Annotated in this window: 49 protein-coding genes (2 of these 49 only partly in view); 29 read left to right on the forward strand and 20 right to left on the reverse strand. The window is 52.7% G+C overall.

Translation table 11 applies throughout. The features are described 5' to 3' along the window. Together C4F51_RS08585 and C4F51_RS08590 are read left to right on the forward strand one after the other, a co-directional pair. A protein-coding gene (locus C4F51_RS08585) for a BCCT family transporter (protein WP_193908978.1) crosses the window boundary here: on the forward strand, nt 1–325 show its final stretch. 1,763 nt of this gene lie to the left of the window's left edge; only the last 325 of its 2,088 coding nucleotides appear in the window; its start codon lies off the left edge, out of view; its stop codon occupies nt 323–325. Between the two features lie 235 nt (nt 326–560). Next, the gene (locus C4F51_RS08590) at nt 561–1,190 is read left to right on the forward strand and encodes a hypothetical protein (protein ID WP_193908980.1); all 630 of its coding nucleotides are present in this window, start codon (nt 561–563) and stop codon (nt 1,188–1,190) included. Between the two features lie 22 nt (nt 1,191–1,212). Here the strand turns inward: C4F51_RS08590 and grxB are convergent, their stop codons facing one another. After that, nucleotides 1,213–1,860, reverse strand: a complete 648-nt coding sequence (gene grxB / locus C4F51_RS08595; RefSeq protein ID WP_193908982.1) for a glutaredoxin 2 — start codon at nt 1,858–1,860, stop codon at nt 1,213–1,215. 230 nt (nt 1,861–2,090) lie between these two features. On the opposite strand from grxB, the gene C4F51_RS08600 reads away from it, so the two are divergent. Beyond that, a complete protein-coding gene (locus C4F51_RS08600; RefSeq protein ID WP_193908984.1) occupies nt 2,091–3,329 on the forward strand; it encodes an MFS transporter in 1,239 nt (412 codons plus the stop codon). A gap of 361 nt (nt 3,330–3,690) precedes the next feature. Here the strand turns inward: C4F51_RS08600 and C4F51_RS08605 are convergent, their stop codons facing one another. Genes C4F51_RS08605 through C4F51_RS08630 form a run of 6 tightly spaced genes read right to left on the reverse strand, consistent with a single transcriptional unit; the run spans nt 3,691 to nt 10,821 of the window. Then, entirely contained in the window at nt 3,691–5,403 is a 1,713-nt protein-coding gene (locus tag C4F51_RS08605) for a BatD family protein (protein WP_193908986.1), read from the reverse strand. Between the two features lie 41 nt (nt 5,404–5,444). Beyond that, nucleotides 5,445–7,349, reverse strand: coding sequence for a vWA domain-containing protein (locus C4F51_RS08610; RefSeq protein ID WP_235992305.1), 1,905 nt, complete (start codon nt 7,347–7,349; stop codon nt 5,445–5,447). Next, the gene (locus C4F51_RS08615) at nt 7,346–8,359 is read right to left on the reverse strand and encodes a vWA domain-containing protein (protein WP_193908988.1); all 1,014 of its coding nucleotides are present in this window, start codon (nt 8,357–8,359) and stop codon (nt 7,346–7,348) included. Before C4F51_RS08615 ends, C4F51_RS08610 begins: the two co-directional genes overlap by 4 nt. Further along, nucleotides 8,352–8,882, reverse strand: a complete 531-nt coding sequence (locus C4F51_RS08620) for a DUF4381 domain-containing protein (protein ID WP_193908990.1) — start codon at nt 8,880–8,882, stop codon at nt 8,352–8,354. Before C4F51_RS08620 ends, C4F51_RS08615 begins: the two co-directional genes overlap by 8 nt. Nucleotides 8,883–8,887: 5 nt before the next feature. After that, nucleotides 8,888–9,856, reverse strand: coding sequence for a DUF58 domain-containing protein (locus C4F51_RS08625; protein WP_193908992.1), 969 nt, complete (start codon nt 9,854–9,856; stop codon nt 8,888–8,890). A 5-nt stretch (nt 9,857–9,861) separates the two neighbouring features. After that, nucleotides 9,862–10,821, reverse strand: a complete 960-nt coding sequence (locus C4F51_RS08630; RefSeq protein ID WP_193908994.1) for an AAA family ATPase — start codon at nt 10,819–10,821, stop codon at nt 9,862–9,864. 331 nt (nt 10,822–11,152) lie between these two features. Here C4F51_RS08630 and C4F51_RS08635 point away from each other — a divergent pair, with 331 nt between their 5' ends. Both C4F51_RS08635 and C4F51_RS08640 read left to right on the forward strand, forming a co-directional pair. Then, nucleotides 11,153–11,383 carry a DUF2835 domain-containing protein gene (locus C4F51_RS08635; RefSeq protein WP_193908996.1) on the forward strand — a complete coding sequence of 77 codons (231 nt, stop codon included), beginning with the start codon at nt 11,153–11,155 and terminating at the stop codon, nt 11,381–11,383. Nucleotides 11,384–11,454: 71 nt separating this feature from the next. Next, nucleotides 11,455–12,477 carry a quinone-dependent dihydroorotate dehydrogenase gene (locus C4F51_RS08640; RefSeq protein ID WP_193908998.1) on the forward strand — a complete coding sequence of 341 codons (1,023 nt, stop codon included), beginning with the start codon at nt 11,455–11,457 and terminating at the stop codon, nt 12,475–12,477. Between the two features lie 124 nt (nt 12,478–12,601). Here C4F51_RS08640 and rmf read toward each other — a convergent pair whose 3' ends face one another. Beyond that, nucleotides 12,602–12,826: a ribosome modulation factor gene (rmf, locus tag C4F51_RS08645; protein ID WP_193909000.1), complete on the reverse strand. Its 225-nt coding sequence runs from the start codon at nt 12,824–12,826 to the stop codon at nt 12,602–12,604. Between the two features lie 372 nt (nt 12,827–13,198). Between rmf and rlmKL the strand changes: the two genes are divergently transcribed. Next, nucleotides 13,199–15,469 (forward strand): bifunctional 23S rRNA (guanine(2069)-N(7))-methyltransferase RlmK/23S rRNA (guanine(2445)-N(2))-methyltransferase RlmL, encoded by a 2,271-nt coding sequence (gene rlmKL / locus C4F51_RS08650; RefSeq protein ID WP_193909002.1) that lies wholly within the window; start codon nt 13,199–13,201, stop codon nt 15,467–15,469. Between the two features lie 469 nt (nt 15,470–15,938). Next, complete coding sequence (locus tag C4F51_RS08655) at nt 15,939–16,667, forward strand: SIMPL domain-containing protein (RefSeq protein WP_193909004.1); 729 nt, start codon at nt 15,939–15,941, stop codon at nt 16,665–16,667. A 37-nt stretch (nt 16,668–16,704) separates the two neighbouring features. Here the strand turns inward: C4F51_RS08655 and C4F51_RS08660 are convergent, their stop codons facing one another. From C4F51_RS08660 to earP, 3 genes are all read right to left on the reverse strand, one after another. Then, nucleotides 16,705–17,487: an oxygen-binding di-iron domain-containing protein gene (locus C4F51_RS08660; protein ID WP_193909007.1), complete on the reverse strand. Its 783-nt coding sequence runs from the start codon at nt 17,485–17,487 to the stop codon at nt 16,705–16,707. A 168-nt stretch (nt 17,488–17,655) separates the two neighbouring features. Continuing rightward, entirely contained in the window at nt 17,656–18,222 is a 567-nt protein-coding gene (efp, locus tag C4F51_RS08665; RefSeq protein WP_193909009.1) for an elongation factor P, read from the reverse strand. A 37-nt stretch (nt 18,223–18,259) separates the two neighbouring features. Further along, entirely contained in the window at nt 18,260–19,396 is a 1,137-nt protein-coding gene (gene earP, locus C4F51_RS08670; protein ID WP_193909011.1) for an elongation factor P maturation arginine rhamnosyltransferase EarP, read from the reverse strand. A gap of 148 nt (nt 19,397–19,544) precedes the next feature. Here earP and C4F51_RS08675 point away from each other — a divergent pair, with 148 nt between their 5' ends. Together C4F51_RS08675 and C4F51_RS08680 are read left to right on the forward strand one after the other, a co-directional pair. Then, nucleotides 19,545–20,084 (forward strand): DUF2058 domain-containing protein, encoded by a 540-nt coding sequence (locus C4F51_RS08675; RefSeq protein WP_193909013.1) that lies wholly within the window; start codon nt 19,545–19,547, stop codon nt 20,082–20,084. A gap of 5 nt (nt 20,085–20,089) precedes the next feature. Continuing rightward, on the forward strand, nt 20,090–20,338 hold the full coding sequence (locus C4F51_RS08680) for a hypothetical protein (protein ID WP_235992306.1): 249 nt from the start codon (nt 20,090–20,092) through the stop codon (nt 20,336–20,338). A gap of 47 nt (nt 20,339–20,385) precedes the next feature. On the opposite strand, the gene C4F51_RS08685 is transcribed toward C4F51_RS08680, so the two are convergent. Next, the gene (locus C4F51_RS08685) at nt 20,386–22,212 is read right to left on the reverse strand and encodes an ABC transporter ATP-binding protein (RefSeq protein ID WP_193909015.1); all 1,827 of its coding nucleotides are present in this window, start codon (nt 22,210–22,212) and stop codon (nt 20,386–20,388) included. A gap of 213 nt (nt 22,213–22,425) precedes the next feature. On the opposite strand from C4F51_RS08685, the gene C4F51_RS08690 reads away from it, so the two are divergent. After that, nucleotides 22,426–22,818, forward strand: coding sequence for a hypothetical protein (locus tag C4F51_RS08690; protein WP_193909017.1), 393 nt, complete (start codon nt 22,426–22,428; stop codon nt 22,816–22,818). A gap of 79 nt (nt 22,819–22,897) precedes the next feature. Here C4F51_RS08690 and C4F51_RS08695 read toward each other — a convergent pair whose 3' ends face one another. Continuing rightward, the gene (locus C4F51_RS08695; protein WP_193909019.1) at nt 22,898–23,749 is read right to left on the reverse strand and encodes a pirin family protein; all 852 of its coding nucleotides are present in this window, start codon (nt 23,747–23,749) and stop codon (nt 22,898–22,900) included. Between the two features lie 158 nt (nt 23,750–23,907). Next, a complete protein-coding gene (locus C4F51_RS08700) occupies nt 23,908–24,498 on the reverse strand; it encodes an FMN-dependent NADH-azoreductase (protein ID WP_193909021.1) in 591 nt (196 codons plus the stop codon). Between the two features lie 123 nt (nt 24,499–24,621). On the opposite strand from C4F51_RS08700, the gene C4F51_RS08705 reads away from it, so the two are divergent. The 4 genes from C4F51_RS08705 to C4F51_RS08720 all read left to right on the forward strand — a co-directional run bounded on the left by C4F51_RS08705 (nt 24,622) and on the right by C4F51_RS08720 (nt 30,497). Continuing rightward, the gene (locus C4F51_RS08705; RefSeq protein ID WP_193909023.1) at nt 24,622–25,569 is read left to right on the forward strand and encodes a LysR family transcriptional regulator; all 948 of its coding nucleotides are present in this window, start codon (nt 24,622–24,624) and stop codon (nt 25,567–25,569) included. Then, nucleotides 25,533–25,907, forward strand: coding sequence for a DUF2788 domain-containing protein (locus C4F51_RS18430; protein WP_328701330.1), 375 nt, complete (start codon nt 25,533–25,535; stop codon nt 25,905–25,907). The genes C4F51_RS08705 and C4F51_RS18430 overlap by 37 nt, the downstream gene beginning before the upstream one ends. A 29-nt stretch (nt 25,908–25,936) precedes the next feature. Continuing rightward, a complete protein-coding gene (locus C4F51_RS08715) occupies nt 25,937–28,156 on the forward strand; it encodes an ATP-binding response regulator (RefSeq protein WP_193909025.1) in 2,220 nt (739 codons plus the stop codon). Nucleotides 28,157–28,346: 190 nt separating this feature from the next. Beyond that, nucleotides 28,347–30,497 carry a ThuA domain-containing protein gene (locus C4F51_RS08720; protein WP_193909027.1) on the forward strand — a complete coding sequence of 717 codons (2,151 nt, stop codon included), beginning with the start codon at nt 28,347–28,349 and terminating at the stop codon, nt 30,495–30,497. A gap of 77 nt (nt 30,498–30,574) precedes the next feature. Here C4F51_RS08720 and C4F51_RS08725 read toward each other — a convergent pair whose 3' ends face one another. Continuing rightward, complete coding sequence (locus C4F51_RS08725) at nt 30,575–31,810, reverse strand: MFS transporter (RefSeq protein WP_202987657.1); 1,236 nt, start codon at nt 31,808–31,810, stop codon at nt 30,575–30,577. A 144-nt stretch (nt 31,811–31,954) separates the two neighbouring features. Here C4F51_RS08725 and C4F51_RS08730 point away from each other — a divergent pair, with 144 nt between their 5' ends. Then, nucleotides 31,955–32,404: a winged helix-turn-helix transcriptional regulator gene (locus C4F51_RS08730; protein WP_193909031.1), complete on the forward strand. Its 450-nt coding sequence runs from the start codon at nt 31,955–31,957 to the stop codon at nt 32,402–32,404. 129 nt (nt 32,405–32,533) lie between these two features. Here the strand turns inward: C4F51_RS08730 and xthA are convergent, their stop codons facing one another. The 3 genes from xthA to C4F51_RS08745 form a co-directional block, all read right to left on the reverse strand. Beyond that, nucleotides 32,534–33,346: an exodeoxyribonuclease III gene (gene xthA, locus C4F51_RS08735; protein WP_193909033.1), complete on the reverse strand. Its 813-nt coding sequence runs from the start codon at nt 33,344–33,346 to the stop codon at nt 32,534–32,536. A 72-nt stretch (nt 33,347–33,418) separates the two neighbouring features. Then, nucleotides 33,419–35,530 (reverse strand): carboxy terminal-processing peptidase, encoded by a 2,112-nt coding sequence (locus C4F51_RS08740; protein ID WP_193909035.1) that lies wholly within the window; start codon nt 35,528–35,530, stop codon nt 33,419–33,421. Between the two features lie 391 nt (nt 35,531–35,921). Then, complete coding sequence (locus C4F51_RS08745; protein ID WP_193909037.1) at nt 35,922–36,566, reverse strand: TetR family transcriptional regulator; 645 nt, start codon at nt 36,564–36,566, stop codon at nt 35,922–35,924. A gap of 260 nt (nt 36,567–36,826) precedes the next feature. Between C4F51_RS08745 and C4F51_RS08750 the strand changes: the two genes are divergently transcribed. From C4F51_RS08750 to C4F51_RS08785, 8 genes are all read left to right on the forward strand, one after another. Beyond that, nucleotides 36,827–37,993, forward strand: a complete 1,167-nt coding sequence (locus C4F51_RS08750; RefSeq protein WP_193909039.1) for an efflux RND transporter periplasmic adaptor subunit — start codon at nt 36,827–36,829, stop codon at nt 37,991–37,993. 13 nt (nt 37,994–38,006) lie between these two features. Beyond that, nucleotides 38,007–41,159 carry an efflux RND transporter permease subunit gene (locus C4F51_RS08755; RefSeq protein ID WP_193909041.1) on the forward strand — a complete coding sequence of 1,051 codons (3,153 nt, stop codon included), beginning with the start codon at nt 38,007–38,009 and terminating at the stop codon, nt 41,157–41,159. Further along, nucleotides 41,156–42,565, forward strand: a complete 1,410-nt coding sequence (locus tag C4F51_RS08760; RefSeq protein ID WP_193909043.1) for an efflux transporter outer membrane subunit — start codon at nt 41,156–41,158, stop codon at nt 42,563–42,565. Before C4F51_RS08755 ends, C4F51_RS08760 begins: the two co-directional genes overlap by 4 nt. 147 nt (nt 42,566–42,712) lie before the next feature. After that, nucleotides 42,713–43,285: a TetR/AcrR family transcriptional regulator gene (locus C4F51_RS08765; protein ID WP_193909045.1), complete on the forward strand. Its 573-nt coding sequence runs from the start codon at nt 42,713–42,715 to the stop codon at nt 43,283–43,285. 247 nt (nt 43,286–43,532) lie between these two features. Then, entirely contained in the window at nt 43,533–43,865 is a 333-nt protein-coding gene (locus C4F51_RS08770; RefSeq protein WP_193909047.1) for a DUF1820 family protein, read from the forward strand. A 191-nt stretch (nt 43,866–44,056) separates the two neighbouring features. Then, nucleotides 44,057–45,535, forward strand: a complete 1,479-nt coding sequence (locus C4F51_RS08775) for an FGGY family carbohydrate kinase (RefSeq protein ID WP_193909050.1) — start codon at nt 44,057–44,059, stop codon at nt 45,533–45,535. A gap of 46 nt (nt 45,536–45,581) precedes the next feature. Further along, nucleotides 45,582–46,742, forward strand: a complete 1,161-nt coding sequence (locus tag C4F51_RS08780) for a glycerol-3-phosphate dehydrogenase/oxidase (protein WP_193909052.1) — start codon at nt 45,582–45,584, stop codon at nt 46,740–46,742. 152 nt (nt 46,743–46,894) lie between these two features. Beyond that, entirely contained in the window at nt 46,895–47,914 is a 1,020-nt protein-coding gene (locus C4F51_RS08785; protein ID WP_193909054.1) for an aspartate carbamoyltransferase, read from the forward strand. A gap of 74 nt (nt 47,915–47,988) precedes the next feature. On the opposite strand, the gene C4F51_RS08790 is transcribed toward C4F51_RS08785, so the two are convergent. Continuing rightward, nucleotides 47,989–49,266, reverse strand: a complete 1,278-nt coding sequence (locus C4F51_RS08790; protein ID WP_193909056.1) for a diguanylate cyclase — start codon at nt 49,264–49,266, stop codon at nt 47,989–47,991. Between the two features lie 274 nt (nt 49,267–49,540). On the opposite strand from C4F51_RS08790, the gene C4F51_RS08795 reads away from it, so the two are divergent. The 4 genes from C4F51_RS08795 to C4F51_RS18330 all read left to right on the forward strand — a co-directional run bounded on the left by C4F51_RS08795 (nt 49,541) and on the right by C4F51_RS18330 (nt 54,724). Next, nucleotides 49,541–50,707 (forward strand): 1-acyl-sn-glycerol-3-phosphate acyltransferase, encoded by a 1,167-nt coding sequence (locus tag C4F51_RS08795; RefSeq protein ID WP_193909059.1) that lies wholly within the window; start codon nt 49,541–49,543, stop codon nt 50,705–50,707. 63 nt (nt 50,708–50,770) lie between these two features. Next, nucleotides 50,771–52,894 (forward strand): ATP-dependent DNA helicase DinG, encoded by a 2,124-nt coding sequence (dinG, locus tag C4F51_RS08800; RefSeq protein WP_193909061.1) that lies wholly within the window; start codon nt 50,771–50,773, stop codon nt 52,892–52,894. Nucleotides 52,895–53,009: 115 nt separating this feature from the next. Then, the gene (locus C4F51_RS08805; RefSeq protein ID WP_193909063.1) at nt 53,010–53,348 is read left to right on the forward strand and encodes a YqcC family protein; all 339 of its coding nucleotides are present in this window, start codon (nt 53,010–53,012) and stop codon (nt 53,346–53,348) included. 68 nt (nt 53,349–53,416) lie between these two features. Further along, nucleotides 53,417–54,724, forward strand: a complete 1,308-nt coding sequence (locus tag C4F51_RS18330; RefSeq protein ID WP_193909065.1) for a methyl-accepting chemotaxis protein — start codon at nt 53,417–53,419, stop codon at nt 54,722–54,724. A 142-nt stretch (nt 54,725–54,866) separates the two neighbouring features. Here the strand turns inward: C4F51_RS18330 and argS are convergent, their stop codons facing one another. After that, entirely contained in the window at nt 54,867–56,606 is a 1,740-nt protein-coding gene (gene argS, locus C4F51_RS08815) for an arginine--tRNA ligase (protein WP_193909067.1), read from the reverse strand. Between the two features lie 144 nt (nt 56,607–56,750). Between argS and C4F51_RS08820 the strand changes: the two genes are divergently transcribed. Both C4F51_RS08820 and C4F51_RS08825 read left to right on the forward strand, forming a co-directional pair. Next, complete coding sequence (locus C4F51_RS08820) at nt 56,751–57,551, forward strand: enoyl-CoA hydratase (protein WP_193909069.1); 801 nt, start codon at nt 56,751–56,753, stop codon at nt 57,549–57,551. Nucleotides 57,552–57,573: 22 nt separating this feature from the next. Beyond that, nucleotides 57,574–57,671: the start of an SDR family oxidoreductase gene (locus C4F51_RS08825; RefSeq protein ID WP_193909071.1), read on the forward strand. 739 nt of this gene lie beyond the right edge of the window; the window shows 98 of its 837 coding nt (coding positions 1–98); its start codon is at nt 57,574–57,576; the stop codon falls past the right edge of the window.

Here is a 57,671-nt window from a genome sequence, read left to right on the forward strand (position 1 = left end):
GAGTCTGGATTTTATGTATGAAGTCCGGTTGGTGGGTTATCCGCGTCCCGATTTCATTCCCGGAACCGATGCCAGCGAAGGTAGCGAGTACTTCCGTGCAGAAGTGTTTTTACGCAGGGGCGGGCAGTCTTACGATATCTACGGGTTTGATCGGCAGGAATTGATTAATGATGTGCTGGATCAACTGGAAAAATATTTCCATTTCCGCCATTTATCGCCGGAGAGTTTGCCGTGGAATGTTGCCGCTCACGATGAAATGTTGCATCCGGTTGTGGATGCCGATGAAAAGCCTGACCCGGCCGCCGAGGGTGACGATAAAAAATAAGTGCTGAAACTCCCCTTCGCAATAGCGGGTTTGTCGCTGAGTGCGCAAACCCGCTATTGCTATTGAGCAATGACTGACCGCTCAATCCATCCCGGTTATTATTTCTCTTTGTGAACTGCTTACAAGCTCGCACAGATGACGCTTGTTGCTGTTAAGAGTATTCTTTGCGCTTGCCGTTGGTGGGATTGCTGGCGCGCGAGGGCTATTTAACAGAGTGTCAGGAAGCAGTTTATTTATGCGCGCTACGGGTATTTTTATCGTGATAAGCGGATTAATTTCCGGCTATCTGCTGTCATGGGTGTTGCCCAACGAATGGAGTTGGGAGAATAATTGGCTGGAAAATATACAGCTATTGATTCTGTTATCAGGATTTTTATTTTCAATTTACCGCTATGGCGGCGAGCTGAATAATCGCGTCGCCCGTTTGTGGCTGGTTGCCATTCCTTTATGGTTTATTTTATTCAGCAGGGAATTGAGTTGGGGCGCGGTATTCTTTGAGCCGCTGTTTTTTGACTCAATAACCGGGCCGACTTTCTCTTCTTCCGAGCAGGTTCCCTGGAAGCCGCTGGTGTCACCGGTGTTGGCCGTTTTGTTATTGTTTTCACTCATCCTGTTTATAAAGGGAAACCTGTATCAGCTGCTTGCCGAACAATGGCGTCAGGGTGACTTTCCGCTGATCGAAATGTTGCTGTGTCTCACCGGTGTTTTTTTAGCCAATGAAGCAGAAGGCCACGGTCTGTTTGGTTTCGCCAATCTGGGGCGAGGGGAGCTGCAACTGATGGAGGAGTGGTCAGAGGTGTGGGCTTATGCCGCACTGTTACTGGCTCAATGGCATTTCTTCAAAAAACTTGAAGCCGCAGCTTGATGCGGCTTCGCCTGGCCAATCATCAAATGGCAATGTCGTGGTAAAGCGGAACCAGCGATAACTGCGACATCTGCTCCATATAGGATTTAACGCCCTGGGGTATTTTTACGCCGCGGGTAATACTGAGTGAGCGCAGGGCGGCAAACAGATGAAAATCGTCTTCCGATAATTCACCGTTGCAGGCCGATGGGCTTTTGATCAGTTTGTCCAGTTCCAGCAGATATTGTTCGGTAATGCGAATTAACGCCTCGCTGCTCTCCATTAATAGCTGGAAGTTGCCGAACATGGCTTCCTTGTTCTCGGTGAAATAGCGGCGCGCTTCGCGGGTAGAAAACTCGGCCAGGTCGGCCTGGGCAAAGCGCGGTACTGCCAGACCGTAAATCGCCTCCCCGGTTTTTTCCAGCCATTGGGTAATCGCCGGGTTGCGCTCGCCGGTTAATAGCTTTGGCGTTTTCGATTGGTCGATGAAATGAATAATGTCGAGGCTCTCGGGCAGATAGTTGCCGGGCTCGATTTCCAGAATCGGTGTCATTTTTTTGCCGATCATACTCACCGGCGTTGCTTCATCATCGTTAAGTACAAATTCTACCGTGACAGGGACTTTTTTCAGGCCAAAGATCATGCGAGCCTTTACGCAAAAAGGGCAGTGATCGTATACGTACAGCTTCATGGTCTCTCCTGAATCAAAAATCCTATGTTAACCCGCGGGCAGGGAGCTGTCATGGTGCCTTTCGACGCTTTTCGGCGGCGTCATCCTGCCCGGTGCTGAGCAACGATTATTTTTCATTTGTGTTACGAAAAGAAATCTTTGCTGCGGTTCAAACGTTTTTTTGTTACCATTCTTCCTCTTTTTTCGCGACCGAGCGGGTCGTGATGTTGCACTCCCCCGGAAAACACTGAATGAACTCCCCTGATTTGACTCACCTGGATTCTGTTGAAGCCGGGTCGCTTCCTGTTTCCAACACCTTACCTTTACTGGCTCTGGGCGTTGGCAGTTTTGCCATTGGCACCGGCGAGTTTGTCATTATGGGCCTGCTGCCCGACGTGGCGACCGATCTGAATATCACGATTCCCCAGGCGGGCCATACCATCAGTGCTTATGCACTGGGCGTGGTTATCGGTGCACCCTTGCTGGCGGTGCTGGGCGCTCGCTGGCCGCGTCGCGCCATGTTAATGGCATTGATGGCGTTATTCGGGCTGGCAAACTTCGCCAGCGCCATTGCCCCTGATTACATCACCATGTTGTTTATGCGTTTATTGAGCGGCTTTCCGCACGGTACTTTTTTTGGTATCGCAGCATTGGTAGCGGCTTCGCTGGTGCCTCGTAACAAACGCGCCCAGGCGGTGGCTCTGGCCATGCTGGGGCTGTCGCTGGCAACCCTGTTTGGTGTGCCGCTGGCTACCGGCCTTGGCCAATGGCTTGGCTGGCGCTCTGCGTTTGTATTGGTAGGGCTGGTCGCCATGCTTTCAGTATTACTGATCTGGCGCTGGGTGCCGAACTCCCGCCCGGATCAATCGATCAGCCCGCTGGCGGAGCTGGGCGCTTTGAAAAACAAACAGGTGTGGTTGACGCTGGGCATTGGTGCTATCGGTTTTGGCGGTATGTTTGCGGTGTTCAGTTACATCAAGCCGACCATGATGTCGGTTTCCGGTTTAACAGAAAGCGGTGTACCGCTGGTGCTGGCATTGTTCGGTGCGGGGATGGTGGCGGGTAATTTACTCGGCGCCCGGCTGGCTGATAAATCGCTGATGAACACGATTGGCGGCAGTTTGTTGTGGTCTGCGCTGGTGTTGCTGATGTTCGTTTTCACCGCCTCCAATCTTTATCTGGCCAGTTTCAACGTGTTTCTTATTGGTACGGTGGTCGCTATTGGCCCGGCTTTGCAAATCCGGTTGATGGACGTTGCCGGTGATGCACAAACCCTGGCCGCCGCGTTAAACCATTCCGCCTTTAACTTCGCCAATGCGGCAGGTGCACTGCTGGGCGGCATGGCGATTGATGCCGGTTATGGTTGGACTTCTACTGCATGGGTGGGTGTTGCTTTGTCACTGGCCGGTTTGCTGATTTTCTTCTGGGCCAAAGCCGATGCCGAGCGCGACGAAGAATCCGGTTCCCCGGAGTGCTGTCAGGGTGCTTGAGAATTTTATCCCATAAAAAACTGCCAATTGGTGGGCTTCGTGTTTTCTGCGGGGTTTGAGTTATAACGTGAGTGCCACTCTGTCCGTTTGTCGTCAGGAGGCTTGTTCCAAAAACGCATGAATACGTCCATGTAGCTCCGACGAGTCATCCCTGACTCGACGGTTTTGAAACAAGCCTCCTGACGCCAAACTCGCAGGGTGCCGAAGTGAAATTAGTAATCAATAAAAAACCCGCCAATCGGCGGGTTTTTATTGTTCGATAAATTTTATGCTGCTGATAAAGTGACTGGTCAGAAACTCTCTATTCAGAAAGTCTCTGTTCAGAAACTGATTATCGATAAAGTGACTATTTATAAAGTGACTATCGATAAAGGGATTTCAGCGATTCCGGTGTGCGTTTTTGCTGGCGCTTTTCTTTCTTGCAGGCATAAATCTGCTGTATCAATAACCCGCTGTCCCACTCACTGTTCCCGCCTGGGCTGTAAAGTACCTGATCCAGTTTCAGCAACTGTGCTTTCAGTTCCTGATTATCTGTTTGCGCGGCAATGGCCGATAAACTGTGCAAATCATCGCGCTCCCAATGTAACTGCGCCCAGTGTAATACCGCTTTTTTCAAGGCTTGCAAGTCACCCTCGGCACTGGCGCGTTTCAGGTCTGCCCAGGCAGCATTGCCGGATGCTTGCGCCGATAGTAGCGGTGCCACAGCATGACGGTTTCTGCCACGCCACCACAAACCGGCAAAAAGCAGCGTGGTGAAGCTGGCCAGCATTGCCCAGGCCAATAGCCACACCGGTGATTGCTGCCATCCACCGCGAGCCGCTTCAGGCTCTGCCGTTGGCGGATGAGGAATAAATTCCAGCGTATCTTCTACCAGGCTGCCACTTGAAGAACTTTGTAAGGCGATATCGTGTTCAACCACGACTTTCTTTTCCGGCAGGGTAGCCTTGCGCACCGAATTGCTGGTGGTGTCCCACCATTCAACTTCGACCGCAGGCAGTGTAAATGCGCCGCCCCGATTAGGAACAATCGCCAGGGTTTCAACCCGCTTGCCGACAACACCTTTGGTGGTATTTTGATCTTCGTTTTGCGCCTGGTCCGGGTAAAACGTCAAACTATCAACCGATGGCTGAATAATCGGCGCAATTTGTCCGGCGGTTAAACCTTCAGCATTGATGGTAATGCTGCGCGTAACAGGTTCACCGATTTTCAGTTGTTCGGTGCTGGCACTCCAGTGCTCGGACAGGGTGACATTGGCGGCGGGTAACCAGGGTTTACCGGCAAAAGATGACGGGATTGTTTTAATCGTCAGGTTTTGTTCTTCGGTGCGCAAACGCAATAAATTACTGCTGCGGTTACTGCGCATTTGTCCCCACATATCCCGTTGGGCGCTACCGGCGGTGACGTTGTAATGCAGCGAAGGAATCACCAGCGCGCCACTGGTTTGCGGAAAGATAGCGTAGCGGGTTTCCACCACCGCATGGGCGCGACCATTGAGGTTGGTCTGGTATTGTTTTTCATCCAGCGACGTTACCACCGCATCGGTCAGCGCCAGCGGTTGCAATTCGATATTGCTTAGCGGCACCGCCGTAAACAAACGGATGGTAACGATGATTTGTTCCTGCACATAAGCGGTATCTTTATCCGTTTCTATTTCCACAAATACCGATTGTCCGGTGCTTTGTGCGGACTGGTTTTGCGCCTCAACCCTGATGGTGATGGGCTGGCTGCTGATATCGTCGAGGGTCAGGGCAGGGATGGTGAATTGCCCGCTGCGCTTCGGTGCCAGGGCAATGTGCCAGTCTGTGTAGGAAGCCATGCGGCCGTTGATAATTTGCATCTGATTGCTTTGCTGGGTATTCACAATTTCAAAATCTTCCAGCAACGGTTCCAGGTCCGGGCCGGAACGGCTCTGGCCTGAATAGCGCAGCGACAGGGTAAAAGTTTCCTGAATGCTCAACGTATCGCGGTCTACGCTGGCCGTTAATGTGTCGGCCTGGCTATTGGCAGACACCAGCAGCAGGGCGGTTAGCAGTGACAACAATGTCAGTGGTTTTTGCCAGAACATCTTAAACATACACAATGACTCGTGTTATCCATGTGTGAAAGTAAATGGGTTTACCAGCGCTCTTCATCTGCTGAGCCGGGCACCTGCCAGTTGTTGCGCAAACGTTGCTGTTGCTGCTGGTGATACTGGTAGCGAAATTTATTACGCAATAAGCCGCTCGGATCATCCGGTACCCGGCGCAACCATTGTTCCAGCGCCTGCTTTTGCTCATCGGTTAAATCGCTTTCTTCACCGGCAGCAGCTTCCATTTCGCGGTTCTCTGCATCGGCTTCTGCTTCACCTTCTTCAGGCTGGGCGGGTTGTTCCTCTTCTTCGCTATTGGCGCTGCTGCTTTGTTGCTGGTCAGCTTCGGCATTATCGCTTTGCTCATCCTGCGTATCATGGTTGGCATCAGACGATTGTTGGTCGTTGTTGCTGTCCTGATTTTGTTCGCTGTCTTGTTGATCCTGCTGTTGATCATCCTGGGACTGATCATCGGAATTGCCGTCAGAGGAGGAGTTTTCGTTTTCTCCATCCTGTTGCTGATCATCGTTTTGATCCTGGTTTTGCTGGTCCTGATCCTGGTTTTGTTGCTGATCAAGCAACTGTTGCACCAGCTCTCGGTTGGCGGCGGCCTCGGGAAATTCCGGCTGGCGTTTCAGCGCTTCATCGTAAGCCTTGATACTTTCATCCAGCTTGCCGGCTTTTGCCAGGGCATTGCCGCGATTAAAGTGAGCGCTGGCAGTATCGCTACCGGCAAAACCTTCAGCGGCGGCTTCATATTGTCCGGCGCGATATTGCGCACTGGCTCGCCAGTCCGGGTTGGCAAAGGTTTCGGCAGCGGTTTCTGCATCGCCCTGTTGCAGTTCCTGCTGGGCCTGCTGGTCTTTGGTTTGCCATAAATCACTCCAGCCAAACGCCTGGCTCTCCGGCACATAGAGCAGTGAGGCTGGCACGCATAAAATGGCCAGCACCACCCCGCGGCGGAAGCAGTAGAGCACCAGCGGCAGCAATAAAAACACCAACCAGTAACCCCGCTCGTACCAGCCATCAAATTCCGCATCCAGCGCCGAGTGTTCGTCGCTGGCATTGGGGTTATTGTTGAGTACACGGTTGATATCGCGGTTATCGCTGGTCAGCACACTGAATTGACCATTGTTTTGCGACGCCAGGCGAGACAGTTCAGAAGTATCCAGGCGCGTAGTGACAATATTGTTCTGGTTGTCGCGCACAAAACTGCCGCGACCACTGGGAATAGGGGCTGGCGATTCACCGCCCACACCCAGCACTGACAGGCTGTAGCTGGTAGCTTGCAGTTGCTGGCGAATGGTGTCGAAGGCCGAGCTGGCCACGCCATCGGTAATCAGCAGCAGATGTCCCTGAGCATTGCCACTATCTCTCAACAGCTGAATAGCGGTTTCAATAGCCGATTCCGTGTTGCTGCCGGGCAGCGGCATCACATCCGGTTGCAGTGCGCCGAGCAAGCTGTTGATCGTGGCCGTGTCATCAGTCAGCGGTGTAACCACGTGCGCATCACCGGCGTAGACGACCAATGCGGTAAGCCCATCGCGGCGCTCACGCAAAATATCCGCGATTTTCAAGCGGGCGCGAATCAGTCGCGATGGTTTGATATCTTCGGTCATCATGGAGGGCGACAAGTCCATCACCAGCACCAGTGCGTCATCATTTTTTTGCACCGGCAGCGGGCGTTGTTCCCATACCGGCCCGGCCAGTGCCAGCACCGCCAGCGTCCAGGCCGCCAGCAGCACAGCGAGATGCCAGCGGCGAATGCTGCCGGATTCGCCATCAACCAGAAAGGGCAATAATTCCGGCGCAATTAACTGGTTCCACTGCCGCGCCTGATGTTTCTGTTTCCAGAGCCAGATCACCAGCAATAACACCGGCACCAGCGCCAATAACCATAAGGGGCGTAGAAACTGAAAATTGCCGGCCAGGGCGGCCATCAGGTCATTCATCGTGCGGCCTCCCCGTTGTTGGCGGTATCACGACCTTGCCAGGCGTGGGCCAACGCAAATAACAGGCTGAGAATTAACGCCACTGACAGCGGCCAGAAGAAGAGTGCACGCACCGGGCGGAAAGTCCGGCTGTCCTGTTCTACCGGCTCAAGACGATCCAGCTCTTTATGAATGGCATCCAGCTCTTCGAGGTTGCGGGCGCGGAAATATTGCCCGCCGGTTGCGCTGGCAACTGCTCGCATGGTGTCTTCATCCAGATCTTCAGACGGGTTGATGCGGCGATTGCCAAAAATACCCGGCACCACCATTTCGTCGGCACCGAAGCCGATGGTGTAGATTTTAATGTTTTCGTGTTTGGCCAGGTCGGCAGCGCGTTGCGGGGTCAGTTCGCCAGAGGTGCTGGCACCATCCGTTAACAACACCAGCACACGGCTATTATCCGGGCGGCTGCGCAGACGTTTTACGGCGAGACCGATCGCATCGCCAATGGCGGTTTGTTCACCGGCAAAACCGATTTGCGCCTCTTGCAGTAAAACCCCCACGGTGTGGCGGTCATAGGTGAGCGGTGCCTGCAAATACGCCTGGCTACCAAACAGGATCAAACCCAACCGATCGCTTCGGCGGCCTTCGACGAAATTGCCGACCACCAGTTTGATGGCGGTGAGGCGATTAATAGCGCGCCCCTGTAGCTGCATATCTTCAATTTGCATACTGCCGGAAATGTCTACTGCCAACAGCAAATCACGACCGCTGCCCTGAATGCTGACCGGCTCCCCCAGCCACTGCGGATTGGCGGCGGCGAGTAATGCGCTCAGCCAAATAGTCCATAAGGCGAGATAGCGCAGCGGGCGAATACGGGTTTTGCGGCCTTCTTCCTCCTGCAGTGCCATGGCTTGCTGAAAGAAAGGCACGCGCAGCGCAACTTCTTCCTGCTTTTTCGGGCGAACCCAATACATCAGCAGGGGCAGCGGAGCCAGCCATAGCAACCAGCTAAATTGAAACTCAAGCATGTTCGCCCCCTGACTTTTTCAGGGTTTTACCCGGTAGCGATTGCCATTGATTGCGGTGCTTGCGAATCCAGGTTTCGGCGAGATTGCGCAGTTCGTTGAAGTCGATAGCAGGGGTTTTTTGGTAAGGGCCGGTTAACAGGGCTTTGCCGCTGCCGTTAAAAAATCCGCCGCCGGTTTCCGGGCAGTAATGATCCAGCCAGGCAAGCCAGGCTTCACCTTTGATATCAACCGGAAATTGTGTGGGGTGGGCGGTGAGAGCGGTGCGGCGTAACAGCACACTATAGGCTTGCAGCAGTTTTGCCGGCTCGGCGGCCAGTGCATCCAGCGCGAAGAGTTCGGCCAGTGCTTGCTGGCGATAGTGGTTGCGCAGGGTTTTGCGGCGGCGATAAAAAATAGCGGTGGCTAGCAATGCCAGCAGTAATATCAACAGCGCCCACCAGCCGGGCGCCAATGGCCACCAGCCTATCGCGTCCGGTAGCAAAATATCGTGCAGTTGAGCCAATGGATCGGCAGGAGCTTGCATGCAAATCAGTTCCGGTGATGTTTCTTTTTGGGCGCCAGCGCGGAATAACTTTCCCGCAGCAGCCCCTGAATATCGTCTGCGGTGGAGTAAGACAGCATGGGCACTTGCAACCGCTTGCAGCGCTTCACCAGCTCGGCAAGACGCTGTTCATAATTGGCTTGCCACGCTTGCTGGAATGCCCGGTCGTTGGCGGGCAATACACAGCGCTGCTGGCCATTACTGATGGTCAGTGCAACGTTGCTGCTCAGCTGGCGTTCCAGCGGATCAAATACGTGCATCAGGGTGACTTCAGTGTGGCGCGACAACTCGAAAAGTTGCTGTTCGCAGGCATCGTCAAAATCGTGAAAATCGCTACAAATAAACAGCGCGCTGCCAGGTTTGGCAATGCGCCGCAAATCGGTAAGTATCTCCGCCAGCGACAGGGTTGACGCGCTTGCCACCGGTGTTGTCAGCTGTCGATTGAAGCTGATCAAATGCTGTAAAAGCTCCAGCACCGCATGTTTGCTGCGGCGCGGGCGAATGTCGTGTTGCGCTGTGTCGCCAAACACCAGCCCGCCAACCCGATCCGAATTGTGCAGTGCGGCCCAGGCCAGCGTGGTGGCAATACTGGCGGCCGTTACCGATTTGAAACACAGGCGGCTGCCGAAAAACATGGTGGCGCGTTGGTCGGCAATGATTAACAGCGGGCGTTCACGTTCTTCGTGAAAAACTTTGGTGTGCGGCACCTGGGTGCGAGCGGTCACCCGCCAGTCGATGGTGCGGATATCATCACCCGGCTGGTAGAGCCGCACTTCTTCAAAATCAATGCCGCGTCCGCGCATACGGGTGCGCTCGCCGCCGGTAAGCAGGCTGCGCGCCGGGCGCCTTGCCGAGAGCTTCAAATCCTGCGCTGCAAAACGCAGGCGCAATAAATCGGCGAGCTCGCAGTAAGCGCCGCGCAGGTTGAGATTGTGCAACGGGTTATTGGCAATCATGCAGGTTAAACAACCGGTACGCTGGCGAGTAACTGGTTGATGGCCTGTTGCGCTGTTACGCCGCTGGCTTCCGCTTCAAAACTCAAAATCAGGCGGTGGCGCAAGCAGTCATGAATAACCGCCTGAACATCGTCCGGGCTGACAAAGTCCTTGCCGGCAAGCCAGGCGTGTGCACGGGCACAGCGATCCAGCGCAATGGTAGCGCGCGGGCTGGCGCCGTATTCAATCAACGTGGCCAGCTCTTCGTTGTATTCGCCAGGGCGGCGGGTGGCGTTGATCAGTTGAACAATATATTCCTCAACTGCATCGGCCATATGTAATGACAGGATTTCTTTTCTGGCTTCCAGCAAGGTTTGCTGGCTCACCTTGATCGGTAATTCGGGCGCAATAGCGGCGGCCTCGTTACGGGCGATATGCAGAATGCGGCGCTCGGCGTGCACGTCCGGATAATCCACCACAACGTGCAACAGGAAACGATCCAGCTGCGCTTCGGGCAGCGGGTAAGTGCCTTCCTGTTCAATCGGGTTCTGGGTTGCCATCACCATAAACAGCGGCGGCAAGGGGTAGGTTTTGCTGCCGACACTCACCTGACGTTCGGCCATGGCTTCGAGCAGTGCCGATTGCACTTTGGCCGGGGCGCGGTTGATTTCATCCGCCAGCACCAGATTGTGGAAAATAGGGCCAACCTGAAATTCAAAAGAACCGTTTTCCGGCCGGTAGATATCGGTGCCGGTAACATCGGAGGGCAGCAGGTCGGGGGTGAACTGGATGCGGTGGAAATCACCTTCCACGGCTTGCGACAGGGTTTTGATGGCTTTGGTCTTGGCCAGACCCGGTGCGCCCTCAACCAGCAGGTGGCCGTCAGCGAGCAGCGCAATCAGCAGCCGCTGTACCAGATGTTCCTGGCCGATAATCTGGTCGTTCAGCCATTGGCTGATGGTTTGAATCTGTTGATGGGTGTCCATGTTCAATGCATACCTTGATCATCGATGGGTGCAATCTGCAGCATCGTCAGGAAACATACAGGCATCAGGTGTTGCAAAATCCCTGCGCTTCCCGCGGTGTTTTGCCGAAGAGTGCATAGCCCCGGTTATTCTTCATTTCCGGTCAAAACATCAGCAGTCGGTATTGACCGCTGGCATAATGGCGCGCTCGATAGACTCGGGATAGTGGCGTCAGTTCCGTGATTTTTCAACCGCCGCACCGGAAATTTTCATCGGGGAAGCGTTTTAATTCCCGTAAAAAGCACCGGTTTTACTATTCCGAACGAGCGGGTTTGATTTCAGGATCTCAATAATGAACGCCGTAATTTTAAACATCACTATCACGCCGGACGAATACCAGCGCATGTACATGGGTGCTGCCCGCGAAGTTGTCGCCACCAGCGTAGATGGCAGACGCATCCGTTTTCCGGCGATGATTCTTCGCCCCTGGGTTACGCACAATGGTATTCGGGGCCGATTCCGCATCGTTTTCGATGAAAATAACCGTTTCCAAAAGATTGAAAAAATCGACGGGGGACGGTGAATCCAGTATCCTTGCGGCAATTTTTTTGCCACTGATGGCTGCCACCGATTGCAGATTGACGAGCCTTTGCCATGTACGCCTATATTCGAAAAGCCCTGTTTCTTCTTGATGCCGAAGTCTCCCACGAATTCAGCCTGGATATGCTGGGCGCAGCCGGGCGGTTGAAGCTGCTCGGACTCTTTGCTTGCGACATACCGGACCATCCGGTGGAAGTCATGGGGTTGCGTTTCCCCAACCCGGTTGGCCTCGCGGCCGGTCTGGATAAAAACGGTGATTATTTTAATGCACTGGGGCAACTGGGTTTCGGCTTTGTTGAAATTGGTACGGTTACGCCAAGGCCGCAACCGGGCAATTTGCAGCCGCGCCTGTTCCGTATTCCGGAGCGTGAAGCCATCATCAACCGTATGGGCTTTAACAACAAAGGTGTTGATCACCTTGTGGCTCAGGTAGAAAAGCGTAATTACCCGGGTATTCTCGGTATCAACATCGGCAAAAATGCCACCACGCCGGTTGAGCAGGCGGTGGATGATTATCTGATCGGCATGCAGAAAGTCTACGCCCATGCTGACTACATTACCGTCAACGTTTCCTCTCCCAACACCCCCGGGTTACGCACCCTGCAATTTGGCGATTCACTGAACCAACTGCTGGCTTCACTCAAGGCAGAACAGTTGCGCCTGCAAGCGCTGCATCAGCGCTACGTACCGGTAGCGGTAAAAATTGCACCGGACATGGATGACAATGCCATTGTTGAAGTCGCGCGCGCACTGCGCAATGAAGGCATGGACGGCGTTATTGCCACCAACACTACCATCGGCCGCGAAGGCGTTGAAGGTTTGCCCAATAGCGAAGAAGGCGGTGGTCTGAGTGGCTTGCCAGTGCGAGACAAAAGCACCCGCGTTATTCAGGCGTTGCATGCAGAATTGGGCACGTCGCTGCCGATTATCGGGGTGGGCGGTATTTTTGATGGGGAAAGTGCTGCGGAGAAAATTCGCGCCGGTGCCAGTCTGGTGCAGGTTTATAGCGGGTTTATTTACCGTGGGCCATCCATCGTCAAGGATATTGCTGAAACGCTTGCTCTTTTGCCGCGTTAAATACGTTAGGGCCCGCGTGACGCGGGCCTGACTGTCTCAAAAGAGATTCGGAAGTGCCTCGGGAAAGCGACGGGCTCGCATGGTGTGGTGTAAGGGAGATATCCCCGGTGATCCGGCGGATTCCCTAATGGGGCTGGGACTGTAGCTGGTATTGGCTGAGTTTTTGAACCTGGGCGGCACGGTTCAGGCCATCCCATTGATCAATTCGTGATTCGCGCCATCCGTTGAGCCATTGGTGGCGTGCCGTGCCATTTTCATGAGGACACAAACTTCTTGAACGGCCTGCGATAGCTGCTTGATACCCTTTAGTAAAAGCGCGTTCTGTTTGGTCACGTTTTTGACGTTTCATCAGTGATTGCACCTCTGTATTGCGGTTATTGAGCGGTTAAAAGACGTTATTAAAGTTGTTGCAGTGTGTTGCTTTCCCTCCGTTGTGTTTAAAAAATGAACCGTTGAAAATTTACCATACCTATGGCTTCAAAAAAATGGTGTGCGTTGCGTCACAAAAGGTTGGCCAATCAGAAAATTGGCACTGGTGTAAACTCAGCTAATTAACGCACCTGTCTTAATGGACGAAGTCATCTCGCTAAAGTTCATTGAACACGAGATAAAAATATTCGCCAGGCTTCGATTGCCCATAATCAGATCGACGTCAAAACCCTGATATAGCGTCAACGGCATACTGTTATGCTGCTGCCCACTGAGAAATCCGGAAAATTCCATGAGCTTTGAAACCACTGAAAATGTCTATTTCGCCACTTGCCCCAAAGGTTTGGAAGGGCTGCTTGCCACAGAATTGCAGCAATTGGGCGGAACGTCAATTCGCGAAACCATTGCCGGTGTTTATTTTGAAGCCACGCTGAGCATCGCCTACCGGGTTTGTCTGTGGTCACGTCTGGCCAACAAGGTATTGTTGCCGCTGGGCAATTTTCAGGTAAAAAGCCAGGAAGACCTCTACGAAGGCGTCAGAGCTATGCCCTGGCATGAGCATCTCAGCCCTACGGGTTCGTTGCTAGTCGATTTTGTGGGTACCAATGATGCCATTCGTAATACCCAGTTTGGTGCGGTAAAGGTCAAGGATGCGATTGTTGACTTATTGCGCGAATTCAGCGGCGGTGAGCGACCCTCAGTGGCCAAACGAGACCCGGATTTACGCGTCAATGCGCGTCTGAGTAAAGACAAGGCGATCATCAGTATCGACCTGTCAGGCGAAAGCCTGCATCGCCGTGGCTACCGGTTGAAGCAGGGTAGCGCACCGCTGAAAGAAAACCTCGCGGCAGGCATTTTGCTGCGCGCCGGCTGGCCGGAAGTCGCTGCCAAAGGCGGTGCATTACTCGACCCTATGTGTGGCTCGGGTACCTTGTTGATTGAAGCCGCCTTGATGGCCGCCGATATTGCGCCAGGCCTGCTGCGGGTCAGCTTCGGTTTTGAACGCTGGTTGAACCACAGTAAAGACGTTTGGCAAGACGTGCGCGATGAAGCCCTTGCCCGTAAAGAGGCCGGTTTGGCCGGTGCCTTACCGGAAATTCGCGGCTACGACGCCGACGTACGGGTAATTCGTGCGGCGGAAGAAAATATTGTCAGTGCCGAGCTGGATCATTGGCTGCGGGTTTCCCGCAAAGAGCTGGCCGAATTTAAAAAGCCCACTCATACCGCGCTGGAATTTGGCCTGGTGATCTCCAACCCGCCCTACGGCGAGCGATTGGGTGAAGTGGAATCGTTGAAAATTCTATACGCGCACCTCGGTGAACGTTTGCGCAATGAGTTTCAGGGATGGCAGGCCGCGGTGTTTACCGGCAACCCGGAGCTCGGCAAACAAATGGGTTTGCGTTCGGATAAAAAGTACAAATTTTTCAACGGCACCATCGCCAGCGAGTTGCTGTTGTTCTCCATCGATAGCGTTGCGTTTGTGCAAAGCCGCGTCGCTCAGGACGCACGCTTTGGGGCGGACGTTGAAGAACGGCAAAAAGCCGAAGAACAAATTGCCGTGGAAAACCGCGAGCAACAGGCAGCGGATTTATCCAACGGTGCGCGCATGCTGGTGAACCGTCTGCAAAAAAACTTCAAGCAGCTGGACAAATGGGCGCGCAAAAATGACATCCGCTGTTACCGTTTGTACGATGCGGATATGCCGGAATACGCGGCAGCCATTGATATCTATCGCGGCATGGCCGAGCGCGGTCGCGAAGAGCAACTTTATGTACATGTACAGGAATACGCTGCGCCGAAATCTGTAGATGAAGACCGCGCTGCCCAGCGCTTTGCCGAGATTGAGGCGGCGGTTCCTTTTGCGTTGGAGGTGCCTGCGTCCCGTATCAGCTACAAGCAGCGTCGTCGCAATAAAGGCACGTCCCAATATGAAAAAGTCAGTGAGCGCCCGCAAGGCGATTTGATTACCGTGGTGGAAGGTTCCTCCCGTTTGCAAATCAACTTGTGGCAGTACCTGGACACCGGTTTGTTTCTCGATCATCGTCCGGTGCGGGATTTGATCGCCAGTAAAGCCCGCGATCAACGCTTTCTGAATTTGTTTTGTTATACCGCTACCGCCAGCGTGCGCGCCGCGATGGCCGGTGCAAAATTTACCGTCAGTGTGGATATGTCCAACACCTATTTGAATTGGGCACGGCGCAATTTTGCGCTTAACGGTCTGAGCGAAGCTCGCAACCGGCTTGAGCAGGCTGACTGTTTGCGCTGGCTGGAAGAGAATACTCAGCAGTTTGATCTGATTTTGCTCGACCCGCCGAGCTTTTCCAACTCAAAACGTATGGAAGATGTGCTGGATATTCAGCGTGATCACGTGGCTTTAATTCATAACGCCATGCGCGCCTTATCAGAAGGTGGCACCCTGATATTTTCCAACAACCTGCGTAGCTTCAAGCTGGATAACGATGCCTTGTCGGCTTATGAAATAAAAGATATTACGGCGCAAACGATTGACCAGGATTTTCAGCGCAACACAAAAATTCACCAGTGCTGGTTGATTACCCACTGATTGGCGCGCTACAGCTGCCCCGCTGAAAACCGGGTATTCATTCAGCTGGCATTCAGTCGCTACTGTCACAATGCAGCAACCACCCGATATTGTGGTTGCTGCTTTCTCTCAGGAAAAAACAGTAATGACAAGTTTCCAGGGTTATAAGATGCTCGAAGGGTGGTTGGCGAAGCCGGAATTATTTATGACGGAGCAAGTCTGAAATTTACCAGATTTTAAACTATCATTTTTTTGTCAGACTGTTTTTTAATCGATGTTGTTGTTCTCGCAATTATTATTTTCTCAAGAGTTATTTTGTGCTGTATCGGAATGTTCGCTCAGGCGGTAAATAGTGTTTGGGTAATTGCATGTGACGCTGTGTAATTTTTTACAGCAAATTACAAATTACCCGCCACCTGACCATTATAGTGACGGCTTTCCCGCTTCGGGAATTACCGTTAATCGGTTGGTATTGATCAAGGACTTTTCTATGAAGCCTGTAATTTTTTTCTGTATTGCCTTCTTTGCTTCCTCACTGGCTATTGCCTCGCCACTGCCAGACAAGCCCCATATCTACATTGAGGGCTCTGCAGAAATAGAAGTTATTCCCAACCAGATGACCATCAGCCTCGGGCTGAGTGCCGAAAATGAGGACGTTGGTGCGGCCAAGCAGGACGTTGACAAACGCTCTACCAGCCTGCTGGCAACACTGAAATCGCTCGCTATTGAGTCCCGCGATATTGCCACCACCGCCTTGCAGGTTACCCCGGTGTACGATTACGTAGAAGGCAAACAGGTGCCGCGTGGCAGCCGGGTTTATCGCCAGGTGGAGGTGACCTTGCGCAACCTGGAAAATTACGGTCCGCTGATGCAAGCGCTGGTGGATGCCGAGCTGTCCAACACCGTTGATACGCGCCTGGCCGTTACCGATGAAAAAGCCGTTAGCGATGAAGCGCTGGTGAAAGCACTGGAAGATGCCCGTGCAAGAGCAACCAATCTGGTAACGTCACAAGGTAAAAAACTGGGTGATGTTTATTCCATTTCCGAATTCGATCTGCGCCGGGAAGAGACTTATTTTCTGACCCCCAATCGCGAAGTGTATGGCAATGCCGCCAGTGTGAGTGCGACGGCTGACCGGTTGATGAAATCCGGAGAGCCTTTCGAGCCGGGCGTGATTCGTGCAAAAGCCAAAGTGTATGTTGTTTATTTGATCAAATGATTTTTCCGGCCGGTTAATCCCGGCCGCTTTTTCCGCATTAGAACAAACGATAATCCCGCTGATCCAGTAAATCCATTCCGCATTCCAGCTCGCTGATCCAATCCAGAAATTGATGCACCATCTTTTCCCCGCAAAATGCACGTCCGTGTTGCGGAACGATCATCCCCGGATTTAATTGCCGGATCATATTTGCCCACAAACGACACACTTTATTGCCTCCCATGTAGCGCTTGTGAAAGCCCAGCATGGAAGGAATGTGCGCAGCAAAATCCGTTACCGGTTCGGCATCATCCACCAGCGAAGCGCCCATATCGCCGGAAAATAAAATATTGCTGACCGGGTCGTAGAAGTGCAGGTTTCCAACCGAATGTAAAAAATGCGCGGGCAAGGCTTTGATGGACGTTTTCCCCAGTGGAATTTCCTGCCCGGCATCGGGCACCGCAATCATGCGGTCGGTGGTGTTTTGTCCTTGTAATTGACTGAGGTAACCCGCCGATAAGTGCGGTAAAAAACGCGCCCAGAGTTTCGAGCAAACCACCCGGCAACCGGTGTGCAAAAACCATTTATCGAGCGAGGCGATGATATCCGGGTCCTGGTGAGAGGCGAACACGTAGGTTAATTTTTTAAGCGGAATATAATCGCTAACGGCCAGCGCCAACGGCATATAGGTGAGGTCGCCGCCCGGGTCGAGCAGGGCGTGTTGGTCGTGATCAATAATCAGAAATTGGTTGGCCTGAACACCATCACCACTGACCAGCTGATCAAAACAGAGTACTTTGTGTGTGCCATTATCAAACAGCGTGCGAGCCTTGCTTGCCATTATCTATTTCCTGAACAGATTGTATTCAGGTGTCTTTATAGGGGGTTGCTGGCAGAGGTGTGCTGATTTATATCAACCGGGTGTCAGTTGCAAGGCAAAAAACGGGCAGGGAATATTGCTGCAGAAAAAGCGCTCCGTGGTTTCCGGGGAATCCACGGAGTGAGCGATTTACGCCTTGGCGCGGGATTTGTACTCGCCAGTGCGGGTATCGATAGAAATCAGATCGCCGATTTCTACGAAAGCAGATACTTGCAACTCGGTACCGTTGTTCAGACGTGCAGTCTTCATAACTTTACCGGAAGTGTCACCGCGAACAGCCGGTTCGGTGTAGGAAATTTCACGAACGATGGTGTTTGGCGGAGTGATGGAGATAACGCGACCATCGTAGAATACCGCTTCACAAACGTCTTGCATGCCGTCTTCAATGTAAGGAAGCAGGTCGCCCAGGTCTTCTTTATTGAGTTCGTACTGCTCGTAATCACTATCCACGAACACGTACGACGGATCGCCGTAGTAGGAGTAAGTTACTTCTTTACGGTCGAGAACGATGTCTTCGAATTTATCGTCCGCTTTGTAAACAGTTTCTGTGGCCAGATTGTTCAGCAGGTTTTTCAGCTTCATTTTAACAATCGCCGAGTTACGGCCGGATTTGCTAAAGTCTGCCTTCTGAATCACCCAAGGTGAGCCGTCGATGCTGATCACATGACCAGCGCGCAGTTCTTGTGCTGTCTTCATGGTAGTTCCCAAATGAGGAGGTTAAAATCGGCGGCTACTATATCGTTTTTTCACAAAATTGCACCAGTTTTGCAGCTACATTCCCCAAAGAATTGAGCTCTGTGGCGTGTTTTCGGACGGTATCCATCCATTGCTCGCGTTTTTCCAGGCAGTTGGCCCAACTGGCGCCGCAATCGCCCCCGATATTCCATTGCTGCCACAGTTCGCGAAGTGCTGCGCCAAATGCTGCATCGGCGTGAATAAGTTGCCTGGTCATGAAGGCGTCGAGCTTTACCAGATGTGCTTCTTCCTGTTGCGGGTAGATGTGCCACACCAGCGGTTTTTCCGCCCAGATGCCACGCACCAGCGAATCTTCACCGCGCACAAAATTGATATCGCAGCACCAGAGCAAATGGTCGTAGTCGGTCTGGGATAAAAACGGAATGGCCAGCAGCGTCAGCGAGCCCAGCACGATGGGGTTGCCGATGGTCAGCGGCTGCTCAAGAAGCGGTTGTAAGGCCAGCAGCGCTTTGCCCTCAGGCACAATAACCGTGATGGCTTGCCCGGCCTGTTGCCAGGCGCCGAGCAAACTTGCCAGCGCCGGGTTTTCATAACAAAACAGTGATATCAGCAGGTTTTCGCTGGCGTGTTGCGGCAGGCCAATAGCGTGGAGAAATGCCGTTTTTTGCGGATGGAATACCGCCTTGCGATCACCGAGGTTGCTCTCGCGTATCAAACCGCCGGTTTTTGCGTTAAAGCCCGGAAAGAAAAAGGTTTTCTTCATGCCCGAGTCGGGCGCAATAGAAGCCAGCAGGTGGCAGTCGTCTACCCAGTCTTCGGCGCTTAAATACTCCAGATTGATCCACACTGGCGCAGTTGTCTGGCCGCGCATCGCCTGGCGGTAGCCCTCTGGCAGCTCACAGGCAAACGCCTCAATAACTACCTCGGCCGGTTCGATGCCGGTATAGCTTTCCGGCCAGGGTCGTATCTCCACGCTTTCAAAGAAAGGCATTTCTGCCAGTCGCGCCGACGGGCAAATCCGTTCAAAGGCGGCAAGGTCATCAACAAACAAACGGATCTCTCGCCCGTATTCGCAGGCCAGCTGTCTGGCCAGGCGCCAGCAGACGCCGATATCACCATAGTTATCGATAACCTGACAAAAAATGTCCCAGCGGCGGCGGGTTAGTGATGACATAGTTAGCCTTTGATGAATGGCGCGGATGGCCTGCACCCTTTAAATCCGCGCAGTGTAGCAGAGCGGCCCGGTCGCTGACGAAGTGTCAACGGACGCGGGACAGTGGTGTACAATCGGCGTTTTTGCAACCCGTATAACCAGGTGTGATATGGCATCGTTACAGGATCAATTACTGAAAGCCGGTCTGATCGACAAAAAGCAGGCCAAACAAGTGAATAAGGAAAAGCGCAAGCAGGATAACGTCGCCCGGCGTTCAGCCGATGGCCCGGTAGATGAGGTCAAGGTTCAGGCCGAGCTGACTCGCCAGCAAAAAGTTGAGCGCGATCGCGAGTTGAATCGCAAGCGCGACGAAGAGCTGCAACAAAAAGCCGTTGCCGCCCAAATTCGTCAATTGATTGAAAACCACCGTCAGCCCAAAGGCGATGGCGAGCAGGAATTCCATTTTACGGATAGCAAATTCATCAAAAAAATCCGCGTGTCCGGGCTGGTGTTGCAGCAGATCAACCGCGGTCAACTGGTGGTGGCTCGCCTTGGCGATAACTACGAACTGGTACCGAAAGTCGTTGCTGATAAGATTGCCCAGCGTGACGAAAAAGCCATCATCCCGCTGGCAAAACCGGTAGAAACGTCAGTGGACGAGGACGATCCTTATAAGGATTACGTTATTCCAGACGATTTGATGTGGTAAATGCCATGCTGAAAAATCCCATCACGGCAATATTGCGTAGCAAAGCATCCACCGGTATCAAGTGGATTGCCTTCAGTTTGATGGTGGTATTGGTCAGTGCCATGCCATCCATGTTGTACGCTTTGTTTGGCCCGGGTGATGGCAGCTCGATGACCCTGACGCTGATCTTTGCGGTCGGTGCATTGCTCGGGCATATCGGATTCTTAATCGGGTTGTTATTACTGTTGCGCGATGCGTTTTTCAACAAAAAATAAAATTCAGCCGGTGCTGCTTTAACGCGTCACCGGCTGAATTGATATGATTACTCGCCGAGAAAACCACCGGACTGGTGATTCCAGAATTGGGCGTAAAGCCCGCCTTGCTGGAGAAGCTGCTGGTGCGTTCCCTGTTCTACAATCTCACCTTTATCCAGCACAATCAGACGATCCAGTGCGGCAATCGTTGACAGCCGATGCGCAATGGCGATGACGGTTTTGCCTGACATTAACGATGCCAGGTTGCTCTGGATAATGGTTTCCACTTCCGAATCCAGCGCCGAGGTGGCTTCGTCCATAATCAGGATCGGGGCATTCTTGATCAGCACGCGCGCAATCGCGATACGTTGCCGCTGACCGCCGGATAATTTCACGCCGCGTTCTCCCACTTGAGCATCGTAACCGGTGCGGCCCTGGTTATCGCTCAGCCCCATAATAAAGTCGTGAGCCTCTGCCTGTTTGGCGGCGCGGATCATGTCTTCTTCGGTAGCGTCCGGTTTGCCGTACATCAGGTTATCCCGCACCGAGCGATGCAGCAGCGAGGTATCCTGCGTGACCATGCCGATGTGCGCGCGTAAACTCTCCTGGGTGACTTTGGCAATGTTGGTTCCATTGACCTGAATTTCGCCGGATTCAATATCGTAAAAGCGCATCAACAAGTTCACCAGGGTGGATTTGCCTGAACCGGAACGACCTACCAGGCCAATTTTTTCACCGGGTTTGATGTCCAGAGAAAAGTTGCCGATCACGCCGCTGCCTTTGCCGTAATGGAAGTCGATATTTTTAAAAGCGATGCTGGCATCGCCTTCCGGTAACTTGCTGGCGCCGGGTTGATCCTGCACCTGGCGGGGCAGGGACAGCGTATTCATACCATCGCGGGCGGTGCCGATATTTTCAAACAGACCGGACACTTCCCACATAATCCATTGCGCCATGCTGTTGAGGCGCAATACCAGACCAATCGCAATCGCGATAGCGCCGGTGGTAATTGCCGCATTTTGCCAAAGCCAGATTGACAGCGCCGCCACCGAAAAAATCAGCAATACATTCACCACCCACACGCTGGTGCTGAGTTGCGTGACCAGACGCATTTGCGGATGCACGGTGTGCAGAAAACGCTCCATACCTTCACGGGCATAATGCGCTTCGCGTTGTGAATGGGAAAACAGTTTTACCGTCGACATATTGGTGTAGGTGTCTACCAGCCGGCCGGTCATATCGGAACGGGCGTCAGCCTGCAGTGTGGAAATGCGTTCCAGGCGAGGCAGAAAATAATAAAGCAAACCACCATAGAGCACGAACCAGCCCACCAGTGGTAAAGCGAGGCGGTAGTCCAGGCTGGCGATCAATACCACCATGCTGGTGAGGTAAACCAGTACATAGAGCAGTACGTCCAGCAGTTTCATTACGGTTTCGCGCACCGCCAGTGCGGTTTGCATAACCTTGGTTGCCACGCGCCCGGCAAATTCATTCTGATAAAAACCCATGCTCTGGCCGAGCAAATAACGATGCGCCTGCCAGCGAACCATCATCGGGAAATTGCCCAGCAAGGTTTGGTGAATAAGGGCAGAGTGAAGAAACACGGTAAGCGGCAGGGCGATTAGCAGCCCCAGCCCGACCAGCAAAAATTGCAGCCCGGAAGATTCCAGCAGGGTTTCCGGCGTGTGCTCGTTGAGTACGTCCACGAGGTTGCCGAGAAAGCCGAACAGTGATACTTCCATGATGGCAATCAGCGCGGTTAATACTGCAACCATGGCCAGATAAGCTTCACTGCCTCGCGCATAGTGACGGCAAAAGCCGAACAGGGTGCGTGGCGGTTGCGTGGGTTCTTCAGCCGGGAAGGGCTTGAGTAATTTTTCAAAAAAACTGAACATAGGATATGGTCATTGGTAAAAGCGGATGAAAAGAATCGGCACGGCGCTGTGCCTTGAAAATCACGAGCGAGTTTCTGTCTGAATAATGATCAAAAATAGTGCTGCAGTTTAACACGTTCTATTTGTCAAAAATAAAAACCTGGCCTTGAGCGGGGTTTTTTACGCTTTAAGGGTGTTACCAAAGCGTATAACAACAATTTGCGGGGAATCTTTATGCGTGCTTTTCTCATTGCCTTTGGTGCCGGATGTTTTGGCGGTCTGTTTTACTGCGTGGCTTTGTGGCTATCGGGAAAATACGGCATAACCCAGGCGTTCGGGGTCAATCTTTACGGTTCCATTGCACCGCAGTGGATGTATCCGCGCATTGTCTGGGGCGGATTATGGGGGCTGCTGTTTCTGTTGCCCATGTTGACCAGCACCGTGCTTGCCCGCAGCTTTGTCATCAGTTTAATTCCGACCTTTGTGCAGTTATTTATCATTTACCCGTTCTATGCCGGCAAAGGTTTTGGCGGTATGCAGCTGGGTGTTTTGACGCCGTTACTGGTGTGGTTCTTTTTCTGGATGTGGGCTCTGGCTACAGCGATTTTGTTGCGCGTCAGCCGTTAATGAATGGCAGACGGTTGCAGCAGTAATGGAAAAAAGGTGAACATTCTATTGTGCAATACAATGTTCACCATCAGGGTATTCAGGAGGCGAGCACGCCATCGCGGTAATCGCGAATAGCCTGTTCAATTTCATCCGATGTGTTCATCACAAAAGGTCCGTACTGCGCAATAGGTTCCCGAATCGGTTTGCCTGCGATTAACAGAAAACGCGCTTCGCTATCGCCACTGGTTACCTGCACCGTATCGCCATCGTACAAAAGCCCGGCGTTTCCTGCGGCCAGAGGTTTGTTCTTTTCACCAATGGTGATGTTGCCCTGGTAGACGTAAATAAACGCATGATGCCCTTGCGGCACACGCTGTTGCTGAGCGGTGTTGGCAGGGAGGTGCCAATCACGATAAACCGGCTCGGTAGACAAGCCATCAATAGGGCCGGTAACGGTTTGTTCCGCGGTGACCAGCGACCCGGCAATCACCTTTGCTCGCGCGCCATTGGCCAGGGTAATAACCGGTATGGATGCGGAAGGGATGTCCCGGTAAGACGCTGGCTTCATTTTTTCTGCCGCTGGCAAGTTGATCCACAATTGAAAGCCGCGCATCGCGCCTTCTTCCTGTTGTGGCATTTCCGAGTGAATAATGCCGCGCCCGGCTGTCATCCACTGCACATCACCGCTGCGAAGATCGCCACGATTGCCCATGTGATCTTCATGGAGCATGTGACCTTCGAGCATGTAAGTGACAGTTTCAAAGCCACGGTGCGGATGAGACGGGAAACCGGCGATATAGTCATCGGCATTCTCCGAGTTAAATTCATCCAGCATCAGAAAAGGATCAAAACGACCGTGCGGAGTCTGGCCCAGCGTCCGCTTGATTCGCACGCCGGCACCGTCGCTGGTGGCTTGCCCCGGGATAATTTGCTGAAGTTCACGTTGCATGGTGTTGATCTCCTGATGAGGGTGGAGTAACGCATAGCCGGCGCTATATTAAACATTGGCTGGCGATGCCGCTAAAGGTGGTCGCCACCGATGTCAGGGATAAAAAAACAGGCACTTCACACAGACAACAAACTTGCCTGAAGTGCCTGTTAAAAACATCAGGCAAACAGGGCTTCGATTTCGCTGCTGGCACTGGTCACCGCTTTGGCCACACTTTCTTCACCCAATGCCAGACCTTCGGCATAAATATTGGTGATGTTGTTATAGCCAACAAATTTCAGGAAGGTATCTACCAGCCAGTCTGCAGGGCCGCCGGCGTAGTGGCCGCCACGGGTAGAAACCACATAAACAGGCACGTTGGGCAGTAAACCTTCAGGGCCGTTGCTGGTGTAACGGAAGGTGACTCCGGCACGGGCAATATGGTCAAACCAGGCTTTCAGGGTTGAAGGGATGCCGAAGTTATAGAGCGGAATACCTATCACAATGGCATCCGCCTGACGCAATTCATTAATCAATTCATCGGAGTAATCCACCACGGCCTGTTGTTCCGCGGTGCGCTGTTCTTCCGGGGTAAACAGCGCTTGCAGGCGGGCGCCATCCAAATGGGGTGAATGGCTGCTGAGGTCGCGCACTACTACCTTGCCTTGCGGGTTGGCGGCTTTCCAGCGCGCTACAAAGCTGTTGGTCAGGGTAGTGGAGTGGCTGTTATCGCCGGTGATACTGCTGGTAATTTGCAATAAAGTGGTCATTGGTTTTGCTCCGTGTGGGGTGGCATGAGCGCCATGGAGCTATTAAACAATCTGCTGAGTGAATGATAAATAGTAAAAAATAGCGAGATATGATCTAATTTTTGAATCATTCAGAGGTAAGATATGATCCCCAACAATGGCAATCCGGTCTCCGAGCCGCGCGTTACTCTCGAACAATGGCGAGCGTTGCTGGCGGTCATCGAGTCCGGCGGCTACGCACGGGCGGCAGAGTTATTGAACAAAAGCCAGTCGTCTATCTCCTACGCCATTAACCAGTTGGAAACCACCCTGGGCGTAGCCGCCTTTGAGATTCAGGGGCGCAAGGCGGTAGCTACCCCGGCGGGAGAGTTGTTATACCGCCGTGCCAAACTGCTGCTCGAACAGGCGGAGCGGCTGGAAAAATCCGCCGAGTGTCTGGCGGTTCGGGTTGAGCCGGTGATTCGTATTGCCGCCGATCTGATCATCCCTCCCACGCGGGTTCTCAGTTGTCTTGCCTTACTGGCAGAAGAATTCCCCGATACCCGCGTTGAACTCTATGAAACCGTATTGAGCGGAACGGAAGATGCGCTGCTGCAGCGGCAGGTTGACCTCGCCATCGGTACGCGCGTGCCGGTGGGCTTTATTGGCGAGAAGCTGGTCAGTGTGTTGATGATGGGCGTTTCCAGTGTGAATCATCCCTTGCAGCATCTTGGCCGCCCGATCAACTTTGAAGACATGCGTCAGCATCGGCAGATTATCGTTCGTGATTCCGGGCAACATCGCCGCCGCAGCGAAGGCTGGCAGGAGGCGGAGCAACGCTGGACGGTCGGCCATGTGAAAACATCCCTCGATGCCATTCGCATGGGGTTGGGTTACGGCTCGATACCGGACGCCTATGTGCGTGATGATATCGCTGCCGGTCGGCTGGCTTACTTGCCGGTTGAAGCCGGGGCAGAGCGGTTGGTGACGGCTTATCTGACCTACGCTGACCGGGATTTTGCCGGCCCGGCGACCCGTCGGCTGGGTGAGATTCTGAAGAAAGAGTTACCTGCCACTTGTGGTATGCGCTGTCCGGATGCAGAAGATTTTTAGCGGTTGAATTTGTCGTTGTTGCTTTCAACGCTATGGCAATCTGCCAAGGCGGGCTGTCGGGTTGGGGAGATTTTCGCTACAATAGTCAATCTTCCCTCCACACCCTTGCCGGTGTGCTCATCATGCAGGCAGTCCGTATGACATTTGAGCAATTCGAAAGCTTTTCTCTGGTTTTTGGTATTGGTGCACTGGTCCTTTTTATGGGGTTCATCGTTTGGGATCTCGCAAAAAAATCCAAGGCGGGCCGGTTTGGCTCCTTTATCCTGTTTTTTGCACTGGGTCTTGGCGTGTTGGGCTTCATCATCAAAACAGTTCTTGTTGAACTGATCGACAAATAATTTTTTCCCGTTAGCGGGCGGAAATCAATATGTTCCAGTTTTTTGTTCCTGCGACCAAGGTGCAGAAAGATCGTCAGTTCATGCGTGACACTGACGCCAGGGTAGCCAAGTACAGCCGCCGTGGTTTGATTCTGAACTTCATTGTTTTCGTCCTCTGCCTCGCCTTTGGCGATTTTTTTGAGCGCGAATTTACTCTCTCGGTAATTCTGGTTGTCGGCTTGCTGCTGGTAACGCTGCTTCGTAATTACTACCTGTTCCGTTTTGATACCCTTTACGCCCGTGCGCCGGCGCGCTGGCGCAACCAATATTTTGTGGCTTCCTGTCTCGGTGCTGCCTGGTGGAGCATTATCCTCGTCAGTTTGACCTGGACCCAGGGCATGCACGATGAAACCCTGGTGATGTGGTTATACACGGTGGTGTTTTATTCCAGCGTTGCCAACGTGTTTGCGCCTTACCATCGCTTCCTCAGTATTTATTTGTTTATCGGCATGATCCCTGCCTCCATCACCGCCTTTTTTCTGGGCGAAGTGCATGGTTATTTGTACGGTTTTATCATGCTGATCTTTTACCTGATGCTGATTCACCAGGCGAAAGTGACCGCAGCGTCTTACTGGGAGCGGCTTGAAGCCACCTGGTTTTTGCAAGAGCATGCGCGTGGCCTTGAACACGACCAGAAAAATTCCCGCGAAGCGATCGAATTGAAAGACGAATTTCTGGTGAATCTCGGCCAGGAGTTTCGCTCATCACTCAGCGATATTCTCGGCACACTCACGTTGGTTGACGACGCGCAGCTCACCGAACGCCAGCGCGAGCTGTTGAGCATGGCGAGCAAGGCGGCAGAGCGTCAGCTGGATCTGGTTAATAACGTGGTGGACTTCTCACGCATTACTACCCAGTCATTGACGCTGGAATATGTCGACTTTGATTTGCGCCGTGTTCTGGAAAAACTGGTGCAGGATTTCGCACTGGATGCCCATCAGCAGGGGGTTGAACTTTACTACCATTTCGACCCGGATCTGCCCAGCCGGGTGCGTGGCGATCTGTCCAGACTTGGGCAGATTTTAAACACGCTGGTCAGCCACGCGCTGAAAAATGCCACCATTGATCACGTCTTTATTGAAGCCGGTTTCAATACATTACTGGATAGAGATGACATTGGTCAGCTGCAAATCGTTATCAGCGACAGCGAGCGAAAAAACACCACTATTGATGACGAATTCGATGAAATTGATACCCAGGCGGAGAACAAGAATCCGGGTATCGGTTTGTCGATTTGTAAAGGTTTGGCCGCTTGTATGGACGGCAGTGTTAACGTGCTGGATGACAAACAGCGCGGTAACCGCATTTTCCTCAATATCAAATTACAAGTGTTGTTGCATGAAGAAAAGCGCTTTGGCGCCGAACAAAAATTACGTGGCAAACGCGGTTTGTTAGTGGATTTTCCGGAAAGTGTTGCCTTGGCGCTCAGTGAGGAAATCAGCAGTTGGGGCATGACCACCTACACTCACAGTGGTTATGATCTGGTATTGGAAAAAATTGAAGATCTGACCCGCGAAGCTCCGCTGGATGTCATTCTTTTGTACACCCACCTCAATAGTTTGAATGGTTTGGGCTTATCTCGCGATATTATTCAGGTGCCGCAATTTGCCGGTATTAAACAAATTATCGCGCTGAGTATGTTGCAAAGTGATACCGCCGTGGCCCGTGCGCACTTGCAAAACTGGCCACAGGTTTCCTTTATTGAAAAGCCGATTATGCGCAGGCGGTTGTACGATGCCTTGCTGAGCCGGGTGCTGAACCTCGATGTGGAAGATGGTGAGCATGTGCAGGTGGCACGCGAGCTGAATGCGCTGGCCAGCCAGCCGAAAATCTTGTTAATTGAATCCCATCGGGTTGATCAGATGGTAATTTCAGCGATGCTGAAAAAGATGGGTTATTTCGTGCAGCTTGCCTCCAGCGCTACCGAGGCGGTGGAAATTCTGGAGAAAGAAAAATTCAATCTGGTATTAATGGACTTTGACGCCCAGCTGCATGCGAGTGTGGCCGCTGTACAAAAAATCCGCACCGCTGAGCGCGCCAACCACGTTACCCGACCTTTACCCATCGTCGCCATTTCCGGCGGCAACCTTGACGATAGCTATGTGCACTACCTGGATGGCATGGATGATCAGCTCACCAAACCCATTCGCTACGATGAGCTGTCTGCCTGTGTGACGCGCTGGCTTCAGTCTTCCGGTAGCAGCTTGTAGTTTCTCCCGTTCGGTTCTGCAACGCCCCGTTAATGTTTGGCATTAACGGGGCGTTTTCGTTTCCAAACCCGCAACTTCTTTGTATACAAGTGTAAATCGCAATGCGCGTTCAGGGCTTCGTTGTTAGACTTTGGCGAAGCTTGTTTGGTCTACTGCTCATTGCCCTAATAAATTAATAAAAGGACACGCCATGTCATTGCTGAATCTCTCTTCCCGTTACCGGCAATCCCTGCTGACACTGTCAATAACCTGTGCCTTGGCCAGTGTGGCTGCCTGTGCATCTACCGACCGCAGCGCGGATGCCAAAACCCCGCACCAGGCTGAATTCCAGTTGTTTGAGAGCGATCTGCGCGGTGCCCATATGCTGGTATTCAGCAAAACTGCGGGCTGGCGTCATGACTCCATTCCCGCCGGCATTGAAGCCATGAAAAAGCTGGCCGACCAATACGGTTTTACCGTTGAGGCCACCGAAGATGCCTCGGTATTTACCGACGAAAATCTCAAGCGCTTTAATACCCTGGTCTTCGTCAATACCACCGGCGACATCCTGAACGAAGCCCAGGAAATTGCCATGGAACGCTTTATTCAGGCGGGCGGTGGTTTTGCCGGTATTCACGCAGCGGCTGACACTGAAACCGGTGGCGAGTGGTATTGGTATCGTCGTCTGGTGGGCGGTGTTTTCAAAAGTCACCCCGGCGAGCCGGACAATGTGCAGCATGCCCACCTGCAAGTGCTGAACCCCGAGCATCCGGCAACCCGGGATGTACCTCGCGCCTTTGACCTGACTGACGAATGGTACGACTATCTTGAGCTGTATCCCTACCGCCGTGATCTGCTGACGCTGGATGAAAACAGCTATATTGGCGGCCTGCATGGCCATCATCACCCGATCAGCTGGTATCACCAGTTTGATGGCGGCCGGGCTTTCTATACCGGCCTGGGCCATACCTCGGAAATGTTCTCCGAGCCGCATTTTACAAAGCTGCTGGTGCGCGGTTTGCGTTACGCCACCGGCGGTTCACCGAAGCTGGATTACAGCAAAGCCCGTGCGACCGCTGAGCAAGTGGTACAAACCCGTGTTAATTCCGATTTGAAACAGCCGGTTGCGCTGGACTTTTTGCCCGATGGCCAGTTGCTTGTTGCCGAGGGCGCGGGTGCTATCAAGCAATTGAATGCGAGCGGCGAGGGCGGTTCTGTTATTGCCACACTTCCCGTGAGTCAGCAATCACCGCTGGGGCATGGTTTGCGCGGGTTGGCAGTCAGCCCGGATTTTGCAAAAGACCAGCGGGTGTATGTGAGTTATTTACAGGCCGGTTCGAACAATCAACCGGCATTGATTGTTTCCCATTTTACGCTCGCTTCCGGCCAGCTGTCGGCCGCCTCTGAAAAACGCGTCATTGAAATCCCGTTTGATAACCGCTGTTGTCATGTCGGCGGTGATCTGGCCTTTGATGACAAGGGGCATTTATTTATTGCCACCGGTGATAACACCGCTCTTGATAAAGCCGGTTTTAACCTGATTGAACAGGACGGAAAAAACAACGCTGACAGTGCGCTGCGTACCTCGGGCAATACCGCCGATTTACGCGGTAAGGTGCTGCGCATTATTCCTGGCGCAGACGGCGGTTACAGCATTCCGGAAGGCAATTTGTATGGCCAATCCGCTACTACGCTGCCAGAAATTTACGCCATGGGCGTGCGTGACCCGGCTGGCCTTGAGGTAGATGCGGTGGGTGGCGCTTTGTATATCGCCGATCGCGGGCCGTCAGCCACTGCTGATGATGCAGCGCGTGGCCCGCGGGGTTATGACGAAGTCACCCGGGTGAATGAACCAGCCAATCTGGGCTGGCCATTTATGGCGGGCAATAATATGCCTTACGTGAATTTTAACGCCACCCGAAACGACAAGCTGCGCCGTTTTAATCCGCGCCTGCCGGAAAATATTCTGGTAGAAAAAGGCCTGGCGGCAGAAAAAATACTAACCCCGGCAAAATCTGCACTGGTGTGGTACGGCTCGGACAAAAACCGTTTGTTTCCGGATTTCGGTGAAGGTGAGCGCGCCGTGTTAGTGGCAGGCGTTTATCAACAACCGGCGTCGGCCGCGCCTACCGCCTTGCCTGCTTATTACAATGACAAGCTGGTGGTGCTGGATGCGAAACGCGGTTGGGTGCAGGCAGTTACTCAGGATGAGTTTGCGCGCGTCATAAAAATTGAAAATCTGTTACCGGCGGGCGCATTAAAAGCGGCGACAGCGGCCAAATTTTCTCCGTCCGGTGAGTTGTATGTTTTGCAGCAAAATAATGGCGCAGGTGAACTGGTAAAAATCGGCGTAAAACGCTAATAGTGAAAAGGAGAGCTGGGCGGTAGTTTTGCTGCCCAGCTCTTCTTTTTTGTCGTAACGTTTCAAATTTTTCCGGTTCACGCTTCCGAAGTATTTTTCTTGACTGCTGAATCGGGAATTACTTTCGCGCTGTGTGCCAGTGTTACCGCCCAAAATACCAGCGCCAGCAGACTGGTTAACGCACCCAGTAAACAGACCCCTTGCCAACCGAAGTGTGCATAAGTGGCTGTAGTTGCGATGGCTCCCAATCCGCTACCGACTGCATAAAACATCATGTAAACCCCGACAAGGCGGCTGTGTGCTTCTGGTCGGGTGCGAAAAATTAAACTTTGGTTGGTAACGTGCAACGCCTGACCGCCCAGGTCGAGCAGCACTATGCCGATCACCAGCGCCCACAGCGACCACTCCATTAAGGATAACGGCCACCATGCCAGCACAAGTATTACCAGTGCTGCAGCACTGGTGCGTTGGGCGTGGCCTTTGTCGGCCCAGCTTCCGGCTCGCGCAGCAGCGAGAGCGCCAACCACACCCGCCAGACCAAAAGCGCCGATAAGGGTATGAGAAAAATGGTAGGGCGGAGCGCTCAACGGCAGTACCAGCGCGCTCCAGAAAATATTGAAAGCGGCAAACATCAACAAGGCCAGTATGCCTCGCACTTGTAACACTTTTTCCTGCCTGAGTAAGGTGAGCATCGAAATGACCAGCATCGGATAGCTGTTTGTTGATGCTGAGGTGGATAAAGTTGGCAGTTTTCGCCAAAGTGGTAAGGCAACCGCGAGCATCAATAAAGCTGCAGCAAAGTAGACGCCTCGCCACCCTGCGAGGTCGCTAATGCTTCCGGCAAAAACTCTTGCCAACAGTAATCCAATAAATACGCCGGCCTGGGCAGTTCCCACGATTCGTCCCTGTTCATGAGGCGCGGCGGCGCTGGCTGCGTAAGCAATCAAACCTTGCGTCATCGCCGTACCCAGCAATCCCACCGCCAGCATGCCTATTAGCAGCGCAGTTGCAGAGGTTGCTGCTGCCACCGTAAGTAGCGCCGCCACCAGCGCGAGAAGTTGTACCAGCATCAGCTTGCGACGGTCGACTCTATCACCCAGTGGTACCAGTAATAGTAATGCTAACGCGCAGCCAACCTGAGTAGCGGTAATTACGCCGCCTACCGCCGTAAGGCTGATGGCAAAGTCGGTGGCCAGTGCATCCAGCAACGGCTGGGCGTAGTAGACATTGGCAACGCTCAGGCCGCTGGCGATGGCAAATAGCAAAACCAGGCTGTGAGGCATGTCGGAGGTGAGCGGAGATATATTTTTCATGTGTGCGGGTATCTGGGGAGTTACAGGTGTGTTCATAATTGGCATTCATTAATTCCAGTTTTAAAATGAAACCAGTTGAATGTTAAATTTTCCGGTTTTAAAATGCAACCGGATTATTGTTGGTGCCGTTTCCCTGGAGGTCTTATGCCACAACATAAAATAACTGAGGGTGAGCCTTGTCCTGTTGCGCGCTCCGTTAATCTGGTGGGTGATCGCTGGTCTTTACTGATTGTGCGCGATGCCTTTGATGGCACCCGTCGCTTTAGCGATTTTCAGCGCGGCCTGGGGATGGCCCGTAATATTTTGTCGGATCGGCTGCGCAAGCTGGTTGAGGCGGGAATTTTTGAAACCCGGGACGCATCGGATGGCACGGCTTATCAGGAATATGTGCTTACAGCGCGCGGTGAAAGTCTGTTCCCCGTGGTGGTCGCATTGCGCCAGTGGGGCGAACAGCATTTATTTAATACCGGTGAGCGACATTCAGTATTGATTGATAAACAAACAGGAGAGCCGCTTTCACTGATGCGGCCTGTAGGAAGAGATGGAAAAATTTTGAAAGCTTCAGCTACTCAGGTGCAGAAAATCACCTGGTAATTGATAAACGATAGAGAAATCAGCTCGCTTTAGAAGGGGTTTGCAAGCAGCGCTATTTCAATTATTCAAAATAAAAAACCCGCAGATCGATTTTCGGTCTGCGGGTTTTCGTTTAAAAATAGCGAATTTTTATTCGAAGTATGCCCAGATAGGACAGTGATCTGATGGCTTGTCCATAGCGCGAATATCGTAATCAATACCGGTATCGACACAGCGGCTTTGTAAGCTCGCAGTGGTGAGGATCAGGTCGATACGCAGCCCGCGGCGCGGGTTATCTTCAAAGCCCCGGCTGCGGTAATCAAACCAGCTGAACAGCTCGTGGTTATCCGGTTGGTGCTCGCGAAAAGTATCTTTCAAGCCCCATGCCAGTAAAGTGTTCAGCCACTCGCGTTCTTCCGGCAAGAAGCTGCATTTGCCGGTGCGCAACCAGCGCTTGCGATTGTCTTCGCCAATGCCAATGTCACAATCCTGATGGGAAATATTCACGTCGCCCATAATGATCAGTTGTTGGTCGGGTGAAAATGCCGTGGTGATGTAAGCTTGCAGATCTTCGTAATACTTCTTTTTGGCAGGAAATTTCAGGGGGTGGTCGCGACTTTCTCCCTGCGGGAAATAGCCGTTCAATACGACAACTTCGCCACCGAGCGGTGACTCAAAACGTCCGCCAATAAAGCGCTTCTGCGCATCGTCCTGATCGGTAGGAAAGCCTTTAATAACTTCCTTGAACGGATGGCGGGACAGCAGGGCGACGCCGTAATGGGTTTTTTGTCCGTGAAATTCCACGTGATAGCCCAGCTTTTCGATAGCCTCCAGAGGGAAGTCCGGGTCATTGACCTTGGTTTCCTGAAGGCCGATAAAATCGGGGTTGTGGCGTTCAATAATGGCTTCCAGCTGATGTACGCGTTGGCGGATGCTATTGATATTGAAAGAAACAGTTTTCATGCGTGACTCGGGGAAATAATTGCGGTGTAAAACAAACCGGCCGACGAGAGGTCGGCCGGTCATGAGCGGTTATCAGAAGTTGGCAACCCGTGCCGGTTGGTCTTCTTTTTTCAGTTCAGTAATAAAGCTTGCCAGAACCTGGCCGGCTTCCTGAAGGAAAGGATCTTTGGCGGGATCAATTTTGCGTGCCTCAGCGCTTTGTGCTTCGGCTTCTTCCTCTTCATCACCTTCTTTAATTTCTTCGTAAGATTTATACACTTCCAAACCTTTGGCAGTGCGGCGCTGATTTTCGATTTTCAGAGCCTGCTGTTCAAATTTTTCCTGCTCGGCGCGGCGAGTGGATTCTCTCAGGGAAATAAATTTCCGGCTGTTAGCTTCTTCGGCTATCGCCATTTGAGCGCGCAGAAAAATAAAGTCAGGGTCGGTTTTCAAGCGCTCGTTATGACTTTTGTTGATCTCGGGCAGCAGCGCCTGGATGTCAAAATATTTGTCATGCGGTACTGCGTGAATATGATCCCATGGCAACGCATTACGGTTCAGGGTTGAGCTCTCGCCAACTTTTTCAGTATCAATCAGGCTGGGCAGTTCTACGTCCGGAATGACACCGCGATGCTGGGTGCTGTCACCGGAAATACGGTAAAACTTGGATTCAGTAATTTTCATGTCGCCATGCGGCAGCGACATGATAGATTGCACCGAACCTTTACCAAAGGACTGGGTGCCGATAATCAGTCCGCGACCATAATCCTGAATGGCACCGGCAAAAATTTCTGATGCCGACGCACTGAGGCGGTCAATCAACACCACAATCGGGCCGCGATACATGGCCGGCGAGAAAGAGCGGTAGTTGCGTGAAATAACACCGTTGGCGTGGCGAATTTGTACCACGGGGCCCGGATCGATAAACAGGTCGGTGAGTGATGCGGCTTCTTGCAGTGAGCCACCGCCGTTTGCACGCAAGTCAACAATAATGCCTTCGACGTTTTCCTTGCTCATTTCTGCAATCAGATTGAATACATCGCGGGTGGTGCTTTTGTAATTCGGGTCGCGGTTGCGATAGGCTTCAAAGTCCATGTAAAAGGTAGGAATATTAATAACGCCTACTTTATAAACGTGTTGACCATCGCTGACATCGAAGACGTGTTTGCGCGCAGCCTGTTCTTCCAGTTTCACCGTCTCACGTTTAATGCTGATTACTTTGCTCGGGCCGTCGTTGGCAGGCAGTACTTCGAGTTTCACGATAGTGCCTTTTTTGCCACGCACCAGATCAACCACTTCATCCAGTCGCCAGCCGACTACGTCAACCATTTCACCTTCAGTGCCCTGGCCGATAGCAATAATCCGGTCGGTCGGTTTCAGTTCACCTTGTTTGTCTGCCGGGCCAGCGGGTACCAGACGCATCACTTTGGTGTATTCGTCTTCGCCCTGCAGTACTGCACCAATACCTTCCAGCGACAGCGCCATATTGATGTTGAAGTTTTCAGAGGTGCGCGGCGATAAATAATTGGTGTGCGGATCGTACAGCATGGTGAGGGAGTTCATCATGATGCTGTAGGCTTCTTCCGCATCCTGTTTTTGCATGCGGCGTAACTGATTGCTGTAACGTTTGAACAGCGTAGTGCGACTCTCTTCCAGAGTTTTACCGTTGAGAATCATGCCCAGCAGGTTGGCTTTGATGCGCTTTTGCCATAAAGCGTCTGCGGCCTTTTCATTGGCAGGCCACTCGGCTTCTTCCCAATCTACCGGGATGGACTCATCCACATCGAAGTCATATTTCACTTCGGTGTCTTCCAATTGCGCTGCGACAATTTCCAGGCGATGGGTCATGCGCTCATTAAAGCGATTGTAAATTTCAAAGGTTTTATCGAGCTTTCCTTTTTTGAGATCGTCATCAAAGCTGTGACGGTATTTCTCAAAGGCGTCGATATCCGACTTGAGGAAGAAGTTTTTGGTGGGGTCGAGTGCTTTTAAATAATCATCGAGAAAACGTGATGAAAGATCGTCATTAAACTCCTGGGTACGGTAGTGCTTGGTGTCCAGTTGTTTGACAATTTCTATCGTCGTTTTTGCCTGCTCCGGTGTGTATTTCAGCGGGGTGGGCTTCTCTGCATGACTGGCAGAAACGCTTAGCAATAAACTGAGCACCAGAGAAAAGGTCAGGTGTTTTGATAACGCGATATGCATAAACGGGGTCTCATGATCGGGAACAGCGATAAACAGGCCCGTGAGTGGGCGGGACGCCAAAATCCCACAGTAGAATCAAGGCCATAAGCTAAGGTGTAGCGAGGCGTTGTTAAGTCGTTGCTACTATAGCCTGATGTCTTGAAGGAGGCCAGCCTGGCGACTTGCAGGCACTGCCAAATAAGAGTTGCAACGACAGGGCTGTAGACCACGGGGCAGGGTATTGGTGCCAGTAGAAATATGACCAAAGCATTATTTTTTGCTGATCGGTTAAAAAATCGGCTATACCAATAAGATTCTCCGGTTCCAGCCGAAAATGCCGGTCAATTACTGACATCTATTGTCAGCTTGCTTCTATAGGATGCCGCCTGTTTTTACGGGGCGACGCGGCCCATCAGCTGGAGGCGGGCAGTCGAAGTGTGGGGCTGTGTTGCAGCATGCAGAAGTAGCTGTCGATCATGGAGTCTGCCAGCGCTTCCAGGTCAAAACTTCCCGGTAAAAACAACCAGTTACTGAGTAACCCGGTGATCAGCGCCCATTTAGCGATGGCCGCCTGGCGAGTGTCGAGATTGGCGGGTAACTGACCATATTTAACGGCGCGCTGCAGGCAGTCGTCAAAGTGGGTGACGTATTCGAGGCAGGCCGTTTGGCGGCGGGACTCCTGGTGACGGGTTTCTTCACTCAACTCACAGCGGTGGATAAGGATGGAGAGCACCCGACGACGGCGAGGATTTCTCACGCTTTCCTTGATGATATGAATGGAAAAATCTCGCAATTTACCCAGCGGGTTGGGCTCTTCCCGATCGCTGAATGCGTCTGACAGGGTTTCAAACGGCAAGCGAATGCGATCGGCGATAGCGTCCAGCAATTCACTCTTGTTTTTAAAGTGCCAATACACTGCGCCGCGCGACAGGTTGGCGGCGGTGGCGACGTCCATAAGGGATGAGGCAGCAAATCCTTTTTCATAAAAGACTTTCTCGGCGGCATCCAGCAGCTGGTTGCGGGTCTCGAGAGCTTCTTCTTTGGTTTTACGTGCCATATTCTTTCTCAAATAAACATACAGTTGTGAATGTATATGTCGATAATGTACATAAAAAACTTTTTCAGTCAATTTATTTTGCTATTGGGAATGCTGATTTTCGTTAATATTTGCAAGGTTGAGCGTCATATTGAGGATTTATTATTTTTTTGTTGAAAATGAACGATCGTTCAGTATAAATTAACAAACATTCTTGAGTGTATGTAAGTGGCGTGTGACTACATACGACTAACGGATTTTTTCAAAAAAAGGGGTACACCATGTTGTTACGCATCAAACACCTAACGCTTACGGCTTTGGGCGTAATTTGTATATCCACATTAACTGCTTGTGGCTCGAAAGAACCGGCAACCGCTACGGGTGCCGGTGGTCCACCGCCTGCTGTTGAGGTAGGCGTTATTACTCTGGAAGCTTCCGATGTGGCGTTGACGGCAGAACTGCCGGGTCGCACCACGGCGTTTCGTAAAGCTGAAGTTCGTCCGCAAGTGACCGGTATTATTGAAAAGCGCCTGTTTGAAGAAGGCAGCGAAGTAGAAGCCGGTCAGCAGCTGTATCAGATTGATTCCGCTACTTATCGCGCCGCCCTCGCTACGGCACGTGCTGAACTGGCCCGTGGCGAAGCTAACCTGGCCGCTGCCAAAGCGCGTGAAGCCCGCTATAAAGATCTGGCTGCCGCCAAAGCTATCAGTCAGCAGGAATACGACGATGCGCTCGCCAACCTTGGCCAGTCTACCGCCAGTATTGCCGCCGCCCGTGCTGCTATCGAAACCGCTCAAATCAACCTCAAGTACACCGAAGTGCGCGCGCCGATCAGCGGTGTGATTGGCAAGTCTTCTGTTACCGAAGGTGCGCTGGTTTCTTCCGGTCAAAGTGAAGTGCTGGCCACTATCCAGCAGCTGGATCCTATCTATATCGACGTATCCCAATCTGCCGAAAACCTGTTGCGCCTGAAGCGTCAAATGCAGTCAGGCCATATTTCTGCGCTGGAAGCCGCCAAAGTGAATCTGATTCTGGATGACGGCACCACCTACGAACACGAAGGCACCTTGCAGTTTTCCGAAGTGGGTGTGAGCGAGTCCACCGGTACCGTAACCCTGCGTGCGCTGTTTGATAATCCGGACAGATTCCTGTTGCCAGGTATGTTTGTGCGCACCGTGGTGCAGGAAGGTTCACGTGGCAATTCGGTATTGGCGCCGCAGCAAGGCATCATCCGCGACCGCACCGGTGCTGCCACGGCTTTTGTTGTGAACAGCAACAACGAAGTGGAATTGCGTCAGGTAAAAACAGGTCGTTCAGTGGGCCACAACTGGGTGATTGAAGACGGTTTGCAAGTCGGAGACCGTTTGATTCTGGAAGGCCTGCAAAAAATCAGACCGGGCGCACCGGTTACCGTAGTTCCTGCCAAGCTCGCTGAAACCAGCAACTAAGGAGTCATTCCGCATGGCAAAGTTTTTTATTGATCGCCCGGTTTTTGCCTGGGTAATCTCACTCATGATCATGCTGGCGGGGTTGCTGTCGATTTTTCGATTGCCAATCGCCCAGTATCCCGATATTGCGCCGCCTTCGGTCAGTATCACCGCCAGCTATCCTGGCGCTTCTGCAGAAACCGTACAAAACACCGTCATCCAGTTGATTGAGCAGGGAATGACCGGTATTGATAACGTTCAATACATGTCTTCCACCAGCGAATCATCCGGTCGCGGTGAAGTTGTAATGACTTTTCTTGCCGGTACCGACCCTGACATCGCTCAGGTTCAGGTGCAGAACAAGTTGCAGACAGTAGTGCCTTTGCTGCCGCAACCGGTTCAGCAGCAGGGCATTCGCGTTACCAAATCATCTGCCGGCTTCCTGATGGTTATCGGCTTTGTGTCATCTGATGGCCGTATGGATAAATACGACCTGGCTGACTATGTGGCTGCCAACGTGGTGGATCAGTTGAGCCGTGTCAATGGTGTGGGTCAAACCACGCTGTTTGGTTCGCAGTACGCGATGCGTGTGTGGCTGGATGCTGATCGCCTGGCGACTTACAACCTGACCACCATGGATGTGACTAACGCTATTCGCACCCAGAACGCGCAGATTGCAGCGGGTGAACTGGGCGGTGCGCCGTCTGTTCCCGGCCAACAAATCACGTCTACTATCGTGGTGCAAACCAGCCTGGAAACTCCGGAAGAATTTAAAAATATTCTGCTGCGGGTAAATCCGGATGGTTCCAGCGTTCGCCTGGGTGATGTAGCACGGGTGGAACTGGGTGGTGAAAACTATCAATTCGAAACGGAATACAACCGCAAGCCAGCTGCCGGTATGGCCATTAACCTCGCATCTGGCGCTAACGCTCTGGATACCGCCAACGCGGTGCGTAAACGTATTGGTGAACTGGAAGAGTTTTTCCCTGAGGGGATGGAAATTGTTTATCCCTATGACACTACACCGTTTGTAAAACTCTCGATCAATGCGGTAATTAAAACACTGATCGAAGCGATCATCCTGGTGTTCTGCGTGATGTATTTGTTCTTGCAGAACTTCCGCGCTACCTTGATTCCGACCATTGCTGTGCCGGTAGTATTGCTGGGAACCTTCGGTATTCTCTCGGTATTTGGCTACTCCATTAATACCTTGACGATGTTTGCGATGGTACTTGCCATCGGGCTATTGGTGGACGATGCGATTGTGGTGGTGGAAAACGTCGAGCGGGTGATGGACGAAGACGGTTTGCCGCCCAGGGAGGCAACGCGAAAATCCATGGGCCAGATTACCGGTGCATTGATCGGTATCGCGCTGGTGCTGTCAGCGGTATTCGTACCCATGGCGTTCTTCGGCGGTTCTACCGGTGTGATTTATCGTCAATTCTCTATCACCATTGTGTCGGCGATGTTGCTATCGGTTGTTGTAGCTTTGACGCTGACACCAGCACTGTGTGCCACCATGCTGAAGCCGGTAAAACACGGTCACTACGAGAAAAAAGGCTTCTTTGGCTGGTTTAACCGTAACTTCAACCGCGCTGCGGATAAATACCAGAGCGGTGTGGGTTCGATGATCGCTCGTACCGGTCGCTGGATGTTGATTTACGGTTTGATTGTACTGATTCTGGCGTTCCTGTTTACTCGCTTGCCCACCGCGTTTTTACCCGATGAAGATCAGGGCATTATGTTCACCCAGATTGGCTTGCCGGTGGGTGCTACCAAAGAACGTACTATCGAAACCGTAAATGAAGTGGCGGAGTACTACTTGAACGAAGAAAGCGCTAACGTTCGTTCTGTGTTCAGCGTAGTGGGCTTCAGCTTCAGTGGTCGCGGTCAGAATAACGGTATGGCGTTCGTAGGCTTGCAAGACTGGAGCGACAGAACTGGCGATGGCCAGGATGTACAAAGCCTCGCCATGCGTTCGATGGGGCACTTCTCGCAAATTAAAGAAGCGATGGTATTTGCCTTCGCACCGCCTGCCATTGTAGAGCTGGGTACATCATCCGGGTTTAATTTGCAGCTGCAGGATCTTGGTGGGCTGGGTCACGATGCAATGATGAATGCACGTAACCAGTTGCTTGGATTGGCTGCCGGTGACGCCCGACTGGTCGGTATTCGCCCCAATGGCCAGGAAGATACGCCGCAATACAAGCTGGATGTTGACCACGAAAAAGTGGCCGCACTCGGCGTGAGTATTGCCGACGTTAACAACATCTTCTCTACCGCCTGGGCATCGGCGTATGTGAATGACTTCGTCGACAACGGTCGTGTGAAGAAAGTGTACGTTCAGGGCGAGCCGCAATTCCGTATGTTGCCGGAAGATGTAGGCAAGTGGTATGTGCGCAATAGCGCTGGTGAAATGGTGCCTTTCTCTGCATTTACCTCCGGTCACTGGATTTATGGTTCGCCACGCCTTGAGCGTTATAACGGTGTGCCATCCATGAACATCCTCGGGCAGGGCGCGCCTGGCGTAAGCTCCGGTGATGCGATGCTGGCGATGGAAGGTCTGGTTGCGCAATTGCCGGAAGGCGTGGGTTATCAGTGGACGGGTATGTCGCTCCAGGAACGTCAATCCGGTAATCAGGCACCTATGTTGTACGCCTTGTCGATTCTGGTGGTGTTCCTGTGTCTGGCGGCGCTGTATGAAAGCTGGTCGGTGCCGTTGGCGGTGATGCTGGTGGTGCCCCTCGGTGTTATTGGTGCGGTGCTGTTTGCCATGGGTCGCGGTATGTCGAATGACGTTTATTTCCAGGTGGGGCTGCTAACGACCATCGGTCTTGCTTGTAAGAACGCCATCCTGATTGTGGAATTTGCCAAGGCGTTGCATGAGCAGGGCAAGGATTTGCTGACCGCTACTATGGAAGCTGTGCGTATGCGTTTGCGTCCGATCATCATGACCTCGCTGGCCTTTATGTTGGGTGTACTGCCACTGGTTATCGCTACCGGTGCCGGTTCCGGCAGTCAGAACGCCATTGGTACCGGTGTATTCGGCGGCATGTTCTCGGCAACTGTTCTGGCTATTTATTTCGTGCCGGTGTTCTTTGTGGTGGTGTTCAAACTGGCGCAACGCTGGTTCCCGAATACCGTAAAACCCCACGGAGATGCAGCACAACCAGGAGCGCATTCATGAAATTGATGTTAACGCCTTTATTGTGTGCAAGCAGTTTGCTGGTGCTGACGGCTTGTACCATGGCACCCCATTATGAGCGTCCGGCATCGCCGGTCGCTGCTGTGACCTCCGCTGAGCAGCAAAACGCTGCTACGGCGGCAGACCTTGCCTGGCGGGAGTTTTACCACAACGATCAGGTGCAAAAACTGATCGTTCTGGCCCTGGAAAACAACCGCGATTTGCGCGTTGCTGCATTGACCGTTGAGCAGGTGCGGGCGCAGTACCGCATTCAACGGGCGCAATTATTGCCAACCCTTAATGCAACGACGGGCGGAACCCGCCAGCGCATTCCGGCTGCTTTGTCAGAAACGGGTAACAGCTACATCGCCCAGCAATACAATGTGGGCGTGGGTATCTCCTCTTACGAGGTGGATTTATTTGGCCGTGTGCAAAGTTTGCGTCAAGGCGCGCTTGAGCAATATCTCGCCTCTGATGAAGCGCGTAAAAGTGCCCACATCAGTTTGATTGCTGAAGTTGCCGATGCCTACTTTACCTGGGTAGCCAATGCTGAATTGTTAGTGCTGGCCGAAAATACCCTGGCAGCGCGTGAATCTTCTTACGATATGGTGAAAACCCGTGTGGATGCCGGTTTGGCTTCCGAGCTGGATTTAAGCCAGGCGGCAACCGCGTTGCACACCACGCAAATCGAAGAAGCGCTGTACGAGCGCCAGCTGTCAGAAAGTTATTCGACGCTGGAAACGCTGGTAGGTATGCCGTTGAATTCGGAAGAACTGAAAGCCCATTGGAACAGCGATTCCATGCTGGCTGAATTTCCGGAAGTGATTAATTCGGAAGTGCTGTTGCAACGTCCGGATATTTTGCAGGCGGAGCATACCCTGCGTGCGGCTAACGCCAATATCGGTGCAGCTCGCGCTGCGTTTTTCCCGCGTATTGCCTTGACTGCAAGCTACGGTAATGCCAGCCCGGAATTCGACAACCTGTTTGACAGCGGCACTCGCAACTGGGTTTTCTCCCCGCAATTAACGCTGCCAATTTTTGCATGGGGTGCTAACGCCGCTAACCTGGACGTGGCCAACCTGCAAAAAGACATCAACATCGCCCGCTACGAAAAAGCCATTCAAAATGCTTTTAAAGAAGTGCGTGATGGCTTGCAGGCGCAATCAACGTTGAGTGTGCAACTGAAAGCGCAGCAGGATCTGGTATCCGCCACTGGCCGCAGTTACGAGTTGGCCAACCTGCGTTATGAGCGTGGCGTAGACAGTTATCTGGATGTGCTTGACTCCCAACGCAACTACAACAGCGCGCAGCAAAATCTGATTACTACCCGTCTTAACCAGGCGCGTAATCAGTTAACACTGTACAAAGCGCTGGGTGGCGGCTTACTGGAATCACCTTCCGTTCAGTAATCCATCTCCCGGAAAAGGCCGCCTGAAGGATTCGGGCGGCATCTTTTTATCTGCAAGGACTCATGACATTTGTCATAAAGTGGAGTGAATCGTAATGTTCATGCTGTGTAAAAAAGGCTTTGCGGTCGCCGGTGCCGGGCAAGTCTTGTGAGTAAGCGCGATGCCATTCTGGTAGCCACGTTAAAATTGCTGGCTGGCAAAGGCTTTCATGGTTTTTCTATCAAGCAGGTTGCTGACCTGGCCGGGGTTGCTACGGGTACGGTCTATTTATATTTCCGCGACCGTGAACATCTGATTGAAGAATTGCACGAAGCTACCATTACCCGCGTTATTGCCGAGCTTTCTGACGGACATGATTTTTCCCTCGCGCCTTTTGAGCAGTACCAGCGTATTTGCCTGCGTATCTGGCAATTATTTATGCGCGAGCCGGATATGTTATTGAGCAAGTTGCAATTCGATCATTTGCCCTGTGAAGTGATTCGCCAGTCCGAGGGGCAATCTCTAAAAGCGGATAGCCCTTTATGGCTGTTGTTTGATGAATGCAAGGCGCAGGGCATTCTCAAGCCCTTGCCCAACGAGGTGCTGTTTGCCCTCGGCCTTGAACCCTGTTTTGCCCTTGCGTTAAAGCACACCCTGGGTATTTTCCCGGTCGATGCATCCACCCTGGAGGCGGTTATTCAGGCCACATGGGATGGCATCTGCCTGCGCTCATCGCGTTAAGCTTCTGAAATCAGGAGGTTTTTTTGGATCTTTTGGCAGATTTTCTGGTATTTTCGGTGTGTGTTTTCAGTAGCGTAATCATCCTGTCAGCTGCAGGTCTTTATGGTATGCTGCGCGCGCTTGAGAGATGACTATTGCCTTGCAAACCGCTCATGTTGACTGGCGTTTTTAGTGAGGTATCTCGCGGCAATCTGCGGTAACACCTGCCTTTTTCAGGCAGATTTCAGTATTTTTGAAGAGTGCATCCATGGCCCTTAAACCTGTTTACAAAGTTATTTTCCTGAACCAGGGGCAAGTTTACGAAATTTTCGCCTGCGCTATTTATCAGAGCGAAATGTACGGTTTTATTGAAGTAGAAGAATTTGTTTTTGGTGAGCGCAGTCAGTTACTGGTTGATCCGGCTGAAGAGCGTTTGAAAAACGAATTTGCCGGTGTTAAACGCTCCTATATTCCGCTGCATTCCATCGTCAGAATTGACGAGGTCGAAAAAGAAGGACCGGCGAAAATCAGCGAGTTCAAAGGCGACAAAATTGCTCAATTCCCGTTCGGTGGTATGACGCCAAGACCGGGTCAGGAATAAGCAACGCTTCTCAGGGCCGTTCGCCTTCGAGCGGTCTCTATTGCAAAAGGCGACTGAGGTCGCCTTTTTTGTGCCTGTTATTTCTGCTAACCGGAGTTCGCTGTCCGTCACGTGTAACTGCAACTGTCAACCTGTCGCCCGCTTCTGTATTCTGGACTCACTTATACCGGCAGTCGAGATGCGCAACGGCGATGGAAAGATGTTTTCTGGTGATTGATCAGGGCGGGCAAAGCTCCCGGGTTGCCCTTTACCGCGAAAGTGGCGAGCAGCTCTGCCTGTTTAGCCAGCCGGTGCAAACCCGCCATCTGGCGGTCACCGCCGCCCAGGTAACGCATATAGAACAAATAGCGCATACCAAACAAGTAACGCACATCGAGCAGGATGCCGGAGAAATTCTGGCCGGTATTCGCCTGGCGTTGGCATCGCTGGAAAACTGGTTGGAAGATCGTGCCTTCAGGGTAATCGCCGCCGGTTATGCGGGGCAGGGGTCATCCTGTTTGTGTTGGGACAAGTACACCGGTGAACCCCTTTCTCCCGTGTTCAGCTGGCAGGATTGTCGGGCAGAAGATGTCATCCATGCGCTTGCTCTTACCGACGAGGAGGTTTGTTCCCGTACCGGCTTGCGCAAGTCACCGCACTACGGTGCCAGCAAAATGCGCTGGGCGCTGGATAATCTGGAACCGGTTGCGCGAGCAGCCGCTGAGCAGCGTTTAATGATTGGCCCGGTGGTCAGTTATATCTTGCAACAACTGTGTGGCTCACCGGCCGTGATTGATCCCGGTCACGCCCAGCGTACCCTGTTATGGAATATCCATTCGCAGCAGTGGGACGCCGATTTGTTACAAGCCTTTCAACTGCAACCGCAATGGTTGCCCGCGCTTTTGCCGCACCTCGCGGCGTTTGGCAATGTCCCACTGGCGGGCAGGTCAGTGCCCGTTGGTGCGGTGATGCGTGATCAGGGCGCCTCGCTTTTTGCCCGCGGCAAACCGGATTCCACGGCCTGTTACATTAATCTGGGTACTGGCGCTTTTTTACAGGTATTCTCGCAGGTGCCACATGCCCCTGAAGGTTTACTTGCCAGCCCGATTTTGCTGGGCGATACCGCCAGCTCACGCTCTCTTTATGCAACCGAAGCTACCGTTAACGGCGCCGCTTCGGCATTGCCCTGGTTGTCTGCCGAGTGCGGTTTTCCGGTAACGCCTGCGGATATTGAGCGAGCGCTTGAGCAATCGCCGCAAAAACCCTGTTTTTTATTAAATGCCCAGGGCGGTTTGAGTGCGCCTTACTGGCGAACCGATCTGCAATCGCGTTTTAGCGACGGGCTGGAGGCGACTGAAAAAATTCTCGCCTGGGCAGAAAGTATTCTTTTCCAGTTACTGGTGAATTTATTACTGATTCGTCAGCAATGGGATGTGCGTGTGATTTATATCAGTGGCGGGTTGAGCCATGCGGATGGTCTTTGCCAGCGGCTGGCGAATCTCTCGGGTTTGGCCGTGGTTCGGCATGAAAATGCGGATGCTACACTGCAAGGTATGGCGTATGTTACTGCAGGGCAGCCCGACGCCTGGCAGTTTTCCGGTGCCTCTACGCAGTTTTTGCCAGCAGCGGACGATGCCTTGCACGCGCGTTTTTCACAATGGCAGAGCGCTATGCAGCAGTGGCTGCGTTAAGTTGACAGCCGGTTGGGCCGGTAAGATTTAACCACAGGAGATTCGGATGCATTATGACCTCGTTGTCGTGGGCGCAGGAATACAGGGCGCAGGGGTAGCCCAGGCAGCAGCAGCGGCCGGTTATTCGGTGTTAGTGATAGAGCAGGACGGAATCGCCGCGGCGACCTCCAGTAAATCTTCAAAATTGATTCACGGCGGTTTGCGTTATCTGGAAAGCGGGCAATTGGGGCTGGTTCGCGAAAGCCTGCGCGAGCGGGCCATTTTACTGAAAATTGCCCCGGATCTGGTGTGCTTGCAACCGCTGCATATACCGGTCTACGAACATTCGACGCGCCCGTCCTGGAAAATTCGCCTCGGCCTTTCGCTCTATGCCTTGCTCGGCGGCTTGCGCCAGGCTAACCGGTTTTCATCCTTGCCAGCCGAACAATGGCGGCAGTTGTCGGGGTTGAAGCAGGAAGGGCTCACCGCCGTGTATCAATATTACGAAGCCCAAACCGATGATGCCGCCTTGACGCGTGCGGTGCTGGCATCGGCGGTGTCATTGGGCGCTGAAACGCTGATTCCTGCCCGCTTCGTTGCCGCCGAACGCCGTGCCGGCTCCTGTCTGGTTCACATTGAAAATCAGGGCGCGCAACAAACTCTGGAAGCCCGTGCCCTGATCAATTGTGCCGGCCCCTGGGCCAACCAGGTGATCAATGGCGTGCAACCGGCGATGTCGACTTCACCGGTAGAGCTGGTGCAAGGCAGCCACTTGTTGTTGCCGCCATTATTGAAACAGTATTTTTATCTCGAATCGCCCAGCGATCAGCGAGCGATTTTTGTATTGCCCTGGCAGGGGCAATTACTGGTTGGCACCACGGAAACACCGCATCACCAGGCGCCTGAGCTGTCGCATTGTCTGGCTAGCGAGCAGGCGTATTTACTGGAAACCCTGGCGTTTTATTTTCCGGCGCTGGATTTGACCTCGGTACCAGTCAACAGCTTTGCCGGGCTGCGGGTGTTGCCACGCAGCGAGAAGTCGGCTTTTTCCCGCTCGCGGGAGGTTTTAATCTCGGTAGATGATGAGCAACGGCCGATGGTGTTGTCGGTGATGGGCGGCAAGCTGACGACTTACCGCGCGACGGCCCTGCAAGTGATGAAACGCCTCAAAGGCGTGTTGCCCAAGCGCACCCCCAAGGCCAATACCGCCTCGCTACCACTGGGTTGAGCAACCTGAACCGGGGTAGTTTGCCGCCGTATTCGGAGATTCCTCCATCAATTTGATCAAAGCCTGTTTTCGTAGGCTTCATGCGGCGCTAGAATAGCGCCGTTTTTTCCCGTCTCCTTCCGAATATTCGCGCACTGCGCTGAGGATTCACAGTGAATTTTACCGGTTCCCATATTCTCTCCATTGAACAATTTGAACGAGCAGATATTCAGCGCGTATTTGACGTGGCTGATGCCATGGAACCCTATGCGCTGCGGCGCCGGGTGACCCGCGTGCTCGAAGGTGCAATTTTGGGGAATATGTTTTTTGAACCCAGTACCCGCACCCGCGTCAGTTTTGGCTCGGCGTTTAACCTGCTGGGCGGCGATGTGCGCGAAACTACCGGTTTCGAAAGCTCCTCCATCACCAAAGGTGAGTCGCTGTACGATACCGCGCGGGTATTGTCCGGTTATAGCGATGTGATTTGTATGCGCCATCCGGCCGCCGGTTCAGTGGCCGAGTTTGCTCAGGCGAGCCGTGTGCCGGTGATTAACGGCGGTGATGGTGCCAATGAGCACCCGACTCAGGCGTTGCTGGATTTGTACACCATCCGCAAGGAGCTGCGCTCCAAAGGCCGCACCCTCGACGGGCTGCGAATCGCCATGATTGGTGACCTCAAACATGGCCGGACGGTGCACTCGCTGTGTAAATTGCTGTGCCTGTTTGATCGCGTGCAGGTTACGCTGGTTTCGCCGCAAGAGCTGTCGATGCCGGAGTACCTGGTAGAAGGCTTGCGCAACGCCGGTCATCAGGTGGTCGTTACCGACAACCTGCAAACCAGTATTTCCAGGATTGATATTGCCTACTCAACCCGTATTCAGGAAGAGCGCTTCACCAGCAAGAACGAAGCTGACCTCTACCGTGGCCGCTTCCGTTTGAATCAAAGTATTTACACTGAATATTGCGAACCCAACACCGTGATTATGCATCCTTTGCCACGCGATTCGCGTCAGGAAGCCAATGAGCTGGATAACGATTTGAATGCCAACCCGAACCTGGCGATTTTCCGCCAGACGGACAACGGCGTGCTGGTGCGTATGGCGCTGTTTGCGCTGGTGCTGGACGTGGTTGATCAGGTAGAAAAATATTCCCGCGACGTGCGCTGGTACAACGCCTTGCGCAATCAGGTATAAACGCTGTTTCAATGCCGGCCTGAACACAGGCCGGCATCTCTCTTCACGTTTTATCCGCGCCGGATTTCTGCGTCTCAGGCCAGTAATTCCTGCGCCTTTTCCAGTAAATCTGCATTGTCTTCCTGCCGTGGAATCATCCGCACGTTGAGTGATGGCAAGTGCGAGTCAAAGTCATTCATTATTTCATCCACCGACAATAGCAAAGGCGTTAGCGCCAGCTCCGGTGAGCGTTTCAGGTGTCTTAAAAACAGGCAATCGTACTTTTTGGCAATGCGGTGATCAATAATCACCAGGTCAGGCTGAATGGTACGGGTAATTTCTACCGCTTCGAGCACATTGTCGGTGGTCAGCAAATTGAAGTGGGAGCCGAACAGCAAGCTGATGTTATCCAGCTGCTCGGGAATGGTTTCTGCCACCAGAATCGTGTGATGGCTGGCAATCTCGCTGATGATGTTTTGATTGCGGCCGCTGCGTTTGGCTTGATACAAGGCCTTATCCGCCGAGCGAATCAGTTGCTCCAGGGAGAACCCGGCGGTTCTCTCACAACTGGAGCCACCAATGCTGACAGTCACCACCGGCAGGGTGGGGGATACCAGATGCTCCAGTTGCAGCGACTGGACTTTTTCCACGATGGCATTGGCGACGGTAGTCATGCCGTTCCGGTCGGTATCCGGCAGCACGACAATAAATTCTTCACCGCCGTAACGCCCCAGCAAATCAGCCGGGCGCTGCAGGCAGCTTTTAATCGCTTCGGTAACTTTGATCAGACAGCTGTCACCCGCCGGGTGGCCATAATGGTCGTTGTAGAGTTTGAAATGATCCACGTCGATCATCAGCGCGCCGAGCGGCAATTGCTGGCGGGCAGAAATCAGCCATTGCTGGCGAGCCTTTTCAGTGAATGTGCGGCGGTTGAAGACGTGGGTGAGGCTGTCCAGCTGGCTGAGGGCTTCCAGTTCCTGGTTCAAGCGGTTCAACTGGTCGCGCATGCTGGTAATGCGTTCCATGGCCCGTATTTTGGCCTGAATAATAATAGAGCTGACCGGTTTGATCAGGTAATCATCACCACCGGCTTCAATGCCTTCGCGGTAGTTTTCGTCGTCGTTAAGGCCGGTGACAAAAATAATGGGAATCCAATGCTCGCCCAGCCATTCGCGAATCAGACGGGTGGTTTCAAAGCCGTTCAAGCCTGGCATCTCCACATCCATGATCACCATATCGATGCCGGTGTCTTCCAGCATCTGCAGGGCTTCCTCGCCGCTACGGGCAAGTACCGGGGTGTGGCCGGCGGCGCTGATGTACTGACTCATGGCATGGCGCAATGTTGCGCTATCTTCAACCAGCAATATATTCATACGAAAGCCGAAATTCCCTATGACCTGTCATTGTTATCTGCCAACGAGGGGATTGCCCTCTGGCCCTGTCAGAACGGTTTTGTCGTCTTGATCAACAGTGTAGGTCAGCAATGATTTGCGCGCCAGTGGCATTTGGCACAAAAATCCCTATCAGCGTGATAGTGGAATTTTAAGGCGCTTTTCGGTATGTTGTGCGGCTATTTTGATGCGCCTCCGCGCCCGGCAATCCTCTGGCTGTACTGCCCCTTCTGTTAATAGTGAAGTGACCTCATAGATGACCGATTTTGACAATATTCGCCCTTATGACGATGCCGAAGTGCGTGAAGTACTGGACCGTATCCTCGCCGATCCTGAATTGGCCAACGCTATCTCAAAACTGAAGTTTCCCCGGTTACACCGTTATATGGGATGGTTGTTACGGCCACTGGTGCGGCGGGTGCTGAATCGTCAATTGTCCCAGGTTCACACCGTGGCAGATTTCCAGCACGTGGTTGAACGCTATATGAGTGGCATGATCGGCAACACCACTACCGCGTTGACCATCTCCGGCCTTGACCAGCTGGACCCCAAAGGTGCCTATCTGTTTATTAGCAACCACCGGGATATCACCATGGACCCGGCGTTCGTTAACTGGAGCCTCTACCACAGCGAAGCCAACACGTTGCGTATCGCCATTGGCGACAACCTGCTAACCAAGCCCTATGTCTCTGACCTGATGCGCTTGAACAAGAGCTTTATTGTCAATCGCTCCGCCAAGGCTCCCCGGGAGAAGTTCAAAGCGGCGCGCCAGCTCTCCGCTTATATCCATCATTCCATCGTTAACGATGCGCACAATATCTGGATCGCCCAGCGCGAAGGCCGGGCCAAAGACGGCAAGGACAAAACCAATTCGGCAGTGGTTGGCATGTTGACCCTGAACAAGCCAAAAACCATGGATTTCAATGAATATGTCCATGCATTGAACATTGTGCCGGTTTCTATCTCTTATGAGTACGACCCCTGCGATGCCGCCAAAGCCCGCGAGCTTTACCAGCAAAAGACCACCGGCAGCTATCAGAAAGAAGAGCATGAAGATGTAAAAAGCATCGCCGCCGGTATTACCGGTCAAAAGGGCCATGTGCATGTCGCCTTTGGTGAAGTATTAAAAGGGCATTATGCAGATGATGATGACGTGGTGCGGGAAATCGACCGCCAGGTGATCGCCAACTATGTCTTGCACAGTAGCAATTGTTTTGCCTGGCAAATGCTTGGTCATGAGGCAAAAGGCCTGCGTTACTCTGACCGGCAAATTCCTTTTGATGCCGATAAACTCCCCGAAGCCAAAGCCGCGTTTGAAGCGAGAATGGCGGCCATACCGGATGCCTGGCGCGATATCGCCCTGGCGATGTACGCCAACCCGGTACTCAGCCAGCAATCATTACAGGTAGAGAATGCATCCTGACCGTTTACGTCTGATTTCCCCCGCCCGCCATGCGACTGATAACAGGCCGCCGGTGTGGTGTTTATGCTGACAGATCAACTGAAACAACAGATCCAGTCCAGCTACAGCAAGTTTCTTGAAAGTAAGGGCATGAAAGCCCGTTACGGTCAAAAAATGATGATTGCTGAAATTGCCCGTACTATCGGCAACATTGAGCTGGATGACGAAAACCACCGCGTGGGCGGTGGCCATGTGTGCGTGGTAGAAGCGGGAACCGGCACCGGCAAAACGGTGGCCTATTTGCTCCCGGCTATTGCCATCGCCAAAGCCATGGGCAAAAAACTGGTTGTCTCCACGGCCACCGTGGCCTTGCAGGAACAGATTGTTAATAAGGATCTTCCCGAACTACGCCAGCACAGCGGCTTGGCTTTTAACTTCACCCTGGCGAAAGGTCGTGGCCGTTATTTATGCCTGTCGAAACTGGACAACCTGCTCAGCGAATACGAGAGTGGGCTGAACCCCACCCGAGCCTTATACGAAGACGAGATGCCCGGTGTCACGGCACAAAGCGTCAACTTGTATCAGTCGATGGTAGAAGCTCTGGCTTCCAATAAATGGAATGGCGAGCGCGATACCTGGCCCAAGGCGCTGGAGCAAAGCGAATGGCAGGTAATCACTACCGACCATCGCCAGTGCACCGGACGGCGCTGTTCCAATGTTTCTGTGTGCAGCTTTTTCAAAGCGCGCGACTCGCTTAACAGTGTGGATTGTATTGTCACCAACCACGACCTGGTGCTGGCCGATCTGGCCCTGGGGGGCGGCGCTATTCTGCCGGCACCGGCCGATACTATTTATGTCTTCGACGAAGGCCATCATCTGCCGCAAAAAGCGCTCTCGCATTTTGCCCACCACAGCCGCTTGTTATCGACCGGCAAATGGCTGGATCAATGCAATAAAAACCTCGGTGCCATGCTCGGGCATATCAGCGGGGCAGGGAACCTGGATCGCTTCGCCGAGCAGTTGCCCGCGGCATTGATGGATTGCAAACGGCATCTCGATTATTTATGGCCGCAGTTCGAGGCGCTGGCGCAGGAGATTTCTCTTGCCGAGCGCCAAAACCATTACCGTTTTCCGGGCGGCGCTGTGCCGTCCGGCATTCTTATGCAATGCGTTGAATTGCACCGCAGCTTTTCCCGGTTGAGCGAGCTGTTGGGGAAAATGGCCAATGAAGTGTCCGAGGCGATGGAAGATGCGCATTGCCCGGTGCCGAAAATAGATCTTGAAAATCACTACCCGGTGATCGGCTTGTGGCAAGCCCGCGCCGAAGCCAACACCGAGTTGTGGGCCAGTTACGCCACACCGGATGCCGCCGGAAGTGTTCCCCGGGCGCGCTGGTTAACCCCGGTAGACAACGCCGGCTCGATGGATATCGAAGTCTGTTCCAGCCCCATTCTTGCCGCAAAAACGCTGGAATACGGTCTGTGGAATCATTGCTGCGGCGCGATAGTTACCTCGGCAACCCTGACCGCGTTGGGAAATTTCAATCGCTTTCAAATGCGCGCCGGTACGCCTGCCGATGGCAACTACCGGGTAGTGCCCAGCCCCTTTGATTTCTCCCGAGCGACGCTGGAAATACCGGCCTGGGCAATTGATGCCACCGCCGCCGAGGCGCATACCAAATCGCTGCTGGATAATTTACCTGACCTGATGAAAGGTGATGATGCGACCCTGGTGCTCTTTTCGTCCCGTCGGCAAATGCAGGATGTATTTGATGGTATGCCAGCCTCACTACGCGGCTACATTCAAATTCAGGGCGATCAATCCCGTCAGGAAATTCTTACCAACCACCGTAAAAAAATTGATGATGGCGAGCGCAGTATTATTTTTGGGCTGGCGAGTTTTTCCGAAGGGGTAGACTTGCCCGGCAATTATTGCCGCCACGTTATTATTGCCAAGCTGCCTTTTTCGGTACCGGATGATCCCATCGAGGCGGCCTTGTCTGAATGGGTGGAATCCCGTGGTGGCAATCCGTTTATGGAAATTGCCGTGCCGGATGCATCGCTAAAACTGGTGCAGGCCTGCGGACGGCTACTGCGCTCCGAAAGCGACAGCGGCCGCATCACCTTGCTGGACCGTCGGCTGGTCAGCAAACGCTACGGTAAAGCGATCCTCGATTCGCTGCCGCCGTTTGCCCGGTCGATCCAGTAGCTCCCGGTAGCGGTTGTATTTTGACTCTCCGGTCGAGAGCTACCGCTTTAATTATTCGCTGTTATTTGAAGCATGGCAGCCCCTGTTTACTACCAACTTTCGGGAGACTTTAACCATGGGTCAACATATTGCCCTGGCAGAAATCCTCATGGATATTGAAAAAGAGCTGCGCGAATTGCAGTTGTGGTCTGATGAAGTGCCGTCTCCTGAGGCCTTGGCCAGTCAGCAGCCTTTTGCAGTGGACACCCTCAGCTTTCAGGAGTGGTTACAGTTTATCTTTCTGCCACGGTTTTACGCGATGATTGAAGCCAAAGCGCCCTTGCCTGCGGTGTGTGGCGTAGCGCCCATGGCAGAGCAGGTTTTTCAGGGAGTTAATCTCTATACTTCCCCATTAATTGCCCACTTGCAGCGTATTGATGTGTTGTTGACCGGTGCTGTTCAAAAAGCAGACTAATTAATACTGTTTGGTCTACACTGATTGCTGGGGGACATTCAGCATGGAAACGGACTTGGGAGTGCCCTATGGGTATGTCTATTTGGAAGAAAGCTGCGTCTTACGATGATGTTGTTGCTGAACTTAACAGCCGTTTGCAAGATACTGCAAACGATCTCTTCGCTATTGAAAATAACACCGCTTATATCAGTTTTGATCCGCAGGGCCACATCCTCGATGTCAACGATCTTTTTCTCGGTGTGGTCAATTACACGCGGGAAGAAGTGCTGGGCAAGCACCATCGCATCTTCTGCGATCAGTCGCTGATTCAAACGGCAGAGTATAAAAAGTTCTGGGACGATCTTTCCTCGGGCAAAGGCTTTAGCGGAATTTTCGAGCGCCTGCGACACGATGGCAGCGTGGTTTTTTTGTCCGCCAATTATTTCCCTGTCCGCAACAACAGCAACCGGGTAGTAAAAATCATCAAAATCGCCCGGGATGTCACTGAATCCCAACTGGCACTCAAAACCAAAAACTCGGTACTTGAAGCGCTGGACAAATCGCTGGCGGTTATCGAATTTACGCCCGGTGGCGACATCCTGTCAGCCAACGATAATTTTTTGGTCACTATGGGCTACTCGCCAGCACAAATTGCCGGGCAGCATCACCGGATATTTTGTGAACCCGATTTTTACCGTGATCAGCCGGATTTTTGGGCGCGGCTGCAAAGCGGCGAACATTTCTCCGGGCGCTTTAAACGAAAAAATAGCAGTGGCGGCACCGTGTGGCTGGAGGCCACCTATAACCCGATTTTTGATGAAAAAGGCAAGGTTTGTAAGGTCGTTAAATTTGCGTCGGATATTTCCGAACGGGTAAATACCGCTATCACCGCCGTGCACATGGCGGCCAGCACCTCGGAACAGACCTCGCAAATAACCACCAACGCGGTGGCTGTACTTAATGAAGCGATTCAAACGTCCCACCATATTGCCGACCAGGTTAAGGAAGCTTCTGCCATCGGTGCTGATTTGATCTCGCAGTCAGGCAATATCAATGAAATTGTCACCACCATTCGCAGCATCGCCGAGCAAACCAATTTGCTGGCGTTAAACGCGGCAATTGAGGCGGCAAGAGCGGGTGAGTCGGGGCGGGGGTTTTCGGTCGTTGCCGATGAGGTAAGAAAGCTTGCCGCTGATACCGCAAGAGCAACCGCAGAAATTACCAAAGTGGTGCAAAGTAATACCGCATTGATTAATCAGATTGATGCAAAGCTCAACGCGATTACCGGTATCGCGCTGCATGGCGAAGACAGCATTGGCGAAGTGGCTCATGGCCTGGCAGATGTTCGCAATGGCGTTAATCAATTTGTCAGAATGGTTGAGGTGATGAAGCCCTGATGTTGCGCGTTGTTGCTGTTTGATAAAATTTATGTGGCAGCGTCAGCAATAAGTGTCAGGTGATTTTTTAATGATTTCCGCACCAATAAAAACGCCAGTCAGTAATACTGACTGGCGTTTTTATTTGAAGCAAAAAATATAATTACATTTTTTCCATCACTTCAATGCCCAGCAAATCCAGGCCTTGTTGCAAGGTGCGAGCGACCAGATGACACAAGCGCAAGCGGCTGTTACGAAGCTCCGGGCTGACATCGGATTTCAAAATAGGGCAGGCTTCATAGAAACTCATGTACAAACTGGCAACATCGTACAAATAAGTGCAGAGCAAATGCGGCAAGGCTTCCCGCGCAACCTGATCCAGCGTTTCACCAAATTGCAGTAAACGAATCGCCAGCACTTTTTCCTGAAGTGTGCCAATGCTGATATCGCCGCTCAGGCTTGCCGGGTCAATTTCTGCTTTACGGAAAATACTTTGTACGCGGGTGTAAGCGTATTGCAGATAGGGTGCTGTGTTGCCTTCAAAACTGAGCATGCTGTCCCAGTTGAATAAGTAATCGTTGGTGCGGGTTTTACTCAAGTCGGCGTATTTAACCGCACCAATACCCACTTTGCGGGCGATGGCTTTAATTTCTTCGGCGCCCAGCTCGCTATTTTTTTCACTGACCACTGCGGTGGCACGTTCAATAGCTTCTTCCAGCAGTTCTGCCAGTTTTACCGTACCGCCGGTGCGGGTTTTGAACGGCTTGCCGTCGGAGCCCATCATGGTGCCAAACGCCAGGTGTTCCAGGCTGACAGTGTTGTCCACATAACCGGCTTTGCGGGCAATGGTGAAAACCTGCTGCATGTGCAGCGACTGGCGCGCATCAATAAAATACATAATGCGATTGGCCTTGAGAGCCTCTACACGGTATTTCAGTGCCGCAAGGTCGGTGGTGGCATACAAAAAGCCGCCGCCCTGTTTGCGAATAATAACCGGAGACGGGTTGCCTTCCTTGTCGGCCAGTTCCTGCAGAAAAACAACCTGCGCACCGTCGTTTTCAGCGGCGAGATTTTTTTGCTGCAAATCAGTTACCAGCGGTGCCAGTTCCTCGTTGTAAAAACTTTCGCCGCGCACATCGTCATCGGTCAGGGTGACGTTGAGTTGCTGGTAAATTTCGCTGCTATGGTGCAGTGACACTTCCTTGAACTGCTGCCAGAGCGCCAGAATAGCCGGGTCACCGGATTGCAGGCGTACCACATAGTTACGTGCCTTATCGGCAAAGGCTGCATCGTCATCAAAGTGTTTTTTGGCTTGCTGGTAAAACACTTCAAGATCTTTCAAAGCCATGCCGGCTTCGCGGTCGGCACCGAGTTGTTCTTCCAGCTCGGCAATCAGCATGCCGAATTGGGTGCCCCAGTCGCCCACGTGATTCTGGCGAATAACGCGGTTGCCCTGATGCTCAAGCAGGCGCGCCAGTGCATCACCAATGATGGTAGAGCGCAGGTGTCCTACGTGCATTTCCTTGGCGAGGTTGGGGCCGGAATAATCAATCACCACCGTTTGCGGTTGAGCAGCCGTTGCCAGCCCCATGCGATCATCGCGCTCTGCCACGGCTACCTGCTGGCCAAGCCAGTCGGGGTCGAGGTCGATGTTAATAAAACCCGGGCCGGCTATTTCAATTTTTTCCGCAATACCTTGCAGGTCGAGTTGCTCAACAATACGTGCCGCCAGCTCGCGCGGATTGGTGCCCAGCGCTTTGGCTGCACCCATGGCGCCATTCGCCTGATAGTCGCCAAAACCGGCTTTTTTGCCCGGTGCAATCAGCGCCGGCAGATGATCAGGAACGCCACAGGCATGCATGGCTTTAAGTACACGTTCGTTGAGTAATTCGCGAATATTCATAGGAAACAACATCGGGTCAGAAAAGAAAGTTGCTGATTGTACCTGTGGCAGGCTTTGGCTGCCAGATTTGACTGGATTACCGGCGATATCCAGCACCCTCCGGTTGCCTGGCTATACTTTCGTGAATCATACGGAGGTTGGGTTATGCATCCCTTTTTAAAAGATTTTCAGGTCAGCAGTGAGCGCATCGCGGTGTCACTGAAGGGCGGTGTTTTGCAATTGGTCTTGAATCGGCCCGAGCGCCGAAATGCGCTGTCGCTGGATATGTACAGCTGTTTGGCGGATGCCCTGATTCATGCGAAAAACAGCAGTGATGTGCGCGTGATTGTGCTGCGCAGCGAGGGCGATACCTTCACCAGTGGTAATGATCTGAAAGATTTTATGAATGAACCGGAAATTCATGAAGCGCATCCGGTGGTGCGGTTTATGCGAGCGCTGGCCCACAGCGAACAACCGGTGGTGGCTCTGGTGCAGGGCGCTGCAGTAGGTATAGGCGCAACCATGTTATTGCACTGCGATCTGGTATACCTCGCCGACGATGCCTGGCTGCAATTACCGTTTATTGATCTGGGGCTATCGCCCGAATATGCATCCAGTTATCTATTGCCGCGATTTTTAGGGCATGTGCGCGCCGCCGAATTGTTGTTGTTTGGTGAGCGCATCAGTGCCGAAGAAGCCGAGCATTGGGGCATCGTCAATGCCGTCTGGCCTGGGTCAAAACTGCTGGCTTCGGGCCTTGAAAAAGCCGCCCGGTTGGCGGCCAAGCCACCCAAAGCACTGGCGCGCAGTAAAGCTTTGCTGAAACTGAGCCAGAACAACGGTGTTGATCTGGCTATCGCCGCCGAATTTATGGGCTTTGCCGAAGGGCTGCAGTCGGCAGAATGTCGTGAAGCGATCAGCGCTTTTTTTGAAAAACGCGCGCCCGATTTTTCCAACGCTTCCTGAGCCAACCTTAAAGGAGGATTTCATGGCTGAACTGAATTTTGCTGAAAAACGGGTGCTGGTTGTCGGCGGCACCAGCGGTATCAACCGGGGGATCGCCGAAGCGTTCGCCCGCGAAGGTGC

Origin of the sequence: Cellvibrio polysaccharolyticus, assembly GCF_015182315.1 — a bacterium.
In the GTDB taxonomy this organism is placed as follows: domain Bacteria; phylum Pseudomonadota; class Gammaproteobacteria; order Pseudomonadales; family Cellvibrionaceae; genus Cellvibrio; species Cellvibrio polysaccharolyticus.

Excerpts from the sequence above, each read along its gene's own strand:
- C4F51_RS08590 (WP_193908980.1), top strand. The coding sequence starts at position 561 with ATGCGCGCTACGGGTATTTTTATCGTGATAAGCGGATTAATTTCCGGC.
- grxB (WP_193908982.1), bottom strand. The coding sequence starts at position 1,860 with ATGAAGCTGTACGTATACGATCACTGCCCTTTTTGCGTAAAGGCTCGC.
- C4F51_RS08600 (WP_193908984.1), top strand. The coding sequence starts at position 2,091 with ATGAACTCCCCTGATTTGACTCACCTGGATTCTGTTGAAGCCGGGTCG.
- C4F51_RS08605 (WP_193908986.1), bottom strand. The coding sequence starts at position 5,403 with ATGTTTAAGATGTTCTGGCAAAAACCACTGACATTGTTGTCACTGCTA.
- C4F51_RS08610 (WP_235992305.1), bottom strand. The coding sequence starts at position 7,349 with ATGAATGACCTGATGGCCGCCCTGGCCGGCAATTTTCAGTTTCTACGC.
- C4F51_RS08615 (WP_193908988.1), bottom strand. The coding sequence starts at position 8,359 with ATGCTTGAGTTTCAATTTAGCTGGTTGCTATGGCTGGCTCCGCTGCCC.
- C4F51_RS08620 (WP_193908990.1), bottom strand. The coding sequence starts at position 8,882 with ATGCAAGCTCCTGCCGATCCATTGGCTCAACTGCACGATATTTTGCTA.
- C4F51_RS08625 (WP_193908992.1), bottom strand. The coding sequence starts at position 9,856 with ATGATTGCCAATAACCCGTTGCACAATCTCAACCTGCGCGGCGCTTAC.
- C4F51_RS08630 (WP_193908994.1), bottom strand. The coding sequence starts at position 10,821 with ATGGACACCCATCAACAGATTCAAACCATCAGCCAATGGCTGAACGAC.
- C4F51_RS08635 (WP_193908996.1), top strand. The coding sequence starts at position 11,153 with ATGAACGCCGTAATTTTAAACATCACTATCACGCCGGACGAATACCAG.
- C4F51_RS08640 (WP_193908998.1), top strand. The coding sequence starts at position 11,455 with ATGTACGCCTATATTCGAAAAGCCCTGTTTCTTCTTGATGCCGAAGTC.
- rmf (WP_193909000.1), bottom strand. The coding sequence starts at position 12,826 with ATGAAACGTCAAAAACGTGACCAAACAGAACGCGCTTTTACTAAAGGG.
- rlmKL (WP_193909002.1), top strand. The coding sequence starts at position 13,199 with ATGAGCTTTGAAACCACTGAAAATGTCTATTTCGCCACTTGCCCCAAA.
- C4F51_RS08655 (WP_193909004.1), top strand. The coding sequence starts at position 15,939 with ATGAAGCCTGTAATTTTTTTCTGTATTGCCTTCTTTGCTTCCTCACTG.
- C4F51_RS08660 (WP_193909007.1), bottom strand. The coding sequence starts at position 17,487 with ATGGCAAGCAAGGCTCGCACGCTGTTTGATAATGGCACACACAAAGTA.
- efp (WP_193909009.1), bottom strand. The coding sequence starts at position 18,222 with ATGAAGACAGCACAAGAACTGCGCGCTGGTCATGTGATCAGCATCGAC.
- earP (WP_193909011.1), bottom strand. The coding sequence starts at position 19,396 with ATGTCATCACTAACCCGCCGCCGCTGGGACATTTTTTGTCAGGTTATC.
- C4F51_RS08675 (WP_193909013.1), top strand. The coding sequence starts at position 19,545 with ATGGCATCGTTACAGGATCAATTACTGAAAGCCGGTCTGATCGACAAA.
- C4F51_RS08680 (WP_235992306.1), top strand. The coding sequence starts at position 20,090 with ATGCTGAAAAATCCCATCACGGCAATATTGCGTAGCAAAGCATCCACC.
- C4F51_RS08685 (WP_193909015.1), bottom strand. The coding sequence starts at position 22,212 with ATGTTCAGTTTTTTTGAAAAATTACTCAAGCCCTTCCCGGCTGAAGAA.
- C4F51_RS08690 (WP_193909017.1), top strand. The coding sequence starts at position 22,426 with ATGCGTGCTTTTCTCATTGCCTTTGGTGCCGGATGTTTTGGCGGTCTG.
- C4F51_RS08695 (WP_193909019.1), bottom strand. The coding sequence starts at position 23,749 with ATGCAACGTGAACTTCAGCAAATTATCCCGGGGCAAGCCACCAGCGAC.
- C4F51_RS08700 (WP_193909021.1), bottom strand. The coding sequence starts at position 24,498 with ATGACCACTTTATTGCAAATTACCAGCAGTATCACCGGCGATAACAGC.
- C4F51_RS08705 (WP_193909023.1), top strand. The coding sequence starts at position 24,622 with ATGATCCCCAACAATGGCAATCCGGTCTCCGAGCCGCGCGTTACTCTC.
- C4F51_RS08715 (WP_193909025.1), top strand. The coding sequence starts at position 25,937 with ATGTTCCAGTTTTTTGTTCCTGCGACCAAGGTGCAGAAAGATCGTCAG.
- C4F51_RS08720 (WP_193909027.1), top strand. The coding sequence starts at position 28,347 with ATGTCATTGCTGAATCTCTCTTCCCGTTACCGGCAATCCCTGCTGACA.
- C4F51_RS08725 (WP_202987657.1), bottom strand. The coding sequence starts at position 31,810 with ATGAAAAATATATCTCCGCTCACCTCCGACATGCCTCACAGCCTGGTT.
- C4F51_RS08730 (WP_193909031.1), top strand. The coding sequence starts at position 31,955 with ATGCCACAACATAAAATAACTGAGGGTGAGCCTTGTCCTGTTGCGCGC.
- xthA (WP_193909033.1), bottom strand. The coding sequence starts at position 33,346 with ATGAAAACTGTTTCTTTCAATATCAATAGCATCCGCCAACGCGTACAT.
- C4F51_RS08740 (WP_193909035.1), bottom strand. The coding sequence starts at position 35,530 with ATGCATATCGCGTTATCAAAACACCTGACCTTTTCTCTGGTGCTCAGT.
- C4F51_RS08745 (WP_193909037.1), bottom strand. The coding sequence starts at position 36,566 with ATGGCACGTAAAACCAAAGAAGAAGCTCTCGAGACCCGCAACCAGCTG.
- C4F51_RS08750 (WP_193909039.1), top strand. The coding sequence starts at position 36,827 with ATGTTGTTACGCATCAAACACCTAACGCTTACGGCTTTGGGCGTAATT.
- C4F51_RS08755 (WP_193909041.1), top strand. The coding sequence starts at position 38,007 with ATGGCAAAGTTTTTTATTGATCGCCCGGTTTTTGCCTGGGTAATCTCA.
- C4F51_RS08760 (WP_193909043.1), top strand. The coding sequence starts at position 41,156 with ATGAAATTGATGTTAACGCCTTTATTGTGTGCAAGCAGTTTGCTGGTG.
- C4F51_RS08770 (WP_193909047.1), top strand. The coding sequence starts at position 43,533 with ATGGCCCTTAAACCTGTTTACAAAGTTATTTTCCTGAACCAGGGGCAA.
- C4F51_RS08775 (WP_193909050.1), top strand. The coding sequence starts at position 44,057 with ATGGAAAGATGTTTTCTGGTGATTGATCAGGGCGGGCAAAGCTCCCGG.
- C4F51_RS08780 (WP_193909052.1), top strand. The coding sequence starts at position 45,582 with ATGCATTATGACCTCGTTGTCGTGGGCGCAGGAATACAGGGCGCAGGG.
- C4F51_RS08790 (WP_193909056.1), bottom strand. The coding sequence starts at position 49,266 with ATGAATATATTGCTGGTTGAAGATAGCGCAACATTGCGCCATGCCATG.
- C4F51_RS08795 (WP_193909059.1), top strand. The coding sequence starts at position 49,541 with ATGACCGATTTTGACAATATTCGCCCTTATGACGATGCCGAAGTGCGT.
- dinG (WP_193909061.1), top strand. The coding sequence starts at position 50,771 with ATGCTGACAGATCAACTGAAACAACAGATCCAGTCCAGCTACAGCAAG.
- C4F51_RS08805 (WP_193909063.1), top strand. The coding sequence starts at position 53,010 with ATGGGTCAACATATTGCCCTGGCAGAAATCCTCATGGATATTGAAAAA.
- C4F51_RS18330 (WP_193909065.1), top strand. The coding sequence starts at position 53,417 with ATGGGTATGTCTATTTGGAAGAAAGCTGCGTCTTACGATGATGTTGTT.
- argS (WP_193909067.1), bottom strand. The coding sequence starts at position 56,606 with ATGAATATTCGCGAATTACTCAACGAACGTGTACTTAAAGCCATGCAT.
- C4F51_RS08820 (WP_193909069.1), top strand. The coding sequence starts at position 56,751 with ATGCATCCCTTTTTAAAAGATTTTCAGGTCAGCAGTGAGCGCATCGCG.